Origin of the sequence: Bradyrhizobium sp. SZCCHNR3119, assembly GCF_032487775.1 — a bacterium.
In the GTDB taxonomy this organism is placed as follows: Bacteria; Pseudomonadota; Alphaproteobacteria; order Rhizobiales; family Xanthobacteraceae; genus Bradyrhizobium.
The window spans coordinates 2,772,949-2,829,453 of sequence record NZ_JAUEUV010000001.1; the positions used below are offsets into that span (position 1 = coordinate 2,772,949).

The 56,505-nt window shown below is 64.5% G+C and carries 53 protein-coding genes and 2 tRNA genes (2 of these 55 cut by a window edge); 24 read left to right on the plus strand and 31 right to left on the minus strand.

The window, feature by feature from the left end:
* The 8 genes from QX034_RS12920 to QX034_RS12955 form a co-directional block, all read right to left on the minus strand.
* Window positions 1–389: the 5' portion of a sulfite exporter TauE/SafE family protein gene (locus QX034_RS12920; RefSeq protein WP_315702210.1), read on the minus strand. Its footprint begins 388 nt before the window's first position; the window shows 389 of its 777 coding nt (coding positions 1–389); the start codon lies at window positions 387–389; its stop codon lies off the left edge, out of view.
* Window positions 386–2,794, minus strand: a complete 2,409-nt coding sequence (gene pheT / locus QX034_RS12925; protein ID WP_316195451.1) for a phenylalanine--tRNA ligase subunit beta — start codon at window positions 2,792–2,794, stop codon at window positions 386–388. The genes QX034_RS12920 and pheT overlap by 4 nt, the downstream gene beginning before the upstream one ends.
* A complete protein-coding gene (locus tag QX034_RS12930; protein WP_316195453.1) occupies window positions 2,791–3,231 on the minus strand; it encodes an endonuclease domain-containing protein in 441 nt (146 codons plus the stop codon). Before QX034_RS12930 ends, pheT begins: the two co-directional genes overlap by 4 nt.
* Before the next feature lie 98 nt (window positions 3,232–3,329).
* Window positions 3,330–4,412: a phenylalanine--tRNA ligase subunit alpha gene (gene pheS, locus QX034_RS12935; protein ID WP_315702207.1), complete on the minus strand. Its 1,083-nt coding sequence runs from the start codon at window positions 4,410–4,412 to the stop codon at window positions 3,330–3,332.
* 194 nt (window positions 4,413–4,606) lie between these two features.
* Window positions 4,607–4,966, minus strand: coding sequence for a 50S ribosomal protein L20 (gene rplT, locus QX034_RS12940; protein ID WP_315702206.1), 360 nt, complete (start codon window positions 4,964–4,966; stop codon window positions 4,607–4,609).
* A 72-nt stretch (window positions 4,967–5,038) separates the two neighbouring features.
* A complete protein-coding gene (gene rpmI / locus QX034_RS12945) occupies window positions 5,039–5,239 on the minus strand; it encodes a 50S ribosomal protein L35 (protein ID WP_008539890.1) in 201 nt (66 codons plus the stop codon).
* Window positions 5,240–5,648: 409 nt separating this feature from the next.
* Window positions 5,649–6,188: a translation initiation factor IF-3 gene (gene infC / locus QX034_RS12950; protein WP_315703136.1), complete on the minus strand. Its 540-nt coding sequence runs from the start codon at window positions 6,186–6,188 to the stop codon at window positions 5,649–5,651.
* Complete coding sequence (locus tag QX034_RS12955; RefSeq protein ID WP_315742712.1) at window positions 6,172–6,522, minus strand: hypothetical protein; 351 nt, start codon at window positions 6,520–6,522, stop codon at window positions 6,172–6,174. The genes infC and QX034_RS12955 overlap by 17 nt, the downstream gene beginning before the upstream one ends.
* Here QX034_RS12955 and QX034_RS12960 point away from each other — a divergent pair.
* A complete protein-coding gene (locus QX034_RS12960; protein ID WP_315742545.1) occupies window positions 6,521–7,306 on the plus strand; it encodes an alpha/beta hydrolase in 786 nt (261 codons plus the stop codon). The genes QX034_RS12955 and QX034_RS12960 overlap by 2 nt on opposite strands.
* 7 nt (window positions 7,307–7,313) lie before the next feature.
* On the opposite strand, the gene queG is transcribed toward QX034_RS12960, so the two are convergent.
* Window positions 7,314–8,498: a tRNA epoxyqueuosine(34) reductase QueG gene (queG, locus tag QX034_RS12965; protein ID WP_315742703.1), complete on the minus strand. Its 1,185-nt coding sequence runs from the start codon at window positions 8,496–8,498 to the stop codon at window positions 7,314–7,316.
* Window positions 8,447–9,139 carry a glutathione S-transferase family protein gene (locus QX034_RS12970; RefSeq protein ID WP_315702204.1) on the minus strand — a complete coding sequence of 231 codons (693 nt, stop codon included), beginning with the start codon at window positions 9,137–9,139 and terminating at the stop codon, window positions 8,447–8,449. The genes queG and QX034_RS12970 overlap by 52 nt, the downstream gene beginning before the upstream one ends.
* 373 nt (window positions 9,140–9,512) lie before the next feature.
* Between QX034_RS12970 and QX034_RS12975 the strand changes: the two genes are divergently transcribed.
* Window positions 9,513–10,319 (plus strand): undecaprenyl-diphosphate phosphatase, encoded by an 807-nt coding sequence (locus QX034_RS12975; RefSeq protein WP_315702203.1) that lies wholly within the window; start codon window positions 9,513–9,515, stop codon window positions 10,317–10,319.
* A gap of 30 nt (window positions 10,320–10,349) precedes the next feature.
* On the opposite strand, the gene QX034_RS12980 is transcribed toward QX034_RS12975, so the two are convergent.
* Window positions 10,350–11,318, minus strand: a complete 969-nt coding sequence (locus QX034_RS12980) for a complex I NDUFA9 subunit family protein (RefSeq protein WP_315761524.1) — start codon at window positions 11,316–11,318, stop codon at window positions 10,350–10,352.
* Between the two features lie 195 nt (window positions 11,319–11,513).
* On the opposite strand from QX034_RS12980, the gene QX034_RS12985 reads away from it, so the two are divergent.
* Together QX034_RS12985 and QX034_RS12990 are read left to right on the plus strand one after the other, a co-directional pair.
* Window positions 11,514–11,600, plus strand: a tRNA-Leu gene (locus tag QX034_RS12985).
* A gap of 648 nt (window positions 11,601–12,248) precedes the next feature.
* On the plus strand, window positions 12,249–13,211 hold the full coding sequence (locus QX034_RS12990; protein WP_315744806.1) for an IS110 family transposase: 963 nt from the start codon (window positions 12,249–12,251) through the stop codon (window positions 13,209–13,211).
* Between the two features lie 1,080 nt (window positions 13,212–14,291).
* On the opposite strand, the gene QX034_RS12995 is transcribed toward QX034_RS12990, so the two are convergent.
* Window positions 14,292–14,747 carry a hypothetical protein gene (locus tag QX034_RS12995; protein WP_315807184.1) on the minus strand — a complete coding sequence of 152 codons (456 nt, stop codon included), beginning with the start codon at window positions 14,745–14,747 and terminating at the stop codon, window positions 14,292–14,294.
* Between the two features lie 481 nt (window positions 14,748–15,228).
* Between QX034_RS12995 and QX034_RS13000 the strand changes: the two genes are divergently transcribed.
* The 8 genes from QX034_RS13000 (at window position 15,229) to ptsN (ending at window position 23,846) form a co-directional block, all read left to right on the plus strand.
* The gene (locus tag QX034_RS13000) at window positions 15,229–15,999 is read left to right on the plus strand and encodes a DUF5343 domain-containing protein (RefSeq protein ID WP_316195455.1); all 771 of its coding nucleotides are present in this window, start codon (window positions 15,229–15,231) and stop codon (window positions 15,997–15,999) included.
* An 859-nt stretch (window positions 16,000–16,858) separates the two neighbouring features.
* Window positions 16,859–17,473 (plus strand): ribonuclease D, encoded by a 615-nt coding sequence (locus tag QX034_RS13005; RefSeq protein WP_316195457.1) that lies wholly within the window; start codon window positions 16,859–16,861, stop codon window positions 17,471–17,473.
* Window positions 17,474–17,601: 128 nt separating this feature from the next.
* Window positions 17,602–18,345, plus strand: a complete 744-nt coding sequence (gene lptC / locus QX034_RS13010; protein WP_315761522.1) for an LPS export ABC transporter periplasmic protein LptC — start codon at window positions 17,602–17,604, stop codon at window positions 18,343–18,345.
* Window positions 18,346–18,415: 70 nt separating this feature from the next.
* Window positions 18,416–19,069 (plus strand): LptA/OstA family protein, encoded by a 654-nt coding sequence (locus QX034_RS13015; protein ID WP_315702198.1) that lies wholly within the window; start codon window positions 18,416–18,418, stop codon window positions 19,067–19,069.
* Between the two features lie 329 nt (window positions 19,070–19,398).
* Window positions 19,399–20,388 (plus strand): LPS export ABC transporter ATP-binding protein, encoded by a 990-nt coding sequence (lptB, locus tag QX034_RS13020; RefSeq protein ID WP_316195459.1) that lies wholly within the window; start codon window positions 19,399–19,401, stop codon window positions 20,386–20,388.
* A 418-nt stretch (window positions 20,389–20,806) separates the two neighbouring features.
* Window positions 20,807–22,435 (plus strand): RNA polymerase factor sigma-54, encoded by a 1,629-nt coding sequence (rpoN, locus tag QX034_RS13025; protein ID WP_315742555.1) that lies wholly within the window; start codon window positions 20,807–20,809, stop codon window positions 22,433–22,435.
* Window positions 22,436–22,532: 97 nt separating this feature from the next.
* Window positions 22,533–23,132, plus strand: a complete 600-nt coding sequence (gene hpf, locus QX034_RS13030; protein WP_315702195.1) for a ribosome hibernation-promoting factor, HPF/YfiA family — start codon at window positions 22,533–22,535, stop codon at window positions 23,130–23,132.
* Between the two features lie 252 nt (window positions 23,133–23,384).
* Window positions 23,385–23,846: a PTS IIA-like nitrogen regulatory protein PtsN gene (gene ptsN / locus QX034_RS13035; RefSeq protein ID WP_315702194.1), complete on the plus strand. Its 462-nt coding sequence runs from the start codon at window positions 23,385–23,387 to the stop codon at window positions 23,844–23,846.
* 56 nt (window positions 23,847–23,902) lie between these two features.
* Here the strand turns inward: ptsN and QX034_RS13040 are convergent, their stop codons facing one another.
* The 10 genes from QX034_RS13040 to QX034_RS13085 form a co-directional block, all read right to left on the minus strand.
* Complete coding sequence (locus tag QX034_RS13040) at window positions 23,903–24,925, minus strand: hypothetical protein (RefSeq protein WP_315702193.1); 1,023 nt, start codon at window positions 24,923–24,925, stop codon at window positions 23,903–23,905.
* A 308-nt stretch (window positions 24,926–25,233) separates the two neighbouring features.
* Window positions 25,234–25,719 carry a GNAT family N-acetyltransferase gene (locus tag QX034_RS13045; RefSeq protein WP_315702192.1) on the minus strand — a complete coding sequence of 162 codons (486 nt, stop codon included), beginning with the start codon at window positions 25,717–25,719 and terminating at the stop codon, window positions 25,234–25,236.
* A gap of 134 nt (window positions 25,720–25,853) precedes the next feature.
* The gene (locus QX034_RS13050) at window positions 25,854–26,117 is read right to left on the minus strand and encodes a DUF1150 domain-containing protein (protein ID WP_315702191.1); all 264 of its coding nucleotides are present in this window, start codon (window positions 26,115–26,117) and stop codon (window positions 25,854–25,856) included.
* Window positions 26,118–26,178: 61 nt separating this feature from the next.
* Entirely contained in the window at window positions 26,179–26,604 is a 426-nt protein-coding gene (locus QX034_RS13055) for an Hsp20 family protein (RefSeq protein WP_315702190.1), read from the minus strand.
* Window positions 26,605–26,736: 132 nt separating this feature from the next.
* Window positions 26,737–27,834, minus strand: a complete 1,098-nt coding sequence (locus QX034_RS13060) for a sn-glycerol-3-phosphate import ATP-binding protein UgpC (RefSeq protein WP_315702189.1) — start codon at window positions 27,832–27,834, stop codon at window positions 26,737–26,739.
* A gap of 123 nt (window positions 27,835–27,957) precedes the next feature.
* Window positions 27,958–28,806, minus strand: a complete 849-nt coding sequence (gene ugpE / locus QX034_RS13065) for a sn-glycerol-3-phosphate ABC transporter permease UgpE (protein ID WP_315702188.1) — start codon at window positions 28,804–28,806, stop codon at window positions 27,958–27,960.
* Window positions 28,807–28,809: 3 nt separating this feature from the next.
* Window positions 28,810–29,691 (minus strand): sn-glycerol-3-phosphate ABC transporter permease UgpA, encoded by an 882-nt coding sequence (gene ugpA / locus QX034_RS13070; protein ID WP_315702187.1) that lies wholly within the window; start codon window positions 29,689–29,691, stop codon window positions 28,810–28,812.
* A gap of 155 nt (window positions 29,692–29,846) precedes the next feature.
* Window positions 29,847–31,169 (minus strand): sn-glycerol-3-phosphate ABC transporter substrate-binding protein UgpB, encoded by a 1,323-nt coding sequence (gene ugpB / locus QX034_RS13075; protein WP_315702186.1) that lies wholly within the window; start codon window positions 31,167–31,169, stop codon window positions 29,847–29,849.
* Window positions 31,170–31,361: 192 nt separating this feature from the next.
* Window positions 31,362–32,564, minus strand: a complete 1,203-nt coding sequence (locus QX034_RS13080) for a CaiB/BaiF CoA-transferase family protein (protein ID WP_315702185.1) — start codon at window positions 32,562–32,564, stop codon at window positions 31,362–31,364.
* Between the two features lie 147 nt (window positions 32,565–32,711).
* Window positions 32,712–33,137, minus strand: a complete 426-nt coding sequence (locus tag QX034_RS13085) for an organic hydroperoxide resistance protein (RefSeq protein ID WP_315702184.1) — start codon at window positions 33,135–33,137, stop codon at window positions 32,712–32,714.
* Between the two features lie 164 nt (window positions 33,138–33,301).
* Between QX034_RS13085 and QX034_RS13090 the strand changes: the two genes are divergently transcribed.
* A complete protein-coding gene (locus QX034_RS13090) occupies window positions 33,302–33,766 on the plus strand; it encodes a MarR family transcriptional regulator (protein ID WP_315702183.1) in 465 nt (154 codons plus the stop codon).
* Window positions 33,767–33,779: 13 nt separating this feature from the next.
* Here QX034_RS13090 and QX034_RS13095 read toward each other — a convergent pair whose 3' ends face one another.
* The 3 genes from QX034_RS13095 to QX034_RS13105 form a co-directional block, all read right to left on the minus strand.
* Window positions 33,780–34,016: a GIY-YIG nuclease family protein gene (locus QX034_RS13095; protein ID WP_316185113.1), complete on the minus strand. Its 237-nt coding sequence runs from the start codon at window positions 34,014–34,016 to the stop codon at window positions 33,780–33,782.
* Between the two features lie 181 nt (window positions 34,017–34,197).
* A tRNA-Ala gene (locus tag QX034_RS13100) sits at window positions 34,198–34,273 on the minus strand.
* 66 nt (window positions 34,274–34,339) lie between these two features.
* Complete coding sequence (locus QX034_RS13105; RefSeq protein WP_315702181.1) at window positions 34,340–34,750, minus strand: TIGR02300 family protein; 411 nt, start codon at window positions 34,748–34,750, stop codon at window positions 34,340–34,342.
* 150 nt (window positions 34,751–34,900) lie between these two features.
* Here QX034_RS13105 and aroA point away from each other — a divergent pair, with 150 nt between their 5' ends.
* The 11 genes from aroA to QX034_RS13160 all read left to right on the plus strand — a co-directional run bounded on the left by aroA (window position 34,901) and on the right by QX034_RS13160 (window position 46,129).
* Window positions 34,901–36,238, plus strand: a complete 1,338-nt coding sequence (gene aroA / locus QX034_RS13110) for a 3-phosphoshikimate 1-carboxyvinyltransferase (RefSeq protein WP_315702180.1) — start codon at window positions 34,901–34,903, stop codon at window positions 36,236–36,238.
* On the plus strand, window positions 36,235–36,873 hold the full coding sequence (gene cmk / locus QX034_RS13115; protein ID WP_315702179.1) for a (d)CMP kinase: 639 nt from the start codon (window positions 36,235–36,237) through the stop codon (window positions 36,871–36,873). The genes aroA and cmk overlap by 4 nt, the downstream gene beginning before the upstream one ends.
* 249 nt (window positions 36,874–37,122) lie before the next feature.
* Complete coding sequence (rpsA, locus tag QX034_RS13120; RefSeq protein ID WP_315742567.1) at window positions 37,123–38,832, plus strand: 30S ribosomal protein S1; 1,710 nt, start codon at window positions 37,123–37,125, stop codon at window positions 38,830–38,832.
* Window positions 38,833–39,064: 232 nt separating this feature from the next.
* Window positions 39,065–40,045, plus strand: a complete 981-nt coding sequence (gene sppA / locus QX034_RS13125) for a signal peptide peptidase SppA (RefSeq protein ID WP_315765849.1) — start codon at window positions 39,065–39,067, stop codon at window positions 40,043–40,045.
* A 170-nt stretch (window positions 40,046–40,215) separates the two neighbouring features.
* Window positions 40,216–40,527, plus strand: a complete 312-nt coding sequence (locus QX034_RS13130; RefSeq protein WP_315702176.1) for an integration host factor subunit beta — start codon at window positions 40,216–40,218, stop codon at window positions 40,525–40,527.
* Window positions 40,528–40,594: 67 nt separating this feature from the next.
* Window positions 40,595–40,990: a lipopolysaccharide assembly protein LapA domain-containing protein gene (locus tag QX034_RS13135; protein WP_316195461.1), complete on the plus strand. Its 396-nt coding sequence runs from the start codon at window positions 40,595–40,597 to the stop codon at window positions 40,988–40,990.
* Between the two features lie 60 nt (window positions 40,991–41,050).
* Window positions 41,051–41,710, plus strand: coding sequence for a phosphoribosylanthranilate isomerase (locus QX034_RS13140; protein WP_315702174.1), 660 nt, complete (start codon window positions 41,051–41,053; stop codon window positions 41,708–41,710).
* The gene (gene trpB, locus QX034_RS13145; RefSeq protein ID WP_315702173.1) at window positions 41,707–42,924 is read left to right on the plus strand and encodes a tryptophan synthase subunit beta; all 1,218 of its coding nucleotides are present in this window, start codon (window positions 41,707–41,709) and stop codon (window positions 42,922–42,924) included. The genes QX034_RS13140 and trpB overlap by 4 nt, the downstream gene beginning before the upstream one ends.
* The gene (gene trpA, locus QX034_RS13150; RefSeq protein ID WP_315702172.1) at window positions 42,921–43,757 is read left to right on the plus strand and encodes a tryptophan synthase subunit alpha; all 837 of its coding nucleotides are present in this window, start codon (window positions 42,921–42,923) and stop codon (window positions 43,755–43,757) included. The genes trpB and trpA overlap by 4 nt, the downstream gene beginning before the upstream one ends.
* Window positions 43,758–43,850: 93 nt before the next feature.
* Window positions 43,851–44,789, plus strand: a complete 939-nt coding sequence (accD, locus tag QX034_RS13155; protein WP_315702171.1) for an acetyl-CoA carboxylase, carboxyltransferase subunit beta — start codon at window positions 43,851–43,853, stop codon at window positions 44,787–44,789.
* Window positions 44,786–46,129, plus strand: coding sequence for a folylpolyglutamate synthase/dihydrofolate synthase family protein (locus tag QX034_RS13160; protein ID WP_315702170.1), 1,344 nt, complete (start codon window positions 44,786–44,788; stop codon window positions 46,127–46,129). Before accD ends, QX034_RS13160 begins: the two co-directional genes overlap by 4 nt.
* Window positions 46,130–46,131: 2 nt before the next feature.
* On the opposite strand, the gene QX034_RS13165 is transcribed toward QX034_RS13160, so the two are convergent.
* The 6 genes from QX034_RS13165 to QX034_RS13190 form a co-directional block, all read right to left on the minus strand.
* Window positions 46,132–47,196, minus strand: a complete 1,065-nt coding sequence (locus QX034_RS13165; protein WP_316195463.1) for an ATP-dependent DNA ligase — start codon at window positions 47,194–47,196, stop codon at window positions 46,132–46,134.
* Window positions 47,197–47,293: 97 nt separating this feature from the next.
* Window positions 47,294–47,614: a thioredoxin gene (gene trxA, locus QX034_RS13170; protein ID WP_315702168.1), complete on the minus strand. Its 321-nt coding sequence runs from the start codon at window positions 47,612–47,614 to the stop codon at window positions 47,294–47,296.
* Between the two features lie 99 nt (window positions 47,615–47,713).
* Window positions 47,714–51,190 carry a double-strand break repair helicase AddA gene (gene addA, locus QX034_RS13175; protein WP_315742570.1) on the minus strand — a complete coding sequence of 1,159 codons (3,477 nt, stop codon included), beginning with the start codon at window positions 51,188–51,190 and terminating at the stop codon, window positions 47,714–47,716.
* Window positions 51,184–54,369 (minus strand): double-strand break repair protein AddB, encoded by a 3,186-nt coding sequence (gene addB, locus QX034_RS13180; protein WP_315742572.1) that lies wholly within the window; start codon window positions 54,367–54,369, stop codon window positions 51,184–51,186. Before addB ends, addA begins: the two co-directional genes overlap by 7 nt.
* A gap of 1,076 nt (window positions 54,370–55,445) precedes the next feature.
* Complete coding sequence (locus QX034_RS13185; protein ID WP_315702165.1) at window positions 55,446–56,168, minus strand: nucleotidyltransferase family protein; 723 nt, start codon at window positions 56,166–56,168, stop codon at window positions 55,446–55,448.
* A gap of 158 nt (window positions 56,169–56,326) precedes the next feature.
* Window positions 56,327–56,505, minus strand: the 3' portion of a protein-coding gene (locus QX034_RS13190; RefSeq protein WP_315702164.1) for a PilZ domain-containing protein. 133 nt of this gene lie beyond the right edge of the window; only the last 179 of its 312 coding nucleotides appear in the window; the start codon falls outside the window, past its right edge — the gene reads right to left on this strand; its stop codon occupies window positions 56,327–56,329.

Sequence of the window (56,505 nt, forward strand, 5' to 3'; positions counted from 1 at the left end):
CGATAGCGCCAGCCCGACAGCAGCAGCGCGAGCAGCGCTACGACGAAGCCGGATATGATCCAGCGCGTCGTGACCGGATCGAGCCGGGTCAGGAAATAGGTGCCGACGGGCACGCCGACCAGGGCGCCCGCGACCATGACGGCCGTCGCCCTGCGGTCGGCATCTTTCCAGGCGTTGGGAACGAGCGGCGCGGCGGATACGAAGTCGATGACGAGCAGCAGCGCGGCAACGAGCTGCGGCCCCGCGACGCTGCTCGCGAGCGGCATGAAGATCAGCGCCGCGCCGAAGCCGGAGAAGCCGCGCGCCGTTGCGGCGATAAGGGCGATGACGCAGAGCGCCAGCGCGGCCGAGGCGCTGACATCGTCAGGGATGAGCCCTGAAAGGCTCATCCGCGCAAGACGCCGCCGGTCTTCTTCGCAACCTCGGCCGTGATCTTGGCGGCCACGGCATCGATCTCCTCGTCCGTCATGGTCTTCTCGCGCGGCTGCATCGTCACAGCGATCGCGATCGACTTCTTGCCGTCCTCGATGCCCTTGCCTTCGTAGACGTCGAACACCGTCACATTCGTGATCAGCTTCTTGTCGACGCCCTGCGCGGCGCGCACGATGTCACCGCCTTTGACGGCGCGATCGACGATGAACGCGAAATCGCGCGACACCGGCTGGAAGGCCGAGAGCTCGAGCACCGGCTTGGCGCGGGTCGGCCTCTGCTTGGCTGCCGGAATACGATCCAGAATGACCTCGAAGCCGACCAGTGGACCATCGGCCTTGAGCGTCTCGAGCGTACGCGGGTGGATCTCGCCGAAGGTGCCGAGCACGTTCTGCGGCCCCATCTGGATGGTGCCGGAACGTCCGGGATGCAGCCAGCTCGGGCCGCCGGGCACGATCTGCAACGCCGCCATCGGCGCGCCGGCGGCGGCTAGCACCGCGAGCGCGTCAGCCTTGGCGTCGAAGGCGCTTGCGGTCTGTGATCCGCTCCAATGCCGTCCAAGCCCTGCGGAGGAGGCGACGCCGCGACGGACGCCGCTCGCCGCCACGAACTGATCCTCGGGCCGATCACCCTTGAAGATCTGTCCGACCTCGAAGATCGCGCTATCGCCGATGCCGCGATCCGCATTGGCCTGCGCGGTCGCGATCAGGCCGGGCATGAGGCTCGGGCGCATGTCGGAGAGATCGGCGGCAATCGGATTGGCGACCGCAAGCTCCGCCTTGCCGCCGCCGAACAGTTCGGCCGCCGGCTTGGAGATGAACGACCAGGTGACGGCCTCGACCATCCCTCTCGTAGCCAGCGCTCGTTTGGCGCGGCGGGTCCGAATCTGGATCGGCGTCAGCACCGGTTTGCGCGGCGCGTCGCCGCGCTCGAACGGCGTCTCCGGGACCTTGTCGACGCCGACCATGCGCACGACCTCTTCGACGATGTCGGCCTTGCCGTGCACGTCACTGCGCCAGGAGGGCACCGCGATCTTCACCACCGGACCCGATCCCGCCAGCATGAAGCCGAGATGGCCGAGGATGCGGCGCATCTCCGTCAGCGGCACGTCGATGCCGGCCAGCCGCTTCACCTCGGTGAGCGGGAAATCGATCACGCGCTCGTCGCCGAAAGGATTGCCGACGACGACGTTGTCCGACGGCGTGCCGCCGCAGAGCTCAAGGACGAGCTTCGTCGCCAATTCCAGCCCCGGCACCATGAAGGCGGGATCGACGCCGCGTTCGAAGCGATAGCGTGCATCCGAATTGATGCCGAGCTTGCGGCCGGTCTGGGCGATGTTGATCTCGTTCCAGAGCGCCGATTCGATCAGCACGTCGGTGGTGGTCTCGTCACAGCCGGAGGCTTCGCCACCCATGATGCCGGCCAGCGACTCGACGCCCGTGTCGTCGGCGATCACGCACATGCCGCTGTCGAGCGTGTAGGTGCGGCCGTCGAGCGCCAAGAGCGTCTCGCCGTCGCGCGCGCGGCGCACGACCAGATTGCCTGTCACCTTCTTGGCGTCGAACACATGCAGCGGACGCGCGCGATCGAAGGTCATGAAATTGGTGATGTCGACCAGCGCGTTGATCGGTCGCAGCCCGATCGAGGTCAGGCGCTGCTGCAGCCATTTCGGCGAGGCGCCGTTCTTGACGCCACGCACCAGCCGCAGTGCGAAGCCGGGGCACAATTTCTCGTCCTCGACCGTGACCTTCACCGGGCAGGGGAATTCGCCCTGGATCGGCTTGATCGCGGGCTCCTTCAGCTTGCCCATGTCGGCCGCGGCGAGGTCGCGCGCGATGCCATGCACGCCGGTGCAGTCCTGCCGGTTCGGCGTCAAATTGATCTCGAACATGGGATCGCCGAGCCCGGCCCACTCGGCGTAGGGCTTGCCGATCGGAGCGTCCGCCGGCAGCTCCATGATGCCGTCGTGGTTCTCCGAGATTTCGAGCTCGGCCTCGGAGCACAGCATGCCGCGGCTCTCGACGCCTCTGATGGTGCCGACCGAGAGCGTGATCTTCTTGGCGGGGATATAAGTGCCGGGCGGCGAGAACACCGAGACGAGGCCCGCGCGCGCGTTGGGCGCGCCGCACACGACCTGCACCGGCGCTGCGCCGTTACCGGTATCGACCATGCAGACACGCAAGCGATCCGCGTTCGGATGCTGCTCGGCGGAGATGACACGGGCGATCGTGAACGGCGCGAGCAGCTTCGCCTTGTCCTCGAGATGCTCGACCTCGAGACCGATCATGGTGAGCTTGTCGGCGAGCTTCTCGACCGGCTCATCGGTGTCGAGATGGTCCTTCAGCCAGGACAGCGTGAATTTCATGGCTCTTTTCCCGCGAAGTCAGTCCTGACCCTCCCCCGCTTGCGGGGGAGGGTCAGGGTGGGGGCTCTGGCTGCGACGGCAGCCGCGATGGTTTCGAGAACGCCAGCGCGATTGCTCATCACGTCGTTGTTGGCGAAGCGCAGGATCTGAAATCCTTTCGCTTCGATCACTGCGGAGCGTGAGGCGTCGCGCTGTTCGGCTTCGGTCGAGAAGTGCTGTCCGCCGTCAAGCTCGATGACAAGGCGCGCGGCGTGGCAGACGAAGTCGGCGATGTAACGGTCGATCGGAACTTGCCGACGAAAGCCTGCGCCGAGGAGGCGATGATCACGCAGCTCCGACCACAATAGTCGTTCGGCGTCGGTCGAATTTCTGCGGAGTGCCCGTGCATTCGATCGAAGCTTGGGGGATACGGTCCAGATGGGCTTCTCATCATCCATCGACACCTCCGCTGCGGAGATACCCCCACCCCAGCCCTCCCCCGCAAGCGGGAGAGGGAGCCGCAGCGCCCGATTGGAGATATCGAGGCCGCCAACGTTCACGAGCTCAATCCCCCCGCGAGCGTCGGCACCTCGAGCGGCTTGAAGCCGTAATGCGACAGCCAGCGCACGTCGCCTTCGAACAGTTGGCGCAGGTCGCTCATGCCGTATTTCAGCATCGCGATGCGGTCGATGCCCATGCCCCAGGCGAAGCCCTGGTACTCGTCCGGATCGAGCCCGCAGGCCCGCAGCACGTTCGGATGCACCATGCCGCAGCCGAGAATCTCCAGCCAATCCTCGCCCTCGCCGAAGCGGATCTCGCCCTTGTCGCGGCGGCACTGGATGTCGACCTCGAGCGACGGCTCGGTGAACGGGAAGAACGACGGCCGGAAGCGCATGTTGATGTGATCGACCTCGAAGAACGCCTTGCAGAACTCGTGCAGGATCCATTTGAGGTGACCGAGATGCGAGCCCTTGTCGATGACGAGGCCTTCGACCTGGTGGAATTGCGGCGTGTGGGTCGCATCCGAATCGATGCGATAGGTGCGGCCCGGGCAGATCACGCGGATCGGCGGCTTCTGGGTCAGCATCGTCCGCACCTGCACGGGCGAGGTGTGGGTGCGCAGAAGCATGCGCGAGCCGTCCGCCTTCGGATTGAAGAAGAAGGTGTCGTGCATCTCGCGCGCCGGATGGCCTTCCGGGAAGTTCAGTTTGGTGAAGTTGTAGTCGTCGGTCTCAATATCCGGACCTTCGGCGATGGCGAAGCCCATGTCGGCGAAGATCGTGGTGAGTTCGTCCATCACCTGACTGAGCGGATGCACCCTGCCCGCCTCCGCCGGCGCATCCTGCAACGGCAAGGTGACATCGATCGTCTCGGAGGCCAGCCTTGCGTCCAATGCGGCTGATTTCAGCACCTCGCGCCGGGCGGCGAGCGCTTGCGTCACCTTGTCCTTGGCGAGGTTGATCGCCGCACCTTGCGTCTTGCGCTCTTCGGGCGACATCTTTCCGAGCGTCGCCAGCAGCGCCGAGATCGAGCCCTTCTTGCCGAGAGCGGCGACGCGCACCGCTTCGAGCGCAGCTTCGTCGCCGGCTGCGGTAATCTGCTCGAGGATCGAAGTTTCGAGATTGGCAAGATCGGACACAGGTTGATCTCCGCGAAAAAGCGGCTGGTTGTCGCCGCGCGGGCGGCAGGGGTCAAGGTCAATTCGCCGCGTGAATGACGGTCGCGATGCACGCCTGGCGATGCCCGGCGCTCATCGGACTGAGACGGTCACAAGAATGCAAAAAGCGGCCGATCATCTCGGCCGCTTTCAGCGCTACTTCTCACACAGGAGAATCAGGCAGCCAATGCGGCCTTGGCCTTCTCGACGATCGCCTGAAAGGCCACCGGCTCGTTGATCGCGAGATCCGACAGCACCTTGCGATCGACGGTGATGCCGGACTTCGCGAGACCGTCGATGAAACGGCTGTAGGTCAGCTCGAACGGCCGCACGGCGGCGTTCAGGCGCTGGATCCAGAGCGCGCGGAAGGTGCGCTTCTTGCGCTTCCGATCGCGGAACGCGTACTGGCCGGCCTTTTCGACGGCCTGCTTGGCGGTGCGGATCGTGTTCTTGCGGCGGCCGTAATAGCCCTTGGCGGCCTTGAAGACTTTCTTGTGCTTGGCGTGGGCGGTCACACCGCGTTTGACGCGAGACATGACGGAAATCCTTGATCAATAGTGAGTGTGGGCCGCGCCCTGCGCGGCCGGCGGATCGGAAGCAGTTGGCCGTCAGGCGTTCGGCAAGAAGTACTTCTTGACGTTGTCGCCGTCGGTCTTGAACAGCACGCGGGTGCCGCGCAGCTGCCGGATCTGCTTCTTGGTCCGCTTGATCATGCCGTGGCGCTTGCCGCGCTGGGCGTGCATCACTTTGCCGGTGGCCGTCACCTTGAATCGCTTTTTGGCGCCGGATTTGGTCTTCAACTTGGGCATTTGGCTCTCCTTGATGCCAACAGCAAGCCGCCCGCTAAAGCGGCGCCGTCTGGCGAAAATGCTCGTTAGAGCGTTGACCGTGCTCAGGTTTTCGGAAAAAGCCGAAGCCACCCGCACAAAAGCATCGCCACGGCAGCCCTTGATCAGCCGGGCGGTGAAGGCTGCGCTTATGGCAGAGACAAGGCCGATTGGCAACGCTGGAGAGCCGGAATCAGCGAATTTGACCCGACGTCGGCTCCGTGCACGGCGAGAGACCATGGTGTCCCCGCACCGCCGTGGTTCGTCTCCGCCTTTGGCATCGACTTGCCCGGACGATGCGAATGCCGCCCGCGATTAACCTCTCGTTAGGCAAAAGCCCGCCAAACGCCGTGGCGGGCTCCTCAAGCTGTCGTGCAGGTGGGCGCCGGCTTTAGCGCGGCGCCAGCACCATCACGACCTGCCGACCTTCGAACTTGGCGTCCTGCTCGACCTTGGCAAAGGCGGCCACGTCCGCTTTGACTTTGTCCAGGAGCTTGGTGCCGATCTCCTGGTGCGCCATTTCGCGACCGCGATAGCGCAGGGTGATCTTGACCTTGTCGCCCTCCTCGAAGAACCGCTGCATGGCGCGCATCTTCACGTCGTAGTCATGGTCGTCGATCATCGGCCGGAGCTTGATCTCCTTGATCTCAACGACTTTCTGCTTCTTGCGGGCTTCCGCAGCCTTCTTCTGCGCCGAATATTTGTACTTCCCGTAGTCCATGATCTTGCAGACGGGAGGGCTGCTGTTCGGCTGAATTTCCACCAGGTCCATGCCGGCTTCGGCGGCCATCTTGATGGCGACCATGGTCTCGACGGTACCGTGGTTTTGGCCGTTCTGATCGATCAACTGGATCTGCGCATTGCGAATCTCATCATTGGTGCGCGGCCCGTCTTTGGTGGCAGCGGGCGGAGCTCTATTGGGACGGCGAATGGGTACTTCTCCGAAGTTGTGGAAGAGGGGCATTACTTTGAAGGAAGAAGCCGTAAGGGGCAAGACAGCTCACGGCTCCGGCGTGAAATTTCGCGCCGAGCGGTGCAGCTTTGCCGCCAAACGAGACCGAACTCGGCATCCGCGCCTGCGCGCCGGCGAGGTCGGGCATCTCCCCCGGAACCGGCCGCCGAACATCCGCAAATTCGGAGACGGTGCTGGTTCCGGTGGCGACATAGAGTGCGAAGTCGTGTTTCGCAAGCAGGATGCTCGCCGCGGCGTTGACGGATGGTTGAGGTTCGCCCACACAAACGCCCGATAGCGAGGTGCGATCCATGACCATCACGGCGGAAGCCAACGAAACGCCTGTCTTCCTCGAGGTCGGCACGGGCCAATCGTCGCGCCGGATCGCGGTCCGCGCCCGTGAGGGCAGGGGGCCGGGCCTGTTCTGGCTCGGTGGCTTCCATTCCGACATGAAAGGCACCAAAGCCTTGGCGCTCGACGCCTGGGCAGCCGAGCACGGCCGCGCCTGTGTGCGCTTCGACTATTCGGGCCATGGCGAATCCGGGGGGCAATTCGTCGATGGGACCATCGGTCGCTGGCTCGAGGAGAGCGTTGCCGTGTTCACCCGGTTCTGCCGGGGTCCCCAGGTCGTGATCGGCTCATCCATGGGCGGCTGGCTCGCGCTTTTGCTCGCCCGCGAACTCGCCAAGCGCGCCGGCGAGCCGACCGTGGCGGGACTGGTGCTGATCGCGCCGGCGCCGGATTTCACCGAGGAGCTGATGTGGAAGGGATTTTCCCAGGCGGTCAGGCAGGAGATCGAGACCAAGGGCGTCTGGCTGCGGCCGTCAGAGTATGGTGACCCCTACCCGATCACGAAGACGCTGATCGAGGAGGGCCGCAACCATCTTCTGCTGGGCAGCGCCATTAATGTCGGCTGCCCGGTCCGGATCCTGCAGGGCGCGCAGGACCCGGATGTGCCCTGGCAGCATGCCTTTGCGCTGGCGCATCGCCTCCCCGCGGACGATGTCGTGCTCACGATGATCCAGGACGGCGATCACCGTCTGTCGCGGCCGCAAGACATCGCGCGCATTCTGGCCGCGGTCGCCGAGATGGGTTGAATCCAGATCACACGGCGAGTCGCCATTCCTGGCGCACGCCCTCGTCGGTCTCGCCGGCAAGCGCCATCGCCGCGTGCCGATCGAAGCTGGTGCGATCGAGCTGGGCCAGGGCCCAGACGGCCGCCCCGCGCACCAGCGGGCTGGCGTCGTTCAGGAGCGCTTCGGACGTTGCCGCGAGCGCGGCGTCACCGGAATTGCCGATCGCAATCAGGACGTTGCGGATGAAGCGGTCGCGTCCGATCCGCTTGATCGGCGATTTCGTAAAGAGGGCGCGGAACGAGGCGTCATCGAGCGAGGCCAATTCGGCCAGCGCCGGTGCACGCAAGCCGTCGCGGGCGGCCAGCTTGGCCTCGCGCCCTTCCCTGGCGAATTTGTTCCAGGGGCACGCGGCCAGGCAATCGTCGCAGCCGTAGATGCGATTGCCGATGCTCTTGCGGAATTCGCGCGGAATCGGGCCTTTGTTCTCGATGGTGAGATACGAGATGCAGCGCCGCGCATCGAGCCGGTAGGGCGCCGGAAACGCTGCCGTCGGGCAGATGTCGAGGCAGGCGCGGCAGGAGCCGCAATGATCGATCTCCGCCGCGTCGAATGGCAATTCCAAGGTGGAATAGATGGCGCCGAGGAACAGCCAGGAGCCGAAGCTGCGGGAGACCAGGTTGGTGTGCTTGCCCTGCCAGCCGAGTCCGGCGGCCTGGCCGAGCGGCTTTTCCATCACCGGCGCGGTGTCGATGAACACCTTGAGCTCGCAGGGGGCCGTCGCGATCAGCCAGCGGGCCAGCGCCTTCAGCCGCTTCTTGATGATGTCATGATAGTCATCGCCGCGTGCATAGACCGAGATGGCGCCGCGGGAGCGGGCCTGAAGCACGGCAAGCGGATCCTCGTCGGGGCCGTAATTCACGCCGAGCATGATCACGCTGCGCACCTCGGGCCACAGCGTCTGCGGGTCCATCCGCCGCTCGGGGTCACGTGCCAGCCAGTCCATGTCGCCATGGGCCCCGGCGGCGAGGAATTCCTGGAAGCGCCGGGCGCGTTCGGGCGTCGGTTCCGGCCGCGCGATGCCAATGCAGTCGAAGCCAAGCTTGTGAGCCTCGGCCGCAAGCTTCGCGTTGAGATCGCGGCTGAGAGGAGCAGGCGCCGGGTTCAGAAGTCGAGGTCCACATAGGTCCGCGACGCCGGCACGCCCGCCAGCCAGTCGCTCAGCAGCGGACGGAACGACGGGCGGGACTTCACCCGCGCGTACCACGCCTTTGCTGCGTCGTCCTCGATCCATGGCACGTCGCCCAGATAGTCGATCGCCGACAGATGCGCGGCAGCCGCCAGGTCGGCATAGGTGAGCCGGTCGCCGGCGAGAAAATTGCGCCGCTGTGCCAGCCAGCCGATATAGGCCAGATGATAGCGCACATTGGTCTTCGCGGCGCGAATCACGTCGGTCGAAGGCGGCCCGCCGCCATCCTCCTCGCTCATGAAGCGCTTGTAGATGCGCTCGGTGACCAGAAGGTTCGAGGCCTCCTCGAAGAACTTCTCGTTGAACCAGCCCATCAGCCGGCGCACCTCGATGCGTTCGGCCGTGGTGGTCGGCAACAGCCTGCGATCCCCCATCTCCGGCCCGCATGTCTCGTCGAGGAACTCGGCGATGACGCTGACGCCGGGTACCGGCGGCAAGCCCTCGACGGATAATACCGGCGTGGTTCCGGCGGGATTCAGCGTCAAGAAGGCTTCCCGCCGCTCCCAGGCGCGCTCCTCAACCAGCCGCAGGTCGAGACCATATTCACCGAGCACGAGGCGGACGAATCGCGAGTGCGGGCAGAAGGCATGGTGAAAGAGCGTGTACATGGAGCCTTTGACTAGATGGCCGCGCTTAACGAAGCTTCAACCATTCGGCGTTTGCGGCGGGTTCGCTGAGAGGGTCCGAGCTTCGAAACGACGTCCTGCAGATCCGATTCGGAGCATTAGCGCATGGTCGGCAAAAGTGTAAGCAGTTGGGCGGCTGGCCAAAGTGTGACCACAGGGAACGGTGTATCCCCAGGCAAAGCTGGCGGTGCCTGCATGCTCTTGCAGCCGCGCATTTCCGATTCGTGCTCGCGCGCCGGGCTTTTTGGATTGCGAGCGGTGGCCGAATAAGCGAGAAGGACGCGCTTTTCGCGGATCTCGCCGCATTGTCGGCGCATGTCGGCGGCGAGCGAGCCGGCAATGACGGACCAAATTCATGATGTCAGATACGCTGCGGGCGGTGCTTCTCGGGATCGTCGAGGGCGTCACCGAGTTCCTTCCGGTCTCGTCGACCGGCCATCTCCTGCTCGCGGAGCGCTTCTTCGGGCTGGGCGAGGACGGGTTCTGGAAGAGCTTCGCGATCCTGATCCAGCTCGGCGCCATCCTGGCCATCGTCGCGCTGTATTTCTTCAAACTGTCGCGCGTCGCCATCGGCGCCCTGTCGAACGCGGACGATCGCCGCTTCATCATCGGCGTGCTGGTGGCGTTCATGCCGGCGGTCATCATCGGCCTCATCGCCGGCAAATACATCAAGGCGGTGCTGTTCGATCCCTGGGTGGTCTGCTTCACGCTGATCGTCGGCGGTGCAGTCCTGCTGTGGGTCGATCAGATCGATCACAAGCCGCGCGAGCATGACGCCACGCGCTATCCGCTGATGATGTATCTGTGGATCGGCGTCGCGCAGTGTCTCGCCATGATTCCCGGCGTGTCGCGCTCGGGCGCGACCATCGTCGCCGCGATGCTGCTCGGCGGCGACAAGCGCTCGGCCGCTGAATTCTCGTTCTTCCTGGCGATCCCGACCATGATCGGCGCCTTCGTCTACGACTTCTACAAGAGCCGCGCCGAGATGACGACCGACCATATCGGCCTCATCGCGATCGGCTTCGTGGTGTCGTTCATCACCGCGATGATCGTGGTGAAGACGTTCCTCGAATACGTTACCCGTCACGGCTTCGTGCTGTTCGCCTGGTGGCGCGTCATCGTCGGCACGCTCGGACTGATCGCGCTGGCGCTGGGGATGTAAGGCGCTGCGTGGCGGGCTGCCCGCCGCGCCTCAGGCGTTCTTGCGCTGGAACTGGCCGGCGGGACGGAAGCGCCAGAGATATTGCGGGGCGATCGCCTCGAGCGAATCGGGCGTGATGCCGAGGCCCTGCAGGGTGCGCCCCTCAGCCGTGGCGGTTTCCGAGACGACGTTGTCGTGGCGCAACAGCTCGACCTGGTCCGGCGTCAGCTTCAGCGCGCCCGGCGCGAATTGCAGGAAGGCGGCCTGGAGTTTCGCCAGCCCGAACGGCAGCGACACCAGAGCGCGCTTGCGGTCGGTGATGTCGAGGATGATCTCGATGATCTCGCGGAAGCTGAGCACCTCCGGCCCGCCGAGCTCGTAAGTGGCCCCTGCCCTCGCCTTGCCATCGACGGCATCCGCGATCGCGGTGGCGACATCGCCGACATAGACCGGCTGCATCCGGGTCTGGCCGCCGCCGATCAGCGGCAGGAATGGCGAGATCCGCGCCAGGCTGGCGAAGCGGTTGGTGAAGTCGTCCTCGGGACCGAACACCACCGAGGGCCGCATGACCGTTGCCGTCGGCAGCGCGGTCAGCACCGCCTTCTCGCCGGCGGCCTTGGCGCGCGCGTAAGCGGAGGCGGACGCTTCGTCGGCGCCGATCGCCGAGACATGCACCAGCTGCGCGCCCGCCCCGGCTGCCGCCTTTGCGACTGTCGCCGCCCCCTCCGCCTGCACCGCGTTGAAGGTCTGGGCGCCACTCTCGGTCAGCACGCCGACCAGGTTGATCACGGCATGCGCGTCGCGCATCGCCGCGTCGACCGAGGCCGGATAACGCAGATTCGCCTGCACGGCGTGGATCTGGCCGACCCGGCCCAAAGGCTGCAGGTGACCGGCCAGCTCGGGGCGGCGCACCGCGACGCGGATGCGGTAATCGCGCTTGGCGAGCGCCCGGACCACGTGGCGGCCGAGAAAGCCCGAACCGCCGAAGACCGTGACGAGGGTGTCGAGATTCGATGCCATGGGAATCGTCCTGGGATGTCCTGCGGAAGGGCGTCATTTGGCGGGCGTAGCGTCCGCCGCTTCGCCGCTGTATAGCGTATCGCCGCGGGACGGGAAACGTGGGGCGTGATTTTCCGCGCATCTCGGAAAAATCGTCACAAAAATCGCATCCGCGGTTTGACAAGCGCGTCCCCGATCCGTACTAACCGCCCCCATGCCCAGGTGGCGGAATTGGTAGACGCGCTGGCTTCAGGTGCCAGTGGCTTAACGGCCGTGAAGGTTCGAGTCCTTTCCTGGGCACCACGCTTCGCTCTTCGAGCTACGCGTGGTGCGGCGAAGCTGGATTTTCGCCGGTCGCGAAGCGGCGTCCGTAGCGCCCTAGGCCCAGCGAGCCCCCTACCCCGATTTAACCTGTCAAACAGCTGTTCTTGTCATTCCGGGGCACCGCGCCAGCGCTGAATCCGGAATCCATGTCGTATCCCGCTCCGTGTCCAATGGATTCCGCGCTCGCGCTGCGCGCGCCCCGGAATGACATCGCGTTTGTCGAAAGATCATCCCGGACATGGACCCTCGTTCTCGCGGCGCAATCTGCGTCCGAGCTTTGCCAAGCTATCCCCCTCAACAGCGAGAGGGCACAGGGAAGGCCGGATGTTTGGCCAACACCCATGGCCCACCTGCAGAAAAAAAGCAGGCGGCAGTCACCACAGGTGGGCCGCAACAACCGGCCTTCCCTGTGCGATGGTTTTAACGCTTATACGCGCTCTTGTGTCTTCCGAATGTGCCAGAATGTGCGAACGGGCGGTTCTCACCAACCGCCCGTCGCTGGATCTGAGCCCGAACGTGCTCAAAGGCCGGAGAGCCTGACGGGGAGCTAGGGACAGATCCGGTGTGTCTTCCTCAACCCGAACAGTTGCATGGGCTTCGAGCCCGGACGAGCAAGGAAGGGAGTGGATGATGGCACAAAACGATCGCGTTGTCGTCGGTATCGATGTGGCCAAGGACAAGGTGGATGCGTGCATCCGCTCGTTGTCACAGCGGCTAACGTTTCCGAGCACCGCAGAGGGGCACCGCAAGCTGGTAGCCTGGCTGCGCAAGCACAAAGCAGCCAAGGCGGTGATGGAGGCGTCCGGCGGCTATGAGCGGAACTGGGCCAAGGTGCTGCGCCAGGCTGACATCGAGGTACGGATTGTCGATCCCAAGCGGGTGCGCAGCTTCGCCCGATCAGCCGGGCGGCTCGCCAAGAACGATGCGATCGACGCGGAGATGATCACCTGGTTCGCCGAGACGTTCGACGAAGCGTCGGGCCAGACCCACGATGCCGCACGCGAGGAACTGGCGGCACTGGTCAAAGCACGCAAAGCTCTCATTGATCTGAGCACCCGCTTGCAAAGCCAGAACGAACATGCCGTGCCGGGAGCGGTTCAGAAAGCCCACGCCCGCGTCTTGAAGGGCTTGGACACTGAGATCACCAAGATCGACCATGCCATCGCCGCCACGATCAAGGCCACACCGGCATTTGCCGAACGCGCCGAGATCATTGAAAGCGTGCCGGGTCTCGCCGAGGTGGCCTCTGCGGTCCTCATTGCGGGCCTTCCGGAGCTCGGGACGGTACGTGAGGAAATCGCTGCCGCATTGTTGGGAGCCGCCCCTTATGACGACGACAGCGGCAAACGGCGTGGTGAGCGCCATATCAAGGGTGGCCGCCGCTGGGTCCGTAACGCCCTCTACATGCCCTGTCTCGGCGCAGCCACCCAGAACAACCCGGTACTCAAGGCCTACTATGAACGGCTGATCGCCAAGGGAAAGCTGAAAAAGGTCGCAGTGATTGCCTGCATGCGCAAGCTGATCGTCATCCTCAACACGATGATTGCACGCGGCGAAAAATGGGACTCCAGCCGCCACGCGGTGCGGTGAGCTGATCGAGCGCCTTACCGCGCTCGGTCCATGACCGAGCGCATGCCAAGCCGACAGACCGGCGAGCGGACGGGGTCAAGGCCTTCAGCCGCCGAAGGCGGTGGCGCGTCTTCGCGCCAGCCTTGAGGCCGGCCGATCGGCGGTCTACTTCAGCACAGTTGCTCCCCGGGGACCGGCTGTCTTGCCCCCGTCGCTCATGATGCTCGTCGAGTTGCATCATGCGCTTGGCGTCAGCACCGGGACGCCAGGACCACACGATTTCACGTCCGTCGACATATCGGTCGTCTTGCGCAAAGCGCGCCCGACATCGCAACGTCCACCGCATCCCGCGCTCAACGTTCGTGACGATCGCGAAGCGCCCCTCTCTCAAGAGCGCGGGACGGCGACTAACATCGTTCTGATTTGCCCGACACGACAAGCCGCACAGCCTGCGACAGAGTGGCACGACGGGCAGTTTGCGGATGGGTGATATGCACGAGCACAACGTGTAGCTCCGTATCGGAGCGGACCCTCGCAGCTTCTCTCGACGACTGATTTCACGTGATCATCAATCCCGCATATGTTGGCTCGAAGTGAGTCCGAGGCAATTCGTGACAGAGAAGGAGCTGCTTTATGTCCTCAAAGAGTTCGGAGGAGATGCGCCTGCTTCGTCGTGGATCGCGCCGTGCGTGATCGCGTAGCGGTGTCGGCGCATGTCAGCGGCGCACAGTCCTGCTCTTGCTCTGTCGCGCCAACAAGAGAAGCCTGGATTTGATCTGTGCGAATAATCCGGTGAGATGAAGCCATAACTGAACGTGCCGGGGCGGCCTGGAAGCGGCATCGAGCCGGAGGTGTCCCCGCCCCGCGCTCGACACTCATGACGATCGCGAAGCGCGCCCCTCTTGGTGAAGCGCGGGACGCGGAGAAGATCGTCCTGATTTGCCCGGCAACACAGGGCGAATACTCTGCGACAGAGTGGCGCGACGGGTGGTTTGCAGATGGCTGGCATGCGGCGGCGACAGCAATTAGTCATTGCCTCGCTCTACGGTCTCACCGCAGCATTCCGTCAGATATCCGACCGACGCCCGCCGCCAATCGAGATCAGCTCCCTGACAAGCGCCCGCCGCCGAACCCGCGATGGATTTCCAGCCGATCATCATGTGAGAGCAACAGCAGTTGTCGTTCGGGCTTTGCGGTCACCAAGGCGTCCCAGCCGAACTCAGGGGCAAACGCGATCGTGTTGGACAGTTGTTCGGCCTCGCTCCGGTCGAACTGATCGACCGCTTCGCTGAGCTCTGTTGCAGGAGTAATGCTACGGGCATTGATTGCGCTCCTTGCCTTCAAAGTGTCGAGTGCAAGCAGAGCAAGATCGCTCTGCGCCCCAAAGCCTGAGCAGGAACCAAAGCGGTCAAGGATGTGGTTCAGGGTGTAGTAGGCCGCGCAGGCAGACTTGGTGTGCTTTGCCTTTTCAACAAAGGCGTCCGGCAAGTGCCCTAGCAAGCGACCTCGGCGGCCTTTGGGTTCCGATTTTTCGTAGCATATCTGGACACGGTTCAAGCTTGTTTCGTGGTATTTTGGATAAGCGTGCCGGGCCACTGCCCCCGCGCCCAGCTTGCCTGTCGATATCTATATGATATATATAGAGAATATTTTTTGACGCGCTTCATGTCGTTTACAAGTACGGGTACTTTGAAAATCAATGAATTTCCTGGTTTTTGTCTATACGGCTGATTGGTGCTGACGTTACTCTTTAACGAAAGTCAGGACTTGATCGCGGATATCCGCAGAATTGCGGATATCTCGACGTGCTGGCGCTGTTCACATTGCGGTGAACCGAACGAGCCTATCTTCCCGATGTTGCGGCGGATACGTGTGACCGTCGAGGCTGAGACAAAAAAGTATAATATAAACAATTATATAAACAATGTGATCGGGAACAATCTTAGTATCCGTACTGCTGGTACCATGCTTAGATGCGGGTTGCATCAGCTGCGAATCCGTGATCTGGTGGCTTCAGCCTTGATCTTCGGAGCTTGCGATGCCGGTTACGGCGGATAAACCAGCGCCCTACGCGCCAGCAGCAGCGATCGTCGATGTCGTCAATCGGCATCGTGAACGTGGGCTGCCTGTGCCCCTCAATGGGGAGGCGCTCGGCCGCATCGGCGTGCCGGACAGTTTGATCTCGCGCGTGCTGTATGCGCTGAATGTGCTTGACCTGATCGACGTAAATGGAGCGCCTTCGCCTGCCTTGGAAGCTCTGCGCCTAGCGCCGGAAGCAGAATTTAAGCCGCGTTTAGAAGAATGGTTGAGGTCAGCCTACGCCGACATCTTCGGCATTGTTGATCCGGCGAAGGATGACGAGACGCGCATCCGCGATGCGTTCCGCAACTATCAGCCCGTTGGACAGCAGTCGCGAATGGTGACGTTGTTCGTAGGTCTCTGTTCGTACGCGGGGATCATCCTGGAAAGGCAGGCAACCTCACGTTCGTCAGGCTCACGTTCGTCTAGTGGCGCCCGTCCATTGAGCGCCCCGACTCGTCCGCGTCCTGTTGCCACGACCTCCCGTGCTGTTGGCGGCGTCTTACGCGGCCTTGTAACGTTGCCTCATCCCAAGAAGGCGCCCACGGTGAACTCGGGTGTCCTTCCGCCACCGCTTGCTGGCTTGCTTGAGAGTTTGCCTGACGCTGCTGACGGGTGGACCAAGGAGGAGCGAACGAAGTTCCTTACGACCTTTGAGGCCGTATTGGACTTCTGCATTCCCGTGGTCAGCAATAAGGCCAAGAACACCGAGGCCGACGCTGATGTTTGAGCGTCGGCCCCAGAGCTTACCCCGTGGTTTGGGGTTGTAGAGCCTTCCGACGTGACCCGAGCCACGGGCGCGTAGGTAAGGTGCAGTAGCTGCCCCTCGATCGTATGGAGGGTGTAAGAATCGGGCGACCGACCAAACTCTGGCAAGGGGGCGGCGGTCGCTCGATGCTTTTGGTATCAACAATTGAGATTCTTGTCCAGATTCCAAACCGTTGCGACCCGTCTTGGGTGCCGCAACAGCAAATCACTGATTGTGCCGTCGGCATGGGATTGCCCCTACTCAGGCGGTCCGCCAGTTCTGGGCCAGCCCGCCAGTTTGCGACCTGTTCGTCATCCAGCCTGACGCTTACGGACGGTCCGTTCCTGCCGATAACCGCGCCTCAAGCCGATCGAGCACGACGTATGGCTCTATTCACAAATCAAACCGCCGCTCGTCGTCATTGCGAGTGAAGCGACCTGTCCGCCCTAGTCTTGAGGGTGACGGGCGAAAGCAATGCAGAATCTTGCCTCGGCAAAAAATTTTGGATCGCTTCGTCGCTCTCGCTCCTCGCGATGACGGATGAACCTTCGTCGTCCCGCGGCACTATCAGCGCCCGAGCTTTGTGACGCTCTCGCCCATGTCGCAGCTAAATTCTCAGAATTGAAGGGGAGCTACGCAGGACTGTCCTGGTCAGTTCACGATCTCCAACGGCAGCTAAGGAGGTGGGGCGCTACCCGGCTCTATGTTCGATTTCTGGGTGCTGTCCTCGTCTTGCTTGTCCACCATTGCCGGATGTTGACCAATGTGGTTGTCTGCCGCGCTTCCGGCCGCTCTGAGCGCTAGTTTCGGCGCCAGCCTCGATTTTGACCAAGGTTTCCCCATGACCGTACGCCTGCACCGTGGCGACCTGCCCGATCTGTCCCGTTATACCACCTCGGTCGCGATCGACACCGAGACCATGGGGCTCAACCCGCATCGCGACCGGCTTTGCGTGGTGCAGCTGTCGAACGGGGACGGCACGGCCGACGTGGTGCAGATTCCGAAGGGGCACACCGATGCACCGAATCTGAAGGCGCTGCTCGGCAATCCCAACGTCACGAAAATCTTCCACTTCGCGCGCTTCGACGTCGCGGTGCTCTATCATACCTTCGGTGTGATGCCGCAGCCGCTTTACTGCACCAAGATCGCCTCGCGCCTGGCGCGCACCTATACCGACCGCCACGGCCTGAAGGACCTGGTGCGCGAGCTGCTTAATGTCGACCTGTCGAAGCAGCAGCAGTCGAGCGACTGGGGCGCTGATAGTTTGACCGAGCCGCAGCTTGCCTACGCGGCCTCCGATGTGCTGCATCTGCATGGCTTGCGGGAGCGTCTCGATGCGATGCTGGCCCGCGAGGGGCGGAGCGTGGTGGCGCAAGCCTGTTTCGAGTTCCTGCCGCACCGCGCCAGGCTGGATCTCCAAGGTTTCGAAGCCGAGGATATCTTTGCCCATTCCTGAGGCGGTCGATTCTTAAATTCTCGTAACCAATTGAGCCCTGACGGCCACAGATCGGCCGCCGGTTCCGGCTGCAATGTCCGCCGTCTCCGTGGTAGAATGCGCACGGAACCTCCCGCATTGGAGCCACGGTGAACTCCGTCCACAACCCCGTCTACGATCCCGGACTGGAAGCGCGCTTCGCCGTGGCCTCGCGGCACAGCCGCATGGTCCGCGTGTTGCGCATCGCGGTGCCGGTGGCCGTGGCCTTGGCGATGGCGGCGGTTCTCGGAGTCTCGATCTTCAATCCATTCCGCGTCCTGATGCCGAGCCTGCCGCTCGATTCCGGCAATCTCGTCGTCTCCGGCAGCAAGATCACCATGGAGACGCCGCATCTCACCGGCTTCACGCCGGACCAGCGGCCCTACGATCTCGTCGCCCACAGCGCCGTGCAGGACCTCACCGATCCCGATCATGTCCAGCTCAACATCCTGCGCGCCAAGGTGCTGATGGAAGACCAGTCCACGGTGACGCTGAAGGCGCGCACCGGCATCTTCGATACCAAGCAGCAGCTCCTGGACCTGTACAAGGATGTCGTCATGACGACATCGACCGGCTACGAGGCGCATTTGAGCGAGGCGCATGCCGACATGGGCAAGGGCACCGTGAGCTCGGACCAGCACGTCGACGTCAAGCTGACCAATGGCACGCTGACTGCGGATCGCCTGCGAATCACCGACAATGGCGATGTCGTGCGATTCGAGGGCAATGTGGTCATGCATCTGGAAAATCTGGACGGCGGCAATGCCGGGCCGAGTGCCCAGCCCGCCGAGCGCGCGGCCGATGCGACGCCCACGCAGCGGACGCGGCCCGTCAAGTCAACGAATGCAAAGTGAATTCATGATTGATCTTATCAGGCCAAGTCGCGTCAGGCTCGGTCGCGCGGGCTTTGCCCTTGCGCGATTCATGGCGGTTGCGGCGCTGCTCGCAGGCGCCAGCGGCGGTGCGTTCGCGCAGAGCGCAACGACGGGCGTGCCCAACGCGCTGCAGGGCTTCTCGCAGAATCGCGATCAGCCGATCCAGATCGAGGCGGCCTCGCTCGAGATGCGCGACAAGGTGAAAGAGGCGACCTTCTCCGGCAATGTGAAGGTGGTGCAGGGCGACACCACGATGACGTCGAAGACGCTGGTGGTGTTCTACGAGGGCGGTTCGAACTCGCCTGGCAATGCCGGCGCCAAGCCGGCGAAGGGTCCGTCGATGCAGGCTGCGACGCCTGGGCCAGGTGGCGCCTCGTCGATCAAGCGGCTGGAGGCGCGCGGCAACGTCGTCGTGACCCAGAAGGACCAGGTCGTCACCGGCGAGACCGCCATCTTCGATCCCAAGAGCAACCAGATCACGATGCAAGGCGGCGTGGTGCTGACCCAGTGCAAGAACGTCATGCGCGGCGACCGGCTGACCGTGGACATGACCACCGGGGTCTCCAGGGTCGAATCCGACAGCGGCCGAGGCGTGCAGGTCTTGCTGCCGCAGGCCTCGGGAGGCGGCAGCGGGCAGGGCTGCGGCTCGTCCGGGCCGACCATCGGATCGCCGTTGTCGTTGGGCGCAAATAGGCCCAAATGACAGGAGAGTGACCCGAGAGTTTGGCTTGGGTTACTCTTGGGTTAACTGGCGGCAGTTGAATGCCGCCGCGCCCGCCTCTATTTACGAATGCGGCCGTTGCCGTCGCAATGAACTCGCCACAACGTCTTGGTGAAGTCCATGGCTGCGGAGCCCATATGAGGGCAGGGCGGTGGCTTGCGGCGATGTGCAGGTGCTGTTCCGGGAGATGTTGGCGAGCCCCGAGGTCGAAGGCGTCCGCTGGGCAGGGTAAATCGTTCGTTCGGACTGGGCGACCGAATCAGGCTGAGCGGGTGGTGAGACACCTTCGAGGGAGTTGAGCAAAGCGGGGAATGGTGGATCTACGCGACATGTTCCGTCGGCAGCCCGCAAAGCGCGGCCAGCGAGGTTTCGTGCGCCCGCGTGAGGACATCACCGCGCTCGACGATCCGTTGGCGGCGCTCGCGGAGACCGTGAACGAGCGGCCCGGGCCGCGGATCAACCCGCGCTCGCCGCAGAACACCGAGACCCTGGCGCGCAGCAACCGCCCGGCCGCGAAAGCGAATAAGGCTGCAGGCAAGTCAGCAAAAGCCGGTGGCGGGCCGCAGCTGTTGCGGCGGCCGGGCTTTCTTGCGGTTCACTCGATCGAGAAGAGCTTCGGCAGCCGCCAGGTGGTGCGCGGCGTCAGCATCTATGTCCGGCGTGGCGAGGCGGTGGGCCTGCTGGGGCCGAACGGCGCCGGCAAGACCACCGTATTCTACATGATCACCGGCCTGATCAAGGCGGATCGCGGCGCCATCGAGCTCGACGGCCACGATGTCACCCGCCTGCCGATGTATCAGCGCGCGCGACTCGGCATCGGCTATCTGCCGCAGGAAGCTTCGATCTTCCGCGGCCTCACGGTCGAGCAGAACATCCGCGCGGTGCTGGAAGTGGTCGAGCCGTCGCGCAAGAAGCGCGAGCGCGAACTCGACGCGCTGCTCGAAGAATTCACCATCACGCGGCTGCGCAAGTCGCCGTCGATCGCGCTGTCCGGCGGCGAGCGCCGCCGCGTCGAGATCGCGCGTGCGCTTGCCACGCGGCCGAACTACATGCTGCTCGACGAGCCGTTCGCCGGCATCGACCCGATCGCGGTCGGCGACATCCAGCAGCTCGTGCGCCACCTCACCAATCGCGGCATCGGCGTTCTGATCACCGACCATAACGTTCGCGAGACGCTGGGCCTGACCGACCGCGCCTATATCGTCTACGCCGGACAGATCCTGACCGAAGGCAGCCCGGAGGAGATCGTCGCCGATCCCGACGTGCGCAGGCTTTATCTCGGCGAGGAATTCCGCCTGTAGTGTCATGAATGTTTTGTCGGCTTTGTCGTCCATGCGACATGCGCGACGACTCTGCCGCAGGCTTGAGCGTCAGAACGAATTGTCGTTCCGGCGTATGACGCGACCTCGGTGCGCTGCCTTGCGCGCGTCGCGATCCGCGGGGGATGCATCAAGAAAACGATAACGGCCAATTGCCCCGCCAAATAACAAGCTGCGGCCAAGAGCGGCCAAGAATCCTGGCCGGAGGCCGGAACAACGGCGGAAATGTCGGCGATTGCGGTCGCGCCTGGCGGGGAGAAAAGGCGGCAGCTGCCTGAGCCGGTAACGGCCTAGTGCGTGCGCGCCATAGTTCGTTTTTCTTATTCGTCAAGCCGTGTACATCCGGCGCAGAGTAGGATAAGCAAGAATTGGACCACTGTTAGGGAATGTTCTTGCCTCCATGGCGCTGACGCAGAGATTGGAATTCCGCCAGTCGCAATCGCTGGTGATGACGCCGCAGCTGATGCAGGCGATCAAGCTGCTGCAGCTGTCAAATCTGGACCTCGCAACGTTCGTCGAAGACGAGCTGGAACGCAATCCGCTGCTGGAGCGCGCGGCCGACGGGCCCGAGGCGCCGGTCGCGGGCGAGCACACGGCGGAGCGCGCCGAGTTCTCCGATGCCGAGGGCGGCAACGACGATTTTGCCGAGGCGAGCGGCAGTGGCGAAAGCTTCGAGCCGGCCCAGGAAGACTGGATGAACCGCGATCTCGGCAGCCGTGCCGAGATCGAGCAGACGCTCGACACCGGCCTCGACAACGTCTTCTCCGAAGAGCCGGCGGAAGCGGCCGCACGCAACGCGCAGGACGCACCGCCCACCACCTACACCGAATGGGGCGGCGGGGCCTCGAGCGACGAGGACTATAATCTCGAGGCCTTCGTCGCCGCCGAGACCACGCTTTCAGATCACCTCGCCGAGCAGGCCGCGGTTGCCTTCACCGCACCGGCCGACCGCATGATCGGCCAGTACCTGATCGATCTCGTCGACGAGGCCGGCTATCTGCCGGTCGACCTGGGCCAGGCCGCCGAGCGGCTCGGCGCCGAGCAGGCCGATGTCGAGGCGGTGCTCGGGGTCCTGCAGACATTCGATCCGCCCGGCATCTGCGCGCGGAACCTGAGCGAGTGCCTGGCGGCCCAGCTGCGCGAACTCGACCGCTACGATCCGGCGATGCAGGCGTTGATCGAGCATCTCGACCTGTTGGCCAAGCGCGATTTCGCCGCGCTTCGCAAGCTGTGCGGCGTCGACGACGAGGATCTCGTCGACATGATCGGGGAAATCAAAAGGCTCGATCCGAAGCCGGGGCTGAAGTTCGGCACCACGCGCACCCAGACCATGGTGCCCGACGTCTATGTGCGGCCGGGGCCCGACGGCGGCTGGCTGGTCGAGCTCAACAGCGACACGCTGCCGCGCGTGCTCGTGAATCAGGTCTATTATACCGAGCTGTCGAAGAAGATCGGCAAGGACGGCGACAAGTCCTACTTCACCGACTGTCTGCAGAACGCGACGTGGCTGGTGCGTGCGCTGGATCAGCGGGCGCGCACGATCCTGAAAGTGGCGACCGAGATCGTGCGCCAGCAGGACGGCTTCTTCACCCACGGCGTGGCGCATCTGCGGCCCTTGAATCTGAAGGCCGTTGCGGATGCCATTCAGATGCACGAATCGACCGTGTCGCGCGTCACCGCCAACAAATACATGGCGACCAATCGCGGCACGTTCGAGCTCAAATATTTCTTCACTGCGTCGATCGCCTCGGCCGATGGCGGCGAAGCGCATTCCGCGGAAGCCGTCCGCCACCACATCAAGCAGCTGATCGATGCGGAGGAGCCTTCCGCGATTCTCTCCGACGACACCATCGTCGAGAAGCTGCGCGCGGCCGGCATCGACATCGCGCGTCGCACGGTCGCGAAATACCGCGAAGCGATGCGGATACCTTCTTCGGTGCAGCGGCGTCGCGACAAGCAGAGCATGCTCGCGCATGCGCTGTCGAGTTCGCATGCGCCCGATCGTTCCCGGGACACCGCTTCCGCCTGATCGCGCCTGGTTGCGTCCATCGATCGCGCTGGCGCGGATTGCGCCTTGCCCAAATCGGGCTAGTCTTGGCCTCGGTTGACATGAATCGAGGCAGCATATGACCTTACGGATCTCCGGCAAAAGCATCAGCGTCGGCGAGGCGCTGCGTGGGCGCGTCAGCGAACGGACGGCGGAGGTGCTGAGCAAATATTTCGACGGCAACTACTCCGGTCACATCACGCTGTCGAAGGACGGCTTCGGCTTCAAGACCGACTGCGCGCTGCATCTGGATTCCGGAATCACGTTGGAGGCGGAGGGCAACGCGCCGGACGCCTATGCCAGCGCCGACCAGGCTCTGCTGATGATCGAAAAGCGGCTACGCCGCTACAAGAGCCGGCTCAAGGATCGTTCGGCGCGCAAGACGCATGCCGCCAATACGGCGCTTGCCGGCCTCGAGGCGCCGACGGTGGACGCGCCCAGCTACGTCATCGAGGCTCCGGGGGAGGGCGACGAGGAGCTCTCCGGCTACAATCCCGTCATCATCGCCGAGGCCACGACCGCGCTGAAGCGGCTGTCGGTCTCCGAGGCGGTCCTGGAGCTCGACCTGACCGGAGCCTCCTGCCTCGTGTTCCAGCATGGCTCCAGCGGCCGCATCAACGTGATCTATCGCCGTGCCGACGGCAATATCGGCTGGGTGGATCCCCCCGCCACGTCTTGAAGCCGGCCGCCGGGACGCAGCGGATTCGGCCGTGGAACGCGGCAATTGACCGCCTTTTGGACGCCGTTCAACGATCTTAAGGATAGGCCGCCGGAACATGCTTGCGGGAGTTGGCACGGCCGTTGCGTTGGGGTAGAAGCCCCTCGCATCCGACCCGGGCGAGCCCCCGCCCGCGTCGTTCGTCGGCTCCTTGACGCCGCTCGGTCCCGACCTATTTTCGCCCCTGACGGTTCATTCACCTCGGAACGCCCTATGCCGATTACCGATCTGGTCGCACCCGAGGCGATTCTCCCGGCATTGAAGGTCAATAGTAAAAAGCAGGCGCTGCAGGAGCTGGCCGCCCGCGCCGCAGCGCTGACCGGGCAGAACGAACGCGCCATCTTCGAGGTCCTGCTGCAGCGGGAAAAGCTCGGCACCACGGCGGTCGGCTATGGCGTGGCCATCCCGCATGGCAAGCTGCCGAAGCTGGAAAAGCTGTTCGGCCTGTTCGCCCGCCTGGAACGGCCGATCGATTTCGAGGCGATGGACGGCCAGCCCGTCGACCTGATTTTCCTGCTCTTGGCGCCGGAAGGGGCGGGCGCCGATCACCTGAAGGCGCTGGCGCGCATCGCCCGGCTGCTCCGCGATCAGGACGTCGCCAAGAAGCTGCGGGCCTCCCGTGATGCCCAGGCGATTTATTCCGTGCTGGCGCTGCCGCCCGCCTCCGCGGCGTGATGCCGCGCCGTCCTCCAGCGAATTCGTGCGCACTTCGGCTTGAAGAACGCTAGCCACTAGTCCCCCTGCCAGTTCTGGCGCCCTTGCGAGCAGCACCCAGCCTCTGCCGCGGGCCGGCCCGGGCGCGGCAGGGCGAACGTCGTGAGGCGCTTGGCAAGCCTGCGCGCGGCGCCGTAGCCCTTTGCACGCGCCAGCGTGTCCGCAGGAGTCGGATCGTAGCCGAACTCGACGACCAGTTCCTGGAACGCCTCGTCGCGGAGCAGATCGAGATGCTGCGGCATCATCCGATCCTTGTAGACACCGACCTTCTTGGGCCGTCCCGACGACGTCAGGCCGCGCCCCAGGACCTTGAGGTCCGATGGCGCTTTGCGCGGAAGCCCGAGATAGTCGCAGATGCGGTGAAGGACGGGAAACGACGATGTCGTCGTTGCATCGTCAGCGGCGAGTTCGGAATAGAGATCTTCGAACCTCACGGTCAGACAGGCCGGCGAGTCGAGCCAGCTCATGAAATTCCTGATCCCGGATCGGGGAAGCGAGAGGATTGTCGAGGTGATCCGCGACGCATCGTCGGGGTGGGCTGCCGATCCGGCTGCCCGCAGATAGGCGTTCCACTTCCGCATCCGCGGGTAGGCCGCCGAATGGTAGACGAAGTCGACCCAGCTCATGACGATGTCGCGCGGGTCGCGCACGATGAACAGCATCTTGTGCTCGGGTCTGCCGAGCAGATATTGCTCGAGATGCGGACAGTACTCGGTATGCGAGGCGCAGAAGTAGCCGGGAGTGAGTGCGGAGGCCCAGAGCGGCGCCGTAATCGCGCGTCCGTAATCGAATGACCCGTCCGGGTTCACTTTGCTGATCGATGATGTGTAGGTGTGGTAGCCGACGTCGACGTGGCCGCCCAGCGCTCTCACGAGCTCGACCAGGAGGTAGGTCCCCGCCTTGGGTACGCTGTTGCAGATCACGTAGTACGGGCTCGATCCCGGCGCAGGAACGTCCGCGAACACGTGACGGTTCGGCACGGTCCCGAGCGCCAGCTCTCGAAACAGCCCAAGGCTCGACCCAAGGCTCGACGCATGCATCTGCAGTCCCTACACACGATCGTCGTGTTTTTCGATCCCGAAGCACGAGATTGCCGCGACATGACGCGAGCATCGAAAGGCGCGAACATCGGAATCGGAGCACTAGCGGCTGCCGCCGCAGGGACAAACTTAAGGATTGGACAGCTCGGCCCTGAACGGGCTTGATTTATGTCTCGGCGTGAAATTCGGCGCCGCGGAAATGGCCAGAAACAAAATTCTTGAATTATCCGTCTCGTCGATCGGGCTCGGATCGGTTTGCCCGAGCCGTTCGTCATCGCGAGCGTCGGCAGCGTGACGCTGCGCCGGCATCACGACAGAGCTCGTGCGAGATAGCGGACCGTCTTGGCGCCGCCGTGAATGCTGGCCGAGCCGACTTCTGAAAAGTCAAGCGCGGCATGAAACGCGTCGGACTGCGGATTGGGCGGGTCGAGATTGACCTCGCAGACGACGCGATCGTGGCCCGCCTCCGACGCCTTCCGGATCAATGCCTCGTAGAGCCGGCGCGCCAGACCGCGCCCTCGCGCCATGGGCGCGACCACGATGCGATCGACATAGACGAAGCGCGGAAAGCGGTCGTGAAACCATTGGAAGTTCGGATTGTCATAGGAGGCGCGCTCGTCGAGCGCGATCAGGAGCGCGTCGGCATCGCCGATCCGCCAGGCGGCATAGGCCTGCACGACAAGATGCGCGAGCCGCCCGGAGTCCAGCCAGGATAATTCCGTGGCATGCGCGTTGTTCAGCGCCAGCAGCGCCGCGCCGAGCGGCGAGCCGGGCGTCAGCTCCGCGGATGTCATGGATCTCAGGAGCGCGTCCGTCATTAAGCAACAAACATCGGGCCAAAAAAATACGCGGACCTGTCGAGGCGACAGATCCGCGCATGTGTATCACGGCTCCATCGACCGCCACGCGAGGGGCGGCGAGAAATTCGTCAGTGCACGCTCACGGCCTGGAGTTCGTGGCTCCACGCATTCGCAATCGCGGCTTCGCGGCTGTCGGTCAGCATGATCGGCGTGCCGTCGGCGGCATGCAATGCGAACAGCTTCAGGCCTGGCGCGATCTGCGGCGCCTGCGGAAACAGCCCGGGCACATCCTCGGACCGGATCTGCTTCACATAGGCGATATGACCTTCGCCCAAACTGGCCAGCGACTCCAGCGAGACGCCGGATTGAGACGCAACATTACCCTCGTTCATGGTCTCGACTCCTCATCGTAGTCTCAAGCGGTCGAGTCCGCTACTCGTTCCATACCAACTATTATTCGTGTTCATTGATAGCGATTGTCTTAACGATCCGCTCCGGCTCGGGCCGGGCCAGATCGATCGACAACAGCCCGTTCTTCAGATCCGCACCCAGCACGTGCATCCCCTCCGCCAGCACGAAAGTGCGCTGGAAGTGGCGCGCGGCAATGCCGCGATGGATGTATTGCCGGGTCTTGTCGTCCTGCTGCCGCCCGCGGATGACGAGCTGGTTTTCCTCAATGGTGACATCGAGTTGGTCGCGGGTAAAACCCGCCACCGCCAGCGTGATCCTCAAGCGTTCTGGCTGGCCATTGGTGCGTTCGAACCGCTCGATATTATAGGGCGGATAACCGTCGGCACCTTTGACGACGCGGTCGAGCACACGCTCGATCTCGTCGAAGCCCAGCAGGAACGGGCTGGAGAGCGAAGGAACACGAGACATAGTTTACAAAGTCCTCTCGAAGCGACTTTGACGTTTCAGGGCCCTATCGGCACCCCTTGGCAAGCAATATGGGCATGACGCCCGCGCGGTTCAAGCGCCGGGCGACCCTAAACCACCTGTATCTCGAACGGGTTAAAGCACGATCCGGCGGCGGCCGTCGGCCGAGAACAGATGCAGCTGCTCGCGCGGCGCCACCGCGCGAATTTCGGTGCCGATCCCAGGCGCCGCGGTCCCCGGCACCCGTACGATGATGTCGTTGGCGGTCGCCGCCAAAGTGAGGGCGCTGTCCGGATCGATCGGGCCCTGCCGGCGGGCGCCATAGACGAAGGTCTCCGCCCCGACATGCTCGATCGCCTCGACGGTGAGGTCGAGGGCGACGCCGCCGCCGGCGGGCGTTCCCGCGGCGAGCTCGAAATGCTCTGGGCGGATGCCGAGGATGCCGGCCTCGCCCGCGAGCAGGCCGGCGGCTGCGAGCTGGGATTTCAAGCCATCGTCCAGCGTGATCAGGTTCATCGGCGGCGCGCCGATGAAGGTGGCGACGAAGGTGGTCGCCGGGTGGCTGTAGATCTCGAGCGGGCTGCCGATCTGCTCGACGCGCCCGGCATTCATCACGACCAGGATGTCGGCCAGCGTCATGGCCTCGAGCTGATCATGGGTGACGTAGATCGCCGTGGTGTTGAGCCGGCGTTGCAGCTTGCGGATCTCCACCCGCATCGCGATCCGCAGCTTGGCGTCGAGGTTCGAGAGCGGCTCGTCGAACAGGAACACTTTCGGCTGGCGCACGATGGCCCGGCCCATCGCCACGCGCTGTCGCTGGCCGCCGGACAACTGCCCCGGCCTGCGATCGAGCAGCGCGCCGAGTTCGAGGATGCGCGCGGCTTCCTGGACGCGGGCATCGATGTCCTTCGCCGGTGTGCCACGATTGCGCAGGCCGTAAGCCATGTTGTTGTACACGCTCATATGCGGATAGAGCGCGTAGTTCTGGAACACCATCGCGATGTCGCGTTCGGCCGGCTCGACCTGATTGACGATCTGGCCGCCGATGTCGATCTCGCCGGACGTCACGGTCTCCAGCCCCGCCACCATGCGCAGCAGCGTGGACTTGCCGCAGCCGGAGGGGCCGACCAGCACGCAGAACGCGCCATCGCCGATCTCGAAATCGATGCCTTTGATGGCCTCGAAGCCATTCGGATAGGCCTTGCGGATATTGCGGAGAACGACGTTAGCCATGGTTATGCCCGGCGAGTAGCGAATAGGGAGTAGCGAACAGGTGAATTGGATTAGAGAGTCGGGCAAAAGCGAGCGGCTTGGCGAGAGCCCCAATTCGCCATTCGCTACTCGCCATTCGCCTCCTCACTTTTCCGTCTCGATCAGACCCTTCACGAACAGGCGCTGCATCAAGACCACGACGGCGACCGGCGGCAGCATGGCGAGCACGGCGGTCGCCATCGCCACCGACCATTCGGTCAGCGCATCGTGCACGTCGATGATCTTCTTGATGCCGATCACGATCGTCTGCATGTCGTCGCGGGTGGTGATCAGCAGCGGCCAGAGATACTGATTCCAGCCGTAGATGAACAGGATCACGAATAGCGCCGCGATGTTGGTGACCGAGAGCGGCAGCAGCGTATCGAAGAAGAAACGAACAGGTCCGGCACCGTCCATCTTGGAGGCTTCGACCAGCTCCTTCGGCACCGTCATGAAGAACTGCCGGAACAAGAGCGTCGCGGTGGCCGAGGCGACCAGCGGCAGGATCAGCCCGGAATACGAATCCAGCATGTGCAGGTCGGTGGTGATCTTGTAGGTCGGAAAGATGCGCACCTCGACCGGCAGCATCAAGGTGACGAAGATGGTCCAGAACATCGCCATCCGGAACGGAAACGAGAAGAACACGATCGCATAGGCCGAGATGATCGAGATCGCGATCTTGCCCCCCGCAATCCCGAGCGCCATGATCAGGCTCGACAGCATCATGCTGCCGACCGGCTCGTGCGTGGTGCGGCCGCTGCCGGATACGATGGTCTTCCAATAGGTCTCCAGCCCGTGTCCGCCAGGCCAGAGCGTCATCTGGCCGTTGGCGATCACCGCATTGTCGTGCGTCGACGCGATGATGGCGAGGTAGACCGGGAAGGCAACAATGGCGACGCCGGTCAACAGCACCAGGTGCGGAAGCAGATTCCCAAAGCGGCGATGCTCGACCATGATTTAATAGTGAACCTTCTTCTCGACGTAGCGGAATTGGAAGGCGGTCAACACGATCACGATGGCCATCAGGATCACGGACTGGGCTGCCGAGCTGCCGAGATCGGTGCCGGCCTTGCCGTCCAGGAACACCTTGTAGACCAAGGTCTGGGTCGCTCCGTTCGGGCCGCCTTCGGTCGCGGTATCGATGATGCCGAGGGTGTCGAAAAAAGCGTAGGTCGTATTGACGATGATCAGGAAGAAGGTGGTCGGCGACAGCAGTGGAAACACGATGGTCCAGAACCGCCGGAACGGTCGGGCGCCGTCGATCGCAGCCGCCTCGATCACGCTCTTTGGAATGGACTGCAGCCCGGCGAGGAAGAACAGGAAGTTGTAGCTGATCTGGTGCCACACGGCGCCGATCACGATCAGGGTCATGGCCTGCGGGCCGTTCAGCACCGGATTCCAATCGATCCCCGACCGCTGCAGCAGGCGGGCAATCATGCCGAGGCCCGGCTGGAACATGAAGATGAACAGGGTGCTCGCCACGGCCGGCGCGACCGCATAGGGGATGATCAGGAACGTGCGGTAGATCTGCAGCCCCGCGAGTTCGCGGTTGGCCATCACGGCGAGCAGCAGGCCGATGCTCAGCGAAAAAAACGCGACCAGGGCTGAAAACATCAAGGTGACGCCGATCGAGTTGTAATACTCCGGCATCTTCAAGATCGACAGATAGTTCTCGAACCAGACGAACTCGGTGGACAGCCCGAACGCGTCCTGGACCAGGAACGACTGCCAGAGAGCCTGCGCCGCGGGCCAATAGAAGAAGATCAGCGAAATCGCGAGCTGCGGCAGGACCAGCAGAATGGGGAGTGCTTTTCCCGAGAAGATCGCGCGGTTTTCCATGATCCCTATCTATGGCCGGTGGGTACCGGCTCATCCCCAGCTACGGAAAGTGCGGCCTTCGCAGCCTGAGAGCTGCGCAAAGACGTTTAGCGCGAATGAGGAGCCGCGGCGAGCCGGGGACTTAGGAGCCCGAGCCGCCGCGGCGTTGGCTATGACTATTTCGTTGCGGTGCGTTCGAACTGCCGCAGCATCTGGTTGCCGCGGGAGACGGCGGTATCGAGCGCGTCCTTGGCGGACTTCTTGCCGGCAAGCGCCGCCTCGATTTCCTCCGACCAGACGTCTCGCATCTGCACCATGCCGCCGAAGCGCAGGCCGCGCGAATTCTCGGTCGGCGCCTTGTTGGTCAGCTCCTTGAGCGGCACTTCCAGGATCGGATTCTTCTCATAGAAGCCGGAGACCTTGGTCTTCTCATATGCCGCCTTGGTGATCGGCAGATAGCCGGAGACCTGGTGCAGGTTGGCCTGACGGTCGGTGTCGGACAGGAAGGTGAAGAACTTGGCGATGCCCTTGTACTCTTCCTTCGACTTGCCGCCCATCACCCACAGCGAAGCGCCGCCGATGATCGAGTTCTGCGGTGCGCCCTTCGCTTCCGGGAAATACGGCATCGCGACCGCCGTGTAGTTGAACTTGGCGTTCGCCTTCACGTTCGGATAGAACGCCGACGACGTCATGAACATCGCGCATTCGCCCGAGGTGAAGCGGCCTTCGCCGGTGTTGGTGCGACCGGAATAGTCGAAGCTCTTGTCCTTCTGCAGCTCGACCAGGTTCTCGAGCAGCTTGGTTTCCAGCGGCGAGTTGAACTCGAGCACGGTGTCGAAGCCGTCAAGCCCGTTGGCCTTGGTGCCGATCGGCAGGTTGTGCCAGGCGTTGAACTGTTCGATCAGCGCCCAAGTCACCCAGCCCGTGGAGAAACCGCAGGTCGGATTGCCGGCTGCATGCAGCTTCTTGGCGTCTTCGAAGACGTCCGGCCAAGTCTTCGGAGGAGCATCGATGCCGGCCTTCTTCAATGCGTCGAGATTGACCCACATCACCATGCTCGACGAGTTGAAGGGGAACGACAGCATGTCCCCCTTCGAGGTCGAATAATAACCGGTGATCGCCGGCAGATAGGAATTCGGGTCGAACGGTTCGCCCTCCTCCTTCATCAGTTCGGACACCGGCTTGATGGCGCCCTTGGCAGCCATCATGGTCGCGGTGCCGACCTCGAATACCTGCATGATGCCCGGCGCGTTGCCGGCGCGGAACGCGGCGATGCCGGCGTTCAGCGTGTCGGCGTAGCTGCCCTTGAAGCTCGGAACGATCTTGTAGTCGCTCTGCGAGGCGTTGAAGTCGCTGGCGAGCTTGTTCACGACGTCATTGTTCGGGCCGGTCATGGCGTGCCACCACTGGATCTCGGTCACCGCATGCGCGGGCGAGGCGGCGGCAAAGGCCATCATGGCCAGGACCGAAGTCGCGGCGCTAAATTGTCGAACTGACATCAAAAGTACCTCCCATGGGGCGTCATCAACGTTCGTGGCCGTTAGCAGCGGCGGATGACGGTTCAATGAAAGATGTATAGACGGCCGCAGTTGCTGGGGAAAGCACGCCCCACCGCGCCGGTAAAGCGCGCGAACTCCCCCTACATTTGTTGCGGCCGCCCGCCCACGTGGAGCTGAACCGGCGGCTCGCGTTCAGCGCTTGCGTTCGATGCAGACAGCGCCGCTGTCGACCAGGGCCTTGATGGCTTCGTCCGAATAGCCGAACTCGCCCAGCACCTCGCCTGCGTGCTGGCTGAACTTCGGCGGGGTCGAGCGCAGGCTCGGCTTGGTGCGGCCGAGCCGGATCGGTGAGGCAACACCCTTGTACCAGTCCTTCTCGATGACATCGCCGCGATGCAGCGTATGTGCGTTGGTCAGGGCCTGGTCGATCTTCTGCACCGGACCTGCCGGCAGGCCGGCTCCGAGCAGCCGGTCGCAGAGAGGTTCGGCCTCGAACTGGCTGAAGACCGCGGCGAGTTCTGTCCGTAGCGCCGCGCGGTTTGCGACGCGGTCGCGGTTGCGGGCAAAGCGTGGATCGGTGCCGAGCTCCGGCCGGCCGATCTCCTTGCAGAGCTTACGGAACGTGCCGTCATTGCCGACGCCGATGAAGATGTCGTCGGTCTTGGTCGGGAAGATCGCGTAAGGCACGAGGTTCGGATGTTCGTTGCCCGTCAGTGATGGCGGCTTGCCGTGCATGAAGTAGTTCGCCGTATGCGGATGCATGATGGCGAGTCCGGTCTCGTACAGCGTGACTTCGAGGAATTGCCCGAGGCCGGAGCGGTGCCGCTCCGACAGCGCCATCAGGATGCCGATCGCGGCATAGAGCCCGGTGGTGATGTCGACCAGCGGCACGCCGATCCGCATCGGCCCGCTTTCGGGCGAGCCGGTCGCTGCGATCATGCCGGTCATGGCCTGGATGATCGCGTCGTAGCCGGGATTGCCGCCGCGGGGGCCATCGGCACCGAAGCCGCAGATCCGGCAATGCACCAGCTGGGGGAATTTCTCGCGCAGGGCATCGCTGCCGATGCCCCATTTTTCCAGCGTGCCCGGCTTGAAGTTTTCGATCAGCACGTCGGCCGTTTCGAGCATCTTCATCAGCACCGCGCGGCCGCCTTCGGCGGCGAGGTCGAGGCCGATCGAGCGCTTGTTGCGGTTGATGCCGACGAAATAGGCCGCGTCCTCGTCATGGAAGGGCGGGCCCCAGTCGCGCACCTCGTCGCCGGCGGGCGGTTCGACCTTGATCACGTCGGCGCCGTGGTCGGCGAGGATCTGGGTGCAATAGGGTCCGCCGAGCACGCGCGTGAGATCGATCACGCGCAGGCCGGTCATCGCGCCGGGGACGAATTGTGGGGTCATCGAGGGATTCGCGAGGTTGGTGTCAACTCGCGGTCATAAAGCACTGGCGGCGCACCGGCGCAAATCCGAGGGCGCACCGTGCCCATGCACAAAAGGGGCAGGAGACTGCGACCTGCGATCTCCTGCCGTGTCGTGGAATCGCGCCGGTCAGACGACGCTCAGCTTGACGTCGACATTGCCGCGGGTGGCGTTGGAGTAGGGACATACCTGGTGCGCCTTCTCGACCAAGGCTTCTGCGTCGGCCTTGGCGAGGCCGGGGAGCGAGACCGCAAGCTCGACCGTGATGCCGAAGCCGCCCTCCGAACGCGGTCCGATGCCGACCGTGGAGGTGACCGAGGTGTCGGCCGGCACCTTGGGGCCGCCCTGCGAGGCCACGAACTTCATCGCGCCGATGAAGCAGGCCGCATAGCCGGCGGCGAACAGCTGCTCGGGATTGTTGCCGGCACCGCCGGCGCCACCGAGTTCCTTCGGGGTGGCCAGCTTGACGCTCAGCGAGCCGTCGAGGGTCTGTGCTTCACCGTCGCGGCCGCCGGTGGCCTTGGCGCTGGTCTTGTAGAGCACGTTCACGGACATGGTCGGGTCTCCCGTCATGAATTTCGATGGACACAATATTGCATACAATTATATTGTGCACAATATAATTGGTCGATAGAAATTTCGTGATCGTAGCGCGGGTCGTTGATCGGCATGCCCGGCCGACCCAAGATGGGGTCACGATCCGAGCTTCCGAGGTCACCATGCCCAGAAAGGCCGCGGCCGACGCGCCGCTTCTGCTCGCCAACCAGCTTTGTTTCGCCGTGTATTCGACGGCGCATGCGTTCAACCGCGTCTATAAGCCCCTGCTCGACCGGCTCGGCCTCACCTATCCGCAATATCTGGTGATGCTGGTGCTGTGGGAACGGGATGGCCTGGCGGTCAAGGAGATCGGTGAGCGGCTGTTCCTGGACTCCGGCACCTTGACGCCGCTCCTGAAGCGACTGGAGACGGCTCACCTCGTCAAGCGGACGCGTTCGGTAGCGGACGAGCGGCAGGTCCTGGTGGCGCTGACCGCGCAGGGCGCGGCGCTGCGCGAGAAGGCCAGGGCGATCATCCCGCCGGCGATTCTCGACGCGACGGGATGCTCGGTTGCGGAACTGGCGACATTGCAGAAGAGCCTGATTGCGCTGCGCGAGCGACTCGATGCGGTGGCGGGGGAAGGCTAGGGACCCGTCCAGCCTACAAGTGCTTCTTCGCAAAAGCGCGGCCAGAGCCCGACTTGAGATATCTCTCGAACGCGAACGCGAGCTTCTCGTCGCTGAATGCAACATAAGTTCTAACACGCCGCGGCCTATACTTGGACGTATGCGGGACCGCGCCTGCGTTGTGCCTGATCAGACGCTCCGGCACGTCGTCGGTGATCCCGGCATAGAAGTGCACGCCGTCCAGACTTTCAAGGATATAGACATATTTCATGAGAAGGCCCGGCGCTCAGTCGTATCACTACGATAGCGCGGACAACGTGCCGTTAGCCAAGTCTCATTATCGACAGTCCGCCTTCGCTCTCTGAGCTTCGGCGGGACAGCCTTCGCTGGCTTCGCTACGATAGGGGCGGAGTGTGGCTTGCCCTGCCGAAGCTCGCGAAGCGAGCGAAGGCTGGTGGAGCCAGGCGGGATCGAACCGCCGACCTCTTGCATGCCATGCAAGCGCTCTCCCAGCTGAGCTATGGCCCCTTAACAGCTCCGGCTCGTCTGGGCGACGCGCCGGGATGCACCGTGAAACACGTTTTCAGAATTATCTCAAGTGTCTTCGTCGCCGCCGACGTCACCAATGATGTCGGTGACGTCTTCATCCCCTTCTTCTTCGTCGGCGATGAAGGTCGAATCATCGTCCTCGTCGTCGTCGAGGGTCTCGTCGATCTCGATGTCGTCTTCCGATTCGGGAACGACGGCCTTGACCTTGCCGGTGTTCTCCTCGGCATCGGCCTCCTCGAGCGAGACCAACTCTTCGGCCTCGGCCGGCTCGTGCGCCGTATCGACGGGGGCGGCAGCGCGCGCGGCCTCGCCGCGCATGGCGCGGGCAGGGGCCACCGGGGCGATCGGCACCACCTCGCCGGTGTAGGGCGAAATCACCGGGTTCTTGTTGAGGTCGTAGAACTTTTTGCCCGTGGTCGGGCAAATGCGTTTGGTTCCAAGCTCGGCTTTGGCCACGTGCAGCGTCCTGGGAATGTCTGAAAAGCGGTGCTTCACTTGGCTAGTTGCCGCGCCGCTGTCAATAGCGCTTTACACGAGAATTTCGAGGGCTCGTGACGGCCGGTTGGGCCTGTGATACCTGCGGCTCCGATCTGAGAGGACATGACCTTGTCGACATCTGCAGCCCCGACCCCGCTCGAATCCCGGGCCAGCGGCCCCCTGACGGGCACGATTCGTGTTCCCGGCGACAAGTCGATCTCGCACCGGGCCTTGATTCTGGGCGCGATGGCGGTCGGCGAAACCACGATTTCCGGCCTGCTCGAAGGCGAGGACGTCCTGAACACCGCCAAATCCATGCGCATCCTCGGTGCCAAGGTCGAGCGGACCGGCGATTTCGCCTGGAGCGTCCGCGGGGTCGGTGTCGGCGGCTTCGCCCAGCCTGGCGAGACCCTCGATTTCGGCAATTCCGGCACGGGATGCCGGCTGGTCATGGGCGCGGTGGCGGGCTGCCCGATCACGGCCGTGTTCGACGGCGACGCCTCGCTGCGCAGCCGCCCCATGCGCCGGATACTCGATCCGCTGGCCCTGATGGGCGCCAAGGTCATTGCCGAAGGCGAAGGCGGCAGGCTGCCGCTGACCTTGCAGGGCGCGCGCAATCCGATTCCGATCGAATATCGCACGCCCGTCGCCTCGGCCCAGATCAAGTCGGCGGTGCTGCTGGCGGGGCTCGCCGCCCCCGGCATCACCACCGTCATCGAACAGGAGGCCAGCCGCGACCACACCGAGCTGATGCTCAAGCATTTTGGCGCCGAGATCGTCACGACGGCGGAAGGGCCGCATGGGCGCCGCATCGCCTTGGCCGGCGAGCCGGAATTGCGCGGTGCTGCCGTGATCGTGCCGGGGGATCCGTCCTCGGCCGCGTTCCCGATCGTCGCGGCGCTGATCGTCGAAGGCTCCGACCTGGTGCTCCCGGACGTGATGACCAACCCGCTGCGGACCGGCCTGTTCACCACCTTGCGCGAGATGGGCGCCTCGATCGAGGAAAGCGACGTTCGCGGCGACGCCGGCGAGCCGATGGCCAGGCTGCGGGTCCGCGCCTCGAAGCTGCGCGGCGTCGAAGTCCCGCCGGAACGCGCGCCGTCGATGATCGACGAATATCTGGTGCTGGCGGTGGCAGCCAGCTACGCCGAAGGCACCACGATCATGCGCGGGCTGCAGGAACTGCGGGTCAAGGAATCCGACCGGCTGGAGGCGACCGCGGCGATGCTGCGGGTCAACGGCGTCAAGGTGGAGATCGTTGGCGACGACCTGATCGTGGAGGGCAGGGGCCATGTGCCCGGGGGCGGCCTGGTGGCCACGCACATGGACCACCGTATCGCGATGTCGGCGCTGGTGATGGGACTTGCCTCAGACCAGCCGGTCAAGGTCGACGACACCGCTTTCATTGCGACCAGCTTCCCGGACTTTTTGCCGCTGATGCGCAAAGCCGGCGCGGAGTTCGCATGATTATCGCCATCGACGGCCCGGCGGCGTCGGGCAAGGGCACCCTCGCCAAGCGGCTCGCGGCGCATTACGGCTATCGGCATCTTGATACCGGCGTGATTTATCGCGCCGTGGCCTATGCCATGCTCTCGGCCGGTCATGACCTGAACGACGAAGGCCAAGCGGCACAGATTGCCCTGAAGCTCGAGCCCGAGACCTTCGACAATCCGGCGCTGAAGTCCCAGGCGGTGGGCTCGGCTGCCTCGGTCGTCTCGGCCCTTCCCAAGGTGCGCGAGGCGCTGGTGGCGTTCCAACGTCAGTTTGCATCCAGCCCGCCCGGCGCCGTGCTCGACGGCCGCGACATCGGCACGGTGATCTGCCCGGATGCCGACGTGAAGATCTATGTCGTGGCCGATCCGAAGATCCGGGCCCAGCGCCGCACCCTGGAGGCGCGGGCCCGTGGCGAGGAGGCCGACGAGGCCGCCGTCCTGGCCGATATCCTTGCCCGCGACGCGCGCGACCAGAACCGCCCGATTGCTCCTTTAAAGCAAGCACCGGATGCTTACTTGCTAGACAACTCCCATTTGGATATAGAAAGCGGCGTCCGGGCCGCCATCGATATTGTCGAGGCCGTTCGAGCGGGCCGTCAGCGGGTTTGATATTTGCCGCTGGCGTCATTGGAGGAACGCCCGCTCCCGCCCTTGACCGTCGATAGCTCGATTGCGGTTCAATCGGGTTCGATCAGCCGGACATTACTCAACGTATCGCATGTGCAGGCACTGCCGGCCCGCTTCTGCGCGTTTCGCGCACCGAGCGGTCGTTTGGGGTATTTGCGGACCTCCAAACACTGTGCATCCGATGCGCCGATCAACCCGCTGCCGGCAAGACAGTCCGCATCTGGAGAACCAATGGCTTCGAGTACCACTGCTGCTTCCTACAACCCCAGCCGCGATGATTTTGCCGCGATGCTGGATGAGTCCTTCACGCGCGGTAACCTGCAGGAAAGTTCCGTCGTCAAGGGCAAGGTGGTTGCGATCGAGAAGGACATGGCCGTCATCGACGTCGGCCTGAAGACCGAAGGCCGCGTCGCGCTGCGCGAATTCGCAGGCCCCGGCCGTGAGAACGAATTGAAGGTCGGCGACGAGGTCGAGGTGTTCCTCGACCGGATCGAGAACGCACTCGGCGAAGCCGTGCTGTCGCGCGACAAGGCGCGCCGCGAAGAGAGCTGGGGCAAGCTCGAGAAGGCGTTCCAGAACAACGAGAAGGTCAACGGCGTCATCTTCAACCAGGTCAAGGGCGGCTTCACCGTCGACCTCGACGGCGCGGTGGCCTTCCTGCCGCGTTCGCAGGTGGACATCCGTCCGATCCGCGACGTCGCACCGCTGATGAACAACTCGCAGCCGTTCCAGATCCTCAAGATGGATCGCCGCCGCGGCAACATCGTCGTGTCGCGCCGTACCGTGCTGGAAGAGACCCGCGCCGAGCAGCGCCAGGAGCTGGTGCAGAACCTCGAAGAGGGTCAGGTGATCGACGGCGTCGTCAAGAACATCACCGATTACGGTGCGTTCGTCGACCTCGGCGGCATCGACGGCCTGCTGCACGTCACCGATATCGCCTGGCGGCGTGTCAACCATCCGACTGAGGTGCTCAGCATCGGCCAGACGGTGAAGGTCAAGATCATCAAGATCAACCACGAGACGCACCGCATCTCGCTGGGCATGAAGCAGCTGCTGGACGATCCGTGGCAGGGCATCGAGGCGAAGTATCCGCTGGGTGCGCGCTTCCACGGCCGCGTCACCAACATCACCGACTACGGCGCCTTCGTCGAGCTGGAGCCGGGCATCGAAGGCCTGATCCACGTCTCGGAGATGTCGTGGACCAAGAAGAACATGCATCCGGGCAAGATCGTCTCGACCTCGCAGGAAGTCGAAGTCCAGGTGCTCGAGGTCGATTCGGTCAAGCGCCGCATCTCGCTCGGTCTCAAGCAGACCATGCGCAATCCGTGGGAGGTCTTCGTCGAGAAGCATCCGACGGGTTCGGTGGTCGAGGGCGAGGTCAAGAACAAGACCGAGTTCGGCCTGTTCCTCGGCCTCGAGGGCGATGTCGACGGCATGGTCCACCTGTCCGATCTCGACTGGAAGCTTCCGGGCGAGCAGGTGATCGACAACTACAAGAAGGGCGACATGGTGAAGGCCGTGGTGCTCGACGTCGATGTGGAGAAGGAGCGTATTTCGCTCGGCATCAAGCAGCTCGAAGGCGATCCCTTCGCCGAGCCGGGCGATGTCAAGAAGGGCGCGGTCGTCACCTGCGAGGTGCTCGACGTCAAGGAAGGCGGCATCGACGTCAAGATCGCCGGCACCGACTTCGCCACCTTCATCAAGCGCTCCGAGCTGGCGCGCGACCGCAACGATCAGCGCTCCGAACGCTTCGCGGTCGGTGAGAAGGTCGATGCCCGCGTGATCCAGTTCGACAAGAAGGCCCGCAAGGTGCAGGTCTCGATCAAGGCGCTGGAAGTCGCGGAAGAGAAGGAGGCCATCGCGCAATATGGCTCCTCCGATTCGGGCGCGACGCTCGGCGACATCCTGGGCACCGCGCTCAAGAATCGCGATCAGAAGTAAGCCGTCGTCGATTTGACGAGCATCAAAGCCCCGGTTTCGGCCGGGGCTTTTTTTATTCGACCGACGTAAGAAGCCGGCCGATCCGGCCTCTGCCTCCAACCGGCATGGCGATCGTTCGGCAGCATCGTGGCGGGCCATGCTTTCTTCATATTGGGTCGCAATTGATGTAATCAGGTAACGTCGGATTCACGCTGCGGATGCAAAACGCGCTGATACTTCCTGGAGATTTTCCATGTCGCTTGATTCGGATGTGATCGTCGATCGGCGCAGGCTGCGCCGCAAGCTGACGTTCTGGCGCGTCGCTGCCGTGCTGATCGCGATCGCGGCTCTTTCGGCGGTCGGCTTCGTGATGTCGCCGCGCGGACGCACCGCGCTGACCACGTCGGGATCGATCGCCCGCGTCAACATCGAAGGCCTGATCCGCAGCGACCAGGATCGCGTCGAGGCGCTGGAGCGGCTGGAGAATTCGTCCGCCGCCGCCGTCGTGCTTCACATCAATTCGCCGGGCGGCACCACCGCGGGATCCGAGCAGCTCTACGATTCTCTGGTCCGCCTAAAGGCGAAGAAGCCGCTGGTGGTCGTCGTCGAAGGGCTTGCGGCCTCCGGCGGCTACATCACGGCGATTGCGGCCGATCACATCGTCGCACAGCAGAGTTCTCTCGTCGGCTCGATCGGTGTGCTGTTCCAATATCCCAATGTCGGCGAACTCTTGAAGACCATTGGCGTCAAGGTCGAGGAGGTGAAATCCTCGCCGTTGAAGGCTGCGCCCAACGGGTTCGAGCCGACAAGCCCGGAAGCGCGCGAGGCGCTCGACGCGCTGGTGAAGGATTCCTACGCATGGTTCCGTGGACTCGTGAAGGAGCGGCGCGGCATGGATGATGCGCAGCTGGAAAAGGTTGCTGACGGCCGCGTCTTCACCGGACGACAGGCGATCGATCTGAAGCTGATCGACGAACTCGGCGATGAGAAGAAGGCGATTGCCTGGCTGGTTGCGCAAAAGAACGTCAAAAAGGATCTGCCCGTGCGCGACTACAAACTTTCGCCGCGGTTCGGCGATCTGTCCTTCCTGCGTACGGCAACTTCGATCGCGCTCGAGGCTGTCGGTCTGAGCGCCATCGCGCATCAGATCGAGCATGCGGGCGTGGTGCGCGCAGTGGACGGCTTGGGGTTGGACGGCATGCTGGCGCTGTGGCAGCCGGCGGGCAGCAACTGAACCCGCTAAGACCGGCGTCGCCGTATCTTTCGCGCGCTGCGTGTGGGGCTGGAAAGCGGGATTTCGGCCCTGTCACGCAATTTCGCGTCGCCGATGAATGATTTAGCGTCTTGACAGTCCACGGCATTTTCACGGAAATGGGCGCTGAATTTCCCGGATACACCTTCTCGATGATCAAATCCGAGCTTGTTCAGCGTATCGCCGAGCACAACCCGCATCTCTACCAGCGAGATGTCGAGAACATTGTGAATGCGATCCTTGATGAGATCGTCGCAGCGTTGGCGCGCGGCGATCGGGTGGAGCTGCGTGGTTTCGGCGCCTTCTCCGTCAAGCACCGTCCGGCGCGCGCAGGGCGAAATCCGCGGACCGGAGCCCATGTGCCGGTGGACCAGAAATGCGTGCCGTTCTTCAAGACCGGCAAGGAAATGCGCGAGCGGCTGAACCGCGACCAGCCGCCGGAAGCGGCCGAATCCTCGTCCTGATGCGTCCTGCGCAAGGCGCCGGACGTGTTGAGGCGGATGCGGTCTGGGATGAGCACGAGCGAGCGTTATGCGAAAATTCCTTACCGCGGTGATCGTCATTCCGCTGGCACTGCTCTTCGTCGTGTTTGCAGTCGCGAACCGGCATTTCGTTACCGTATCGTTCAATCCATTTGACGCGACCGATGCCGGCGCGGCGGTGTCATTGCCGCTCTTTGCGCTGATCATCGCCGCGACCATCGTGGGCGTCGTTGCTGGCGGCCTCGCGACCTGGATCGGTCAACGCCGATGGCGCCGGGCGGCGCGTCAGCATCAGGCCGACGCGGACGCTGCACGGGCCGAGCTCGCCCATCTCAAGGCGGCCTCGGCTGCGACGCGGGGTGCGCGGGGGCAGCTGGTTCCGTCGTCCTCTCCGGCCGGGCTTTTCGGCCCTTATGGGCGAGACAAGCAGGGCGCCGCGTTGTAGAACCCGCGCGAAACCTCGTTACGAGGTGATCCTTTTCGCGCGGAATTGCGTTTTCGACTGATGCCCTTGCTCGTCAAAATCTGCGGCCTGACCACGCCCGAGACGCTCGCGGCGGCCCTGGATGCTGGCGCAGACATGGTGGGGTTCGTGTTCTTTCCGCCGTCGCCGCGCCATCTCGGCCTCCAAGCGGCCCGCGCGCTCGGCGCGCAGGCGAAAGGCCGCGCGTTGAAGGTCGCGCTCACGGTCGATGCCGATGACGCCACGATCGAGAACATCGTCGAGACCTTGAGGCCGGATCTGCTGCAGCTCCATGGCAAGGAGAGCGTGGCGCGGGTTCGCGACATTAAGCAGCGCTTCGGCCTGCCGGTGATGAAGGCGATCCCCGTCGAAACCGCCGCCGACCTGGCGTCGCTGTCCGGCTATGCCGCTGTGTGCGACCGCATTCTGTTCGATGCCCGTGCGCCCAAGGATGCCACGCGTCCCGGCGGGCTGGGCGCCACCTTCGATTGGCATCTGCTTCAAGATCTCAAGCTCGATCTCCCGTTCATGGTGTCGGGCGGCTTGAGTGCCGGCAATGTGCATGAGGCGGTCAGAATCACAGGTGCGGGAGGCGTCGATGTTTCTTCTGGCGTCGAGCGCGCGCCCGGCGTGAAGGATAGCGACATGATCAGAGAATTTGTGCGCGCGGCGCGCGCGATCGAAGAGTTGAGCGTCCGATGACCACTTTGCGTCCCAATTCCTATCGAAGCGGCCCCGACGAGCGCGGCCATTTCGGCATTTTCGGCGGCCGCTTTGTCGCGGAAACGCTGATGCCGCTGATCTTGGACCTGGAGAAAGCCTACGCCGAAGCGAAGGCCGATCCGGCGTTCCAGGCCGAGATGGACGGCTACCTCAAGCACTATGTCGGCCGTCCTTCGCCGCTTTATTTCGCCGAACGGCTGACTGAGCATCTTGGCGGCGCCAAGATCTACTTCAAGCGCGAGGAGCTCAATCACACCGGCTCGCACAAGGTCAACAATGTGCTCGGCCAGATCATGATGGCGCGGCGTATGGGCAAGAAGCGCATCATCGCCGAGACCGGCGCCGGCCAGCATGGCGTCGCGACTGCGACGCTGTGCGCGCGCTTCGGTCTTGAATGCGTGGTCTATATGGGCGCGGTCGATGTCGAGCGGCAGCAGCCGAACGTGATCCGCATGGAGATGCTGGGCGCAAAGGTGGTCCCGGTGCAGTCCGGCGCACGCACCTTGAAGGACGCGATGAACGAGGCGCTGCGCGATTGGGTCACTAACGTCCACAACACGTTCTACTGCATCGGTACGGTCGCGGGGCCGCATCCCTATCCGATGATGGTGCGCGACTTCCAGTCGGTGATCGGCAACGAGACCCGGGTGCAGATGCAGGAGATGGAAGGCCGCCTGCCGGATTCTCTCATCGCCTGCATCGGCGGCGGCTCGAACGCCATGGGCCTGTTTCATCCGTTTCTCGATGACCCCTCGGTGGAGATCTTCGGCGTGGAAGCTGCGGGCCATGGCCTCACGCAGCTGCATGCCGCCTCGATCGCCGGCGGTCGGCCCGGCGTGCTTCATGGCAACCGCACCTATCTGCTGATGGATGAGGACGGCCAGATCCAGGAAGCGCATTCGATCTCGGCAGGTCTCGACTATCCCGGCATCGGGCCGGAGCATTCCTGGCTGCACGAGACAGGCCGCGTGACATACCTCTCCGCGACCGACGAAGAGGCGCTGGCGGCGTTTCAGCTGTTGTCGCGGCTCGAAGGCATCATCCCGGCGCTGGAGCCGGCACACGCGATCGCCAAGGTGATGGAGCTCGCGCCCAAGCGATCGAAGGATCATCTGATGGTCGTCAACCTCTCGGGCCGCGGCGACAAGGACGTCCCGCAGGTCGGCGAGATCCTGCGAGGGAGGAAGTCGTGACCACCCGGATGGACGCGCGGTTCGCGCAATTGAAAAAGCAAGGCCGCTCGGCGTTCGTCACCTTCGTGATGGCCGGCGATCCCGACCCGCAGACGTCGCTTGCGATCGTCAAGGCGCTGCCGCAGGCTGGCGCCGACATCATCGAGCTCGGCATGCCCTTCACCGATCCGATGGCCGATGGCCCCTCGATCCAGGCCGCAGGCCTGCGCGCGCTGAAAGGCGGCATGACCTTGCGCAAGACGCTCGCCCTGGTGCGCAGCTTCCGCGAAAGCGACGATACCACGCCGATCGTGCTGATGGGCTACTACAACCCGATCTACATTTACGGCGTCGAGCCGTTTCTGGCCGACGCGAAAGCGGCGGGCGTGGACGGCTTGATCATCGTGGACCTTCCGCCGGAAGAGGACGATGAATTGTGCGTGCCGGCGCTCAAGGCCGGGCTCAACTTCATTCGCCTCGCGACTCCGACCACCGACGACAAGCGCTTGCCGGCGGTGCTCGCGAACACATCGGGTTTCGTCTACTACGTCTCGATCACCGGCATCACCGGCGCGGCCTCGGCCGATGCGAAGTCGGTCGGTGCCGCCGTGGCCCGGATCAAGGGACATACGGCGCTGCCGGTCTGCGTCGGCTTCGGCATCCGCACCCCTGAAGCGGCGCGGGCGATTGCCCAACATGCCGATGGCGCCGTCGTGGGCACGGCTCTGGTGGATGCGGTGCGCAGCAGCCTGGACGCGGAGGGGCGCGCGACCGCGAAGACGGTGGGCGCCGTGGCCGATCTGGCCGCAGCACTCGCGCAAGGCGTGCACGGCGCGAAACAAGCCGCAGAATAGCTGTTGTCCGGCTGCGCTGCCGCCGTAGGCGGCGGCTTGCCGGGCCAAGAACTCACCGCCATATATGTTTGCGAGCGCCATACGGAGCGACACATGAACTGGCTTACCAATGTGGTCCGGCCGAAGATCCGCAGCATCCTGCGGCGCGAGACGCCGGAGAACCTGTGGATCAAGTGCCCGGATTCCGGACAGCTCGTGTTCTACAAGGACGTCGAGGCCAACCAGTTCGTCATCCCCGGCTCGAACTATCACATGCGCATGGGCGCGGTTGCGCGCCTGAAATCGATCTTCGACAACGAGACCTGGTTCGACGTCGCGCTTCCCGAAGTCACGCCTGACCCGCTGAAATTCCGCGACGAGCGTCGCTATGCCGATCGCATCAAGGATGCACGCGCCCGCACCGGCCTGAACGATGCCGTCAAGGTCGGCTACGGCAAGCTCGAGGGCATGGGTACGGTGATCGCCGTGCAGGATTTCGATTTCATGGGCGGCTCGCTCGGCATGGCCGCGGGCGAAGCCATCGTGCGCGGGCTCGAGCTCGCAGTTGAGAAGAAATCGCCGTTCATCGTGTTCGCGGCTTCCGGCGGTGCTCGCATGCAGGAGGGCATCCTGTCGCTGATGCAGATGCCGCGCACGACCGTGGCCGTGCAGATGCTGCGCGAGGCGCGGCAACCCTACATCGTGGTGCTGACCAATCCGACCACCGGCGGCGTCACGGCTTCCTATGCGATGCTCGGCGACGTTCAGATCGCCGAGCCCGGCGCTCTGATCGGCTTCGCCGGTGCGCGCGTGATCGAGCAGACCATCCGCGAGAAGCTTCCCGAAGGCTTCCAGCGTGCCGAATATCTCCGCGACCACGGCATGGTGGACATGGTCGTGCATCGTCACGACCTGCGCCCGACTTTGGCGCGGCTCTGCCGGCTGCTGACCAAATCGCCGGCCATCGAGCCCACCAAGCCGATGGCGCAGCTGCCACCGCCTGAGAAGACGGTCGTCTCTTCCGAGGCGACCGCGGGCGCGCCGGCTGCGTGAACGATCCGGCGTCCCAGCAGACCTGTTCGCCCGACGAGCTGATCGCGCGGCTCTCGGCTCTGCATCCGAGCCAGATCGATCTCGGGCTGGATCGCATGCATCGGCTGCTGGCGCAGCTTGGCCATCCCGAGCGCAAGCTGCCGCCGGTGATCCATGTCGCCGGCACCAACGGCAAAGGCTCGACCGTCGCCTATCTGCGGGCGATGCTGGAGGCCGCGGGCCTGCGGGTGCACGTCTTCACTTCGCCCTGGCTTGTGCGCATCAACGAAAGCTATCGGCTGGGCCGCGTCGGTGGCGGCGTCCTGGTCGGTGACGATGAATTGCGTGATGCGCTTGAGCAATGCGAGCGGGTCAACGCGGGCGCGCCGATCACCTTTTTCGAGGTGAAGACCGTCGCTGCGTTTGTGCTGTTTGCCAAGCATCCGGCCGACGTCGTGCTGCTCGAGGTCGGTCTTGGCGGCCGGCTCGACTCCACCAATGTGATCGAGCAGCCGGCGGCCAGCGTGCTGACGCCGATCAGCATGGATCATATGGATTTTCTCGGCACCGATCTGGCATCGATCGCCGGCGAGAAGGCTGCGATCATCAAGCGCGGCTGCCCGGTGATCTCGGCCGAGCAGGAGCCGTCGGCGCTGGCCGTGATCGAACAGCAGGCGAAACGCATGCGTGCGCCGCTGTTTGCGGCTGGTGAGGCCTGGCATGTCAATGTCGAGCGCGGCCGGCTGGTCTATCAGGACGATCGTGGCTTGCTCGATCTCCCCGCGCCAAGACTGTTCGGTCGGCACCAGTTCGACAATGCGGGGCTGGCGATCGCGACCTTGCGCGCCATCGACAGGTTCAAGCTTCCGACCAAGGCGTTCGAAGCGGGCATTACCGGGGCCGAGTGGCCGGCGCGGATGCAGCGCCTGTCGACCGGCGCGCTGCCTGTGCTCGGGCCACAGGGCTCCGAGATCTGGCTGGACGGCGGTCACAATGCCGAAGGCGGTCGCGTGGTCGCGGCTGCACTCGGCGATCTCGAGGAGCGGGTGTCGCGACCGCTGGTGGTCATCGTCGGCATGATGGCCAACAAGGACGCGCGTGCTTTTCTGGCCAATTTTGCCGGCCTGACACGCCACATCATTGTCGTGCCGATCCCCGGTCAGGACAAGGCGATGACGCCTTCCGATCTGGCCGATGCCGCGCGCGTGCTCGGCATGCGGGTCGAGATTGCCGCCGGGGTCGAAGCGGCGCTCGCGAGCATCGCGCGCCTCGCCTACGAGGTGCCGCCGCGCATCCTGATCACTGGCTCGCTCTATCTCGCCGGCCATGTGCTGGCGATCAACGGCACGCCTCCCACTTAAGCTCATGCGAGCAGCTTCATCGGATCTGCGGCCTTCTGCTTCAGCTGATCGAAGGTGCATTGTCGCGGGGCCTTGTCGGGGCGCCAGCGCAGGATCGAGGTGCCGTGGCGAAAGCGGTCGCCGGAAAAATGATCGTAGCAAACCTCGATCACGAGCTTCGGCTTCAGCGGGCACCATTGCGTCGATCGCTCGGTGGACCAGCGGCTCGGGCCGCCCGGCGCATTGCCGGTAAAACCCGGTGGTGCGATCAAAGCCTCCAGCTTCGCGGTCAGCGCCGGCTTGTCTTCCTTTTTGATCGCGGAGGTGAAGCCGACGTGGTGCAGCAGCCCTTCGTCGTCGTACAGCCCGAGCAGCAATGAACCGACCACCTTCTGGCCATTGCCGCCCTTGTTGGTCGCGTAGCGGAAGCCGCCGATCACGCAATCGGCGCTGCGGAAGCGCTTGATCTTCTGCATGCCGTCGCGATTGCCGGCCTGATAGGGCTGGTCGATGCGCTTGGCGATCACGCCATCCGAGCCGGCGCCGGAGCGCGCCAGCCATCTCTCGGCGGTGGCGAAGCTGGTCGTGACCGGCGACAGGCGAAAGGTCGCATGTTTTTTGAAATTGGCGTTGGCAAAGGCTTCCAAGGCCGGCCGCCGCTCGTCCAGAGGATGCTCGGCCAGTTCGCCATCCTTGGCCGTGGCCAGCAGATCGAAAGCAATGAACAGCGCGGGCGTCTCCTGCGACAGCTTCGTCACCCGGCTGGCGGCGGGATGGATCCGCTGCAACAGATCGTCGAACGAGAAGGTCTTGCCATGCGGCACGACCAGCTCGCCGTCGAGCACGAATTTCTGCACTTTCAATTCCCGCGCCGCCGCAACCACCTCGGGAAAATAGCGCGTCAGGTCCTCGCCGGCCTTCGACTGCATCGTTACCTCGTCGCCATTGCGCGACAACAGGCAACGGAAGCCGTCCCATTTCGGCTCGTATTGCCACTCCTTCCCGCGCGGGATGGCGTCGACCGAGCGCGCCTCCATGGCCTGCAAATCGGGATGGCGGGAGAGGGATCTACGGGGGCGGGCGGGCATGGTGGGCAAACGCTCAAAACGCGGCAAACTCCCCCTCTCAACGCAAACGGCCGGCGATTTCGCCGGCCGTTCTCGAAAAATCTTAAACCCGGAGGGCTCAGACCGCGGTCGAGATCCACTGCTGCAGCTTGGCCTTCGGCGCCGCGCCGACCTGGCGGGAGGCCATTTCGCCGCCCTTGAAGATCATCAGGGTCGGGATCGACATCACGCCGTATTTGGAGGCCGTCTTCGGGCTCTCGTCGACGTTCAGCTTCACGATTTTGACCTTGTCGCCCATTGCGCCCGCGATCTCATCCAGCGCCGGGGCGATCATGCGGCAGGGGCCGCACCACTCGGCCCAGAAGTCGACGACCACAGGGCCGTTCGCCTTCAGCACCTCGGTGTCGAAATCGGCATCGGAAACCTTGCCAACGGCCATGGGAATACCTCGTTTGGTTGGAGAACGGCGCGGAGATTCGCGCCCATAATCGTGACAGCAAAGCTATGAACGGTCTGTTGCGGGGTCAAGCTTGCTCACTCAGACGTGGGGGGATAGCAGTTCCGCGTCCAAAGCGGAGGCGGAAAGCTCCATTAATTCAGGGGTTTCGGTCCAGAGCAGGGCGGCGCGGATGGCGCGGTGGGGGTACAGCTGGCGCAGCACGGCGCGGTACAGCGCGAGCTGGCGGACATAGGCGGGCGGCACCTCGGCCAGACCGGCCGGCGGGCTCTGGTTGGTCTTGAAATCGACGATCAGGACCTCGGCATCGGTCACCACCAAGCGGTCGATCTGGCCGGACACCAGGGCCGCGGGCTGGCCCTCCTGGCTCAACCGCCCCACGATCGAGACCTCCGCACGGCTGCCGGCGGCAAACACGGCAGCAAAGCGCGGCTCCTCGATCACCCCGAGCACGCGCGTCGCCAGCTTCTCGCGCTCGTCCTCAGGCCAGTCGGCCGCATTGCGCGCCAGATATTTCAAGGCTGCCTCGCGGCGCCGCGCCGGCGTCACGTCGGGCAAGGATTGCAGCAGCCGGTGCACCAGCGTGCCGCGCTGCATCGCCTCGCTCCGCGCCATGATCGTCTCGGCCGCCTTGACCGGGCGTCCGTCATCGGGCGTCGCGTCAGAGGGCCGCAGCACCACGTCCGCAGCGGGCGCCTCCGCTGCTTCGGTGCGCAGCCAGGATGGCAGCTCAACCGGCCGGTTGGCCTCGCGCCGCTCCTCGGCGCCGCCAGAAATCGCGATATCCTCGGCGCTGAGATAGCGCTTCACCGGTCCGTCCGGGGTTTCGATCGTCTGCACCTGAAGACCTGCCGCCTCCAGCCCGCGCGCCATCAGATCGTACCAGCTGCCGGGGCGGACATTGTTCATGTTGCCGGGCATGCAGCCGCCGATGATGAGCCGGTCGGCGGCGCGGGTCATGGCGACATAGAGCAGGCGGCGATATTCATCCTCGGTGTCCTGCAGCATCTTGGCGCGGGCCGCTGTCACCGGCCTGGGGTCGTCGGCCTTGCGGCCGGCCCAGACCACGATCTCCTTCTCGCCATAGGGCACATGGATCAGGCGCAGCCGCTGGGTGTCCGAGGGCGAGGACGTCGTATCGACCAGGAAGACCACCGAGGCCTCAAGCCCCTTGGCGCCGTGCACCGTCATCACCCGCACCTCGTCGCGCGAGATCTCCATGTCGCGCTTCACCTCGGTGTCGGCGGCGCGCAGCCAGGCCATGAAACCCTGCAGCGAGGCCGGCGCCTTCCGCTCATAGGACAGCGCGAGTTCGAGGAATTCGTCGAGCGCGTCATTGGCCTCATGGCCGAGCCGCGCCAGGATGCGCTTGCGGCCGCCGTCGCCGCCGAGCAGCCAGGCATAGAAGGCGAACGGGGTCTCTTCCCTGGCGCGGCGCTCGCATTGCTGCAACCGCCGCAGAGCGCGCTGCAGGCGTTCGTCCAAGGCCGCATGCGCCGCCAGCGCCTCGCGCAACGATCCCTTGCGCTGCCACGCCAAGGTGAAGAGATCGTCGTCGGTCAGCCCGAACAGCGGGCTCTTCAGCGCAGTCGCCAGCGCCAGATCGTCCTGGGGCAGCAGCAGCGCGTCGGCGAGGTTCATCAGGTCGATGATGGCGATGTGCTCGGTCAGCTTCAGCCGGTCGGCGCCGGCGACCGGAATGCCGGCATGCTTCAGCGCCTGGATCACCGCATCGAAGGCGTTGCCGCGCCGGCGCACCAGGATCAGCATGTCGCCATAGCTCAGGCGACGCCGCGCGCCCTCATGCCCGGTCATGGCGCCATCGCGGATCAGGCGCTTGATCTCGGCCTGGATGCGCCTGGCGAGCTTGACCTCGGGGCTCGTCACCGCGACGCCGTCGAACGGCGCCCGCCAGCCCTCGATGTCCTTGGTGTCGTCACGCTCGCACAGGCTCCAGAGCTCGACCAGGCTCGGACCCGCATCCGCGAGCGAGTTATGGATGGGATAGCCGATGTCGGGCGAATGGATGCTGCGATAGACCTGCGGATCGCGGAACACGTGATCGACCGCGTGCAGCACGGTCGCCCCCGAGCGGAACGAATAGGTGAAAGACACCGGATCGAAGGTCAGACCGGCCTCGGTGAAGCGCTGCTGCAGCTGCCGCCGCCGCGCGTCGAACTCATGCGGGGCGGCGCCCTGGAACGAGAAGATCGACTGCTTCTCGTCGCCGACCGCAAAGACGGTGCGGACAAGGCCGTCGCGTGCGCCTTCGCCGGCCGTGAACTCCTCGATGATGTGGGCGACGATCTCCCACTGCCGCGGGCTCGTATCCTGCGCCTCGTCGATCAGAACGTGATCGACGCCGCGGTCGAGCTTGTAATGCACCCAGCCGGCGGAGACGCGGTTGAGCATCGCCAGGGTTTTGTCGATCAGATCGTCGTAGTCGAGAAGGCCGCGCTCCTGCTTCTCGCGCCGGTAGTTCGCGGCAGCCGATGTGGCGATCCGCAGCAGCGCATCCGTGCGGTCGCGCATGACCGCCGCGCGGCGCTTCTCGATCAGGACGTCGAGCCGGCCCGCCTCGGCCTCGAACAGCGCGGCGAGAGCAGGATTGGCATCCGCGAACTTCTTGGTCAGCAGCGATTTGCGTGGCTGCTTCTCATCCGTCAGGAAGACGCAGAGATATTCATCGACCTGGTCGCTGCCGGAGTAGGCGAGCGCTGCGCGCAACTGATCCGCCTGCTTCTGCTCGGTCTTGGCGCCCCCGTCGAGCTGCGCCGCGATTTGCAGCCAATCGGCGCGCGGCAGATTGGGGCCGTCGAGGATGTCGCGCTCGATGTGCTCGATCGTCTCATCGGCGCTGACGCCGAGCGCCTGCGACAACTGCGCCGCGGCGAGATCGACATGGCCTGCGCCATCCGTCCACGCCATGAAATGATCGCGGCTCAGGCACGCCTCGCGCACCACGTCCTTGAAGGTCACGTCGGCGGCGCTCGCCATCGCGACCTGAAGCGCACGGCCGACGGCGCTGTCAGGTGCACGCGCCGCATCGAGCAGCACTTTCAAGTTGGCGCGCTCCATCATCTCGGTCTGGTCGCGCTCGTCGAGCACCGTAAACCGCGCCGGCACGTTCGCCTCGAACGGAAACTGCTGCAGAAGCCGCGTGCACAGCGCGTGGATGGTCTGCACCTTCAGCCCGCCCGGCGCCTCCAGCGCGCTCGCGAACAGTTTGCGGGCGGCGGCACGGAGCTGGGCATTCGGGTGCGGAATGCCGGTGGATTTGATCGCATCGTCGAGCGCGCCGTCGTCGAGCGTTACCCAATGTCCCAGCGTGGAGAACACGCGCTCCGCCATGTTGGCGGCGGCGGCCTTGGTGAAGGTGATGCAGAGGATCTTCTCCGGCGGCACGCCTTCGAGCAGCAGCCGGATCACGCGCTGGACCAGCACATGCGTCTTGCCCGAGCCGGCATTGGCCGACACGAAGGCCGACGCCGCCGGGTTGGAGGCGCGGGTCTGCGCCTCGCGCACGGCAGGGGGGATTGGGCGCGGGGCCTTCACCATTCCTCGATCCCCAATCCGCCGGCCGCCGACCACTCCTTGATGCGCGCAAGATCGTCATAGGCGCCGTAGCGGTTCGCCCACATCGACAGGTTCAACGAGGTATAGGCCTGGTTCTCGTCCTCGAAGCTGCGGATCAGCGCTTCGAGCTTGTCGCGCGCCTCGCGCGCGGCGGCATCAGGCGGCTGCGGCGCATCGCCCTTGTTGATCTTCAGTTCGAGCACGCGCTCCTCGCCCGGCGGATTGTTGCCGGAGAGCCTGACGTAAGCGAGCTGGCCGACCAGGCTGCCGGCGGGCATCCCCTCGAAGCCGCCCTCGCGCAGGATCGCAGCTTCCAGCGTGAGCTGCGGCGACAGTCCCATGCGGACCTGCTTGCCGGTCGGCGGCTGTCCGGTCTTGTAGTCGAGGATCGCGAACGAGCCGTCGCTGCGGCGCTCGATGCGGTCGGCGCGAGCTGACAGCGTGAAGGTCCTGTCCGGCCCGAGCGGAATCCCGATCTCGCCGCGGATCTCGGCGGTGAGCTGTTCGACGTGCTCGCGCCGCGCGCTTTCCCATGCCGCGAACCAGGTGGCGATGCGCTGGAAGCGCGGCCACCACAGCGCGCGCGCTTCGGGCCGTTCCATCAGCGGGGCGAAATGCTTCTCGCCGATCAGCCGCAGCGTGCGCGCCGGATCCGGCGGCAGCGCCTGCGCAAAGTTCTCCGTGAACTCAGCGATCGCCTGGTGGATCGCCGAGCCGCGATCGGCCGCGGACAGCGGCATGTCGACGGGATCGAGCGGCTGGAGTTTGAGGATGTAGCGCGCGAAGATCGTGTAGGGATCGCGCAGCCAGTCCTCGATCGCGGTGACCGACATGCGCGTGGGTCGCGCCGCCAGCGGCGGCTTCGGCGCCGGCTGCGGGATCGGCCGGACGTCGGCAGGCTGGTCCAGCGCCTCGGCGTAGCGCACATAGATCTCGCCGCGCACTTCGGCCGCGCGCCAATGATCGCCGCCAGCGACCGCCTCCAGCCGGTGCAGGAAGCGCGAAGCGACCGCGGGCGCGCCGCCGGCCTTGGCGGAGTGGGTCAGGATCACCTCGGGGCTGCCCAGCAGTTGCGCGAAGTCGTGCGCCGACAAGCCAATGCGCCGTTCGGGCAGATCAAGGCCGAGCTGATGCCGCATCGGGCGGCTGAGCCAGGGATCGATGCGCGGCGCCGGCGGCCACACGCCCTCGATCAGCCCGCCGATGATGACGCGATCGGCCTGCATCAGCCGCGCCTCTAGCGGGCCGTAGATCTGCAGCTGGGCACCATGTCGTTCCGGGCGGCGCACTGCGCGATCGCTGAATGCGGTCTGGAACACCTCGGGATAGTCGGACAGCGGAAGCATCACGCCGCAGCGCTCGCCCGATTTGAGCAGATCGTCGAAGCACCGTGCGAGGCCGCTGCCGTCGCGCTCGGCGAAGGCGACGCTGAGGCCGAGATCGTCGCGCGACACCGCTACCAGCACCTCGCGATGGCGCGCGGCGAGCTCGGCGAAGTCATAGGGCTTGGGCGAGTTCAGGTTCTCCAGCGGAGCCAGAGCCTTCTGCAGGCGCTCGATCAGACCTTGCGCGCGATCGAGCTGCTGCGGAGACAGCCGTGCACGCTGTTCGGCTGGATGCAGCGAAGACGCCTCGCCTTGGTGCAGCTTGGCATGCTCGTCGCGGAAGCGCGCGAAGTCGCGCGCCAGGCCCGCCGTGCCCGGCTGCGGCCTGGTGCCGCGGAGTACGGCCAATTCCAGCGTCTCGATCGCTCCCCTGAACGCGCCCGAGGCGCTGCCCAGCCGGCACAGCGGATGCTTGAGCAGCGCCAGCAAGGTCGGCGGCTCCAGCCCCTTCGCGGCAGCTTCGGCTGCAAGGCGCGCGAAAATGCCGGCGGGCGTTTCCAGCAGCGCATCGCCGCCGGAATCGTCGAAGGTCAGATGCCAGCGCGACAGTGAAGCCATCACCCGCCGCGCCAGCGCACGGTCCGGCGTCACCAGCGCCGCCGATTTCCCGAGATGCCGCGCCTCACGCATCGCAATCGCGATCGCCAGCGCCTCCATCTCCGGATTCGGCGCAGCGACGACGGCGAGATTATCCATTGCGGAGGCGATGTTCGCGGCGACGTCGAACTGGCGCAGCCGCTCATGCCAGGCCGCCGTCGCTTCCGACGGGCGCATGGCTTCCGAGATCAGCACCTCGCGCCCGCCGCGCGCGGGATGGGCGAGCCTGATGACGTCGCGCCGCTCGATGCCGAAGCGGCGCAGCAGCATCTGCATCGCATATTGCGGGTGGTTGAAGGAGGGGTGGGCGCGGACCGCGACGTCCAGCGTCGCATCCTTGCTCGTGTTGTTTGTTGGCTTGTTAGTCGGTTTGGCGCCGCCGATCGCGCGCCAGGCCGCCTCATCGAGATCGGTGTCGAGCCCCGGCAGCACCACCGCGCCATAGGGCAGCTTCGCCACCGCCTGCAGGAATTTCGCAGTTGCCGGCATTGAGCCGGTCGAACCGGCCGCGACGACGGGGCCGTCAGCATTGGCGGTCAGCCGCGCGGCTTCCGCCGCGATCAGAAGATCACGCCGCGCCGCCGGCTCGATGCGCTGGATCTCTTCGAGGTAAGCCGGCCACGCGGTGCGCGCGATGCGCAGGAACTCCAGGGAATGCTGCCAATAGCGATCGAGCTGATCCGGCACCAGGCCGTCGAGCGCATCCCAGGAGATGCCGCGCGTGACCATGTCGTCGATCAGCCGGGCGAGGTCGCCGGCGAGCGCGAGCGTGGAGGCCGGACCGCCGACAACCAGCGGCGCCGAGACCGGCGTCTTGGCCCAGGCCGCAACCAACCGGGCCAGGGTGAGGCGGCGGTCGAGATCGCCGAGCGTGTCCGGAATTTCCAGCGGCGCCGTGCCGGTAAAGGACTCGCCGTCCTCGGCGAAGGCGAGCTCGTCCTCGTCGATGTCGCCGAGCGCGACCAGCCGCGGCAGCACCGCGGCATCGGTCGCAAGTTCCTCGAGGAACACCTCGCGCGCCACGCGCAGGGAGCGCCGGGTCGGCAGGTACAGCGTGGCGCTCGCCAGCCGCGCCGGATCGGTGCGCGCCTCGAAGCCGTCGACCAGCCGGCCGTCGATCAGCGCGGCGATCACGGTGCGCAGGAACGGCGCTGAGATGGGAACGGTATAGACGCGCATGCCGGCCGATTCGTTGTCCTACGCGTCTATATAGGGAGCGATCGGCCCACGGTCATGCGCGGGCTGTGGATGGGTGTTGATAGCCAAGCGCTCGGTACCGCCGTGGCGCGTGGCGGACCGGCCCGTGCGGCCGTCCTTCGAGACGCCCGCCTCCGGCGGGCTCCTCGGGACGAGGGCTGATTCGCGGCAGCATTTCAGACCCTCATGGTGAGGACGCCGCTCGCGGCGCGTCTCCGGACGATGCTACGTATCGCCGGGAGAACCATGAGGCCCGTTGGCTCGCGGCGAGGTTGGATCGAGGTCGCTGCAGCCATTGTTGCATAGATATGCGGTCGCGCTCTCGCGGCGCATGGCGCGTCCGAGCTCTGCTAATTCGTCGCCCTCAGCGGGAGGGCGCAGGGAAGGCCGGGCATCGGCTGATGCCCGTGGCCCCCGTGCGTGAAAAGTGCACGGGGCAGGAACCACAGGTACAGCCGGATAGCACCGGCCTTCCCCGCGCGAATGGGTTACGGCTTATACGCGATCTCCCTGGTGCGCCGGGCTTGTTGGCCACCATATCCGCGCGAAGCGAAAGCTTCGTCGCGTCCGCGACAACGCGCCGAGGCGCGTTGCGCGGGACACCAGCGTCGGGGTGTCAGGACCACGCGATTTCGCCGTCCGCATCGTGGCCGTTCGTCTTCCGGCAGCGACACGTCCATCGCATCCCGCACTCAACGTCCGTGACGACGCGTACGCCCCTCGCTCCGAGTCGGGATGCGAGCAATATAACATCTATTTCTGAAAAACAGAAGTTATATTTTGAGCAGCAAGCCTCATCGGCACGATCGCATTGAACGTGCTTCATGAATTGGCGCTTCTACGCGTATTGATCGGTTCAGATAGGCAGCAAACTGCCGAGCGGCATAGGCAGCGTCTTCTGGAAAAAGGTCGTCATGCCCGGGCATCCACGCCTGCCATGTGGTGCGGTGGCAAAGACGTGGATGGCCGGGACAAGCCCGGCCATGACAGCAATTACCAGCAACTATCTTATGGCTTCGTCCCGTCGGACGGCAGCGGAGCTTGCTGCGGGGCCCGAACTACGCCGCGCTCTCCAGCAGCGCGTCTTCGGCGGCGGCGACCGCGTCAGGTGTGCCGACATGCATCCAGACGCCGTCGAGGCGCAGGCCGAACAGCCGGTCCTGCTCATTGGCCTGGTCGAAACTCCTGGTCAGCGAGAACGCGCCGTCGGGAGCGCCGTCGAAGATCGCGGGCGAGATGATCGCCGCACCAGCATAGACGAAGGGGACGACCTGATGCTCCCGGCGCTTGCGCAGGGCGCCGTCGGGCAGCATCGAATAATCGCCCGGACCGCTATAGCCGATCGAGTTTGCGGTCGGCGCCATCAGCAGCAGGATGTCCATCCGTTCCGGATCGAAGGCGTCGGCAAGCCGGGTCAGGTTGTGTCGCACGCCCTCGACCCACATCGTATCGGAGTTGACGTGAAAGAAGGGCTCGGAGCCGAGCAGCGGCAGCGCCTTCACCACGCCGCCGCCGGTGCCGAGCACCTGGTCGCGCTCGTCGGAGATGATGACGCGAGGCGCCTTGCGGGGCGCGACATGATCGATGATCTGGTCGGGCAGATAATGCACGTTCACGACCGCCTCGCTCACGCCGGCATCCGCCAGGCGGTCCAGCACGTGGTCGAGCAACGGCCGGCCGGCGACGCGCACGAGCGGCTTGGGCATGGTGTCCGTCAGCGGGCGCATGCGCAGGCCCAGACCGGCGGCGAGAACCATGGCTTTGTGCGGCTTGACTGGCATCTTTCGGCGTCTCGAAGCAGTAACAACCTTGTAGCGAATCATACCACGTAAGGGCGTGAATCGTCTCGACCCCCGCTGCGATAGCGAGCCGCGATGACGATTATGCGACGGACAAGGGTCCGAGGCCTAGCTGAGTTCGACTGCCAAAGGGCCGGATTTTAGGCGTCCTCGGCCGCGCGGCGGTTCGACTTCTTCTTGCGATCGCCGAGCTTCAGGAAATTGACGCCGATCTGGTCGCCATTGACCCAGGCGAGTTCGCAGCGGCGGTAGGCGAGGCCGGTCGAGGACAACAGCAGGAAGAACTCCTTCAGGTGCAGACCCTCGACCGAACCCTCGA

Bases quoted from the DNA above. Each gene is read 5' to 3' on its own strand.
- QX034_RS12970 (WP_315702204.1), bottom strand. From the start codon at position 9,139: ATGTACACGCTCTTTCACCATGCCTTCTGCCCGCACTCGCGATTCGTC.
- QX034_RS13140 (WP_315702174.1), top strand. From the start codon at position 41,051: ATGCCCTTGCTCGTCAAAATCTGCGGCCTGACCACGCCCGAGACGCTC.
- QX034_RS13095 (WP_316185113.1), bottom strand. From the start codon at position 34,016: ATGAAATATGTCTATATCCTTGAAAGTCTGGACGGCGTGCACTTCTAT.
- QX034_RS13015 (WP_315702198.1), top strand. From the start codon at position 18,416: ATGGCGGTTGCGGCGCTGCTCGCAGGCGCCAGCGGCGGTGCGTTCGCG.
- QX034_RS13165 (WP_316195463.1), bottom strand. From the start codon at position 47,196: ATGCCCGCCCGCCCCCGTAGATCCCTCTCCCGCCATCCCGATTTGCAG.
- ugpE (WP_315702188.1), bottom strand. From the start codon at position 28,806: ATGGTCGAGCATCGCCGCTTTGGGAATCTGCTTCCGCACCTGGTGCTG.
- hpf (WP_315702195.1), top strand. From the start codon at position 22,533: ATGACCTTACGGATCTCCGGCAAAAGCATCAGCGTCGGCGAGGCGCTG.
- QX034_RS13090 (WP_315702183.1), top strand. From the start codon at position 33,302: ATGCCCAGAAAGGCCGCGGCCGACGCGCCGCTTCTGCTCGCCAACCAG.
- QX034_RS12975 (WP_315702203.1), top strand. From the start codon at position 9,513: ATGATGTCAGATACGCTGCGGGCGGTGCTTCTCGGGATCGTCGAGGGC.
- QX034_RS12990 (WP_315744806.1), top strand. From the start codon at position 12,249: ATGATGGCACAAAACGATCGCGTTGTCGTCGGTATCGATGTGGCCAAG.
- QX034_RS13185 (WP_315702165.1), bottom strand. From the start codon at position 56,168: ATGCCAGTCAAGCCGCACAAAGCCATGGTTCTCGCCGCCGGTCTGGGC.
- QX034_RS13040 (WP_315702193.1), bottom strand. From the start codon at position 24,925: ATGCATGCGTCGAGCCTTGGGTCGAGCCTTGGGCTGTTTCGAGAGCTG.
- sppA (WP_315765849.1), top strand. From the start codon at position 39,065: ATGTCGCTTGATTCGGATGTGATCGTCGATCGGCGCAGGCTGCGCCGC.
- QX034_RS13060 (WP_315702189.1), bottom strand. From the start codon at position 27,834: ATGGCTAACGTCGTTCTCCGCAATATCCGCAAGGCCTATCCGAATGGC.
- lptB (WP_316195459.1), top strand. From the start codon at position 19,399: ATGGTGGATCTACGCGACATGTTCCGTCGGCAGCCCGCAAAGCGCGGC.
- rpmI (WP_008539890.1), bottom strand. From the start codon at position 5,239: ATGCCCAAGTTGAAGACCAAATCCGGCGCCAAAAAGCGATTCAAGGTG.
- QX034_RS13130 (WP_315702176.1), top strand. From the start codon at position 40,216: ATGATCAAATCCGAGCTTGTTCAGCGTATCGCCGAGCACAACCCGCAT.
- pheT (WP_316195451.1), bottom strand. From the start codon at position 2,794: ATGAAATTCACGCTGTCCTGGCTGAAGGACCATCTCGACACCGATGAG.
- addA (WP_315742570.1), bottom strand. From the start codon at position 51,190: ATGGTGAAGGCCCCGCGCCCAATCCCCCCTGCCGTGCGCGAGGCGCAG.
- rpoN (WP_315742555.1), top strand. From the start codon at position 20,807: ATGGCGCTGACGCAGAGATTGGAATTCCGCCAGTCGCAATCGCTGGTG.
- ptsN (WP_315702194.1), top strand. From the start codon at position 23,385: ATGCCGATTACCGATCTGGTCGCACCCGAGGCGATTCTCCCGGCATTG.
- ugpB (WP_315702186.1), bottom strand. From the start codon at position 31,169: ATGTCAGTTCGACAATTTAGCGCCGCGACTTCGGTCCTGGCCATGATG.
- accD (WP_315702171.1), top strand. From the start codon at position 43,851: ATGAACTGGCTTACCAATGTGGTCCGGCCGAAGATCCGCAGCATCCTG.
- ugpA (WP_315702187.1), bottom strand. From the start codon at position 29,691: ATGGAAAACCGCGCGATCTTCTCGGGAAAAGCACTCCCCATTCTGCTG.
- QX034_RS13045 (WP_315702192.1), bottom strand. From the start codon at position 25,719: ATGACATCCGCGGAGCTGACGCCCGGCTCGCCGCTCGGCGCGGCGCTG.
- QX034_RS13085 (WP_315702184.1), bottom strand. From the start codon at position 33,137: ATGTCCGTGAACGTGCTCTACAAGACCAGCGCCAAGGCCACCGGCGGC.
- QX034_RS13135 (WP_316195461.1), top strand. From the start codon at position 40,595: ATGCGAAAATTCCTTACCGCGGTGATCGTCATTCCGCTGGCACTGCTC.
- QX034_RS13000 (WP_316195455.1), top strand. From the start codon at position 15,229: ATGCCGGTTACGGCGGATAAACCAGCGCCCTACGCGCCAGCAGCAGCG.
- addB (WP_315742572.1), bottom strand. From the start codon at position 54,369: ATGCGCGTCTATACCGTTCCCATCTCAGCGCCGTTCCTGCGCACCGTG.
- QX034_RS12930 (WP_316195453.1), bottom strand. From the start codon at position 3,231: ATGGATGATGAGAAGCCCATCTGGACCGTATCCCCCAAGCTTCGATCG.
- trpB (WP_315702173.1), top strand. From the start codon at position 41,707: ATGACCACTTTGCGTCCCAATTCCTATCGAAGCGGCCCCGACGAGCGC.
- QX034_RS13080 (WP_315702185.1), bottom strand. From the start codon at position 32,564: ATGACCCCACAATTCGTCCCCGGCGCGATGACCGGCCTGCGCGTGATC.
- QX034_RS13050 (WP_315702191.1), bottom strand. From the start codon at position 26,117: ATGAACGAGGGTAATGTTGCGTCTCAATCCGGCGTCTCGCTGGAGTCG.
- QX034_RS13055 (WP_315702190.1), bottom strand. From the start codon at position 26,604: ATGTCTCGTGTTCCTTCGCTCTCCAGCCCGTTCCTGCTGGGCTTCGAC.
- QX034_RS12955 (WP_315742712.1), bottom strand. From the start codon at position 6,522: ATGGATCGCACCTCGCTATCGGGCGTTTGTGTGGGCGAACCTCAACCA.
- QX034_RS12960 (WP_315742545.1), top strand. From the start codon at position 6,521: ATGACCATCACGGCGGAAGCCAACGAAACGCCTGTCTTCCTCGAGGTC.
- rpsA (WP_315742567.1), top strand. From the start codon at position 37,123: ATGGCTTCGAGTACCACTGCTGCTTCCTACAACCCCAGCCGCGATGAT.
- QX034_RS12980 (WP_315761524.1), bottom strand. From the start codon at position 11,318: ATGGCATCGAATCTCGACACCCTCGTCACGGTCTTCGGCGGTTCGGGC.
- QX034_RS13005 (WP_316195457.1), top strand. From the start codon at position 16,859: ATGACCGTACGCCTGCACCGTGGCGACCTGCCCGATCTGTCCCGTTAT.
- trxA (WP_315702168.1), bottom strand. From the start codon at position 47,614: ATGGCCGTTGGCAAGGTTTCCGATGCCGATTTCGACACCGAGGTGCTG.
- rplT (WP_315702206.1), bottom strand. From the start codon at position 4,966: ATGTCTCGCGTCAAACGCGGTGTGACCGCCCACGCCAAGCACAAGAAA.
- cmk (WP_315702179.1), top strand. From the start codon at position 36,235: ATGATTATCGCCATCGACGGCCCGGCGGCGTCGGGCAAGGGCACCCTC.